This is a genomic window from Isoptericola sp. NPDC055063 (assembly GCF_053608125.1).
The window spans coordinates 8,579-65,404 of the sequence record NZ_JBSGUW010000012.1 but is presented as its reverse complement, the minus strand read 5'-3'; the positions used below and the strand labels follow the sequence as shown (position 1 = coordinate 65,404).

Here is a 56,826-nt window from a genome sequence, read left to right as displayed (position 1 = left end):
CCGCCGCGAGGGATCCCACCAGCAGCACCGCGAACTGGTCGGGCGTCACGGTGTGCCCCCGGCCGCGGTGTCCGCGCGGGGGAGGCGGGTGGTGAACGTGATCGTGTCGCCGCGGTAGTGCAGCACCTCGAAGTCCACCGGGCGGCCGCCCGTCGTCGTCGAGGTGCGCTCGATCCTGAGCACCGCGCTGCCCTCGGGGACGTCGAGGGCCTGCGCCACGACCGGGTCCGCGACGCTCGCCCGCAGGGCATACGTCGCCTCGGCCAGCGGCGTGCCGTGCCGCTGCTCCAGGAGCGTGAAGATCGGCTCGTTCTCGAGGTCGTCCTGCGCCACCAGCCGCCCGAGGTCCGGGGGGAGGTAGGTCTGGTCGAAGGAGATCGGGAGCCCCGCCGCCAGCCGGACGCGGTCGATGTGAGTCACGGTCGCCCCGACGGGGAGGTCGAGGGCGGCGCGCACCTCGGCCGACGCCGGTACTTCCTCGACGGCGAGGACCCGCGCGCGGGTGGGCAGCCCGTGACGCTCCATGTCCTCGACGAACCCGGTCAGGGCGGTGAGGGGCTGGCTGATCTGCGGCGTCGTGACGTACGTGCCGCGGCCCTGCCGCGTGACGACCAGGCCCCGGGACACCAGGTTCTGGACGGCGCGTCGCACCGTGATCCGGCTGACGCCGAACTGCTCCACCAGGGCGTCCTCCGTGGGGAGCTGGTCGCCCGGGTGCAGGTCGACCCCCCAGCGAGCGAGGAGGGCGTTCTCGACCTGGGCGTACAGCGGCGTGCCGGCGGAGGGGAGCATGTCGGGAGTCTAGGTCATGTCGTTATAACAACTGGTCGCCTGACCGGATGCGTGATGCGAACGTGTGTTCGAAGAGGTGTCGGTGGCGGGTGGTTGAGTGCTCGTATGGCCACCCCGTCCAGTACCGCCGCTTCGCGGCTTGATGCTGCGCTGGACCGGACGGCGGACGAGCAGGCGGCGGTGAACGCGGCGGCGGGTCGGCGCACGGTCGCGCTCGGGCAGGTGCTGGCGGCGGCGCGGGTGGAGCCGGAGGCGTTGCTCGACGTCGAGGTGGAGCGGGTCGCGTCGGCGACGACGCAACGACGTGGTTCGGTCGCGCACCGGGCGCTGGTCGCGGAGGTCGCGTGCGCGCTCGGGGTGAGCGAGCACGTCGCGGCCGGCTGGCTCGCGGACGCCGACGTCCTGGCCTCGAAGGCGATCGCCACCCTGGAGGCGTTGTGCGCGGGGACGATCTCCTACCAGCACGCCGCGAAGATGGCGGACGCGGTCGCAGGCCTGCCCCCGAGCGTCGCGGGGCGGGTCGAGCGCGCGGTCCTGGGCCGGGCCCCCGGCATGACGGCGGCACGGTTCGGCGCGCTCGTCCGCGCCGCCCGCGACCGCCTGCACCCCGTCCCGGCGGAGGTGCGGCATCAGGCCGCCGCGCTGAAGGCGGACGTGTGGGTCGACGACGGCGCCGACGGGATGTCCTGGCTGACCGCGCACCTGCCGACGCCCGTCGCGCGCGCCGTCTACGACCGCCTGCACCGCACCGCCACGAGAGCGAAGACGACCGGTGACCCGCGCGGCATCGGGCAGCTGCGCGCCGCGACCCTGGCCGCGCTCCTCCTCGACGACCACCCCGTGACAGATGAGCACAGCACGTACGAGCACGAGCACCGCGCGGACGTCGCGGGGCCAACAGGCGGAGCCGCCGGCCCGGAGAACCTGCCGGGAACGCCGCCGGACAGCACACCGGAAACGACACCAGGATCAGCACCAGGGACCGCACCACGAGGTCTGCCAGACGACCTACCGGACCTGCCCGATCCGCTCGCCACGCTGGCGCGCACCGTCCGGCCCGTGGTGCACGTGACCGTCCCGATCACCACCCTCACCGGCACCAGCGAGAGTCCGGGCCTGCTGGACGGCACCATCCCCATCGACGCGGAGACCGCACGCCACCTCACCGCCCGCGCCCCCACCCTGCGACGCCTGCTCACCGACCCCGTCACCGGCGCGATGCTCACCGTCGACCGACGCTCCTACGTCGTGCCCGCCGACCTACGCGCCTTCCTCACCCAACGCGACCTCACCTGCCGGTTCCCCGGCTGCCGCATCCCCGCACGCCGCTGCGACCTCGACCACACCACCGCCTGGGAGCACGGCGGCACCACCGACGCCACCAACCTCGCCGCACTGTGCCGCCGTCACCACACGTTGAAGCACGAGTCCCGATGGACCGTCGAACACCTCCACGACCGGCCGGGCGGCCGGCCCGGCACCGGCGTCCTGGCCTGGACCTCACCCCGCGGCCGCACCTACCTCACCGAGCCCGGATCCGCCGACCACACCCTCGACCACCTCGACGCCTGGGCCACCGAGACACAGCACCTCGCCGAGCAACTGCCCGCGCAACTGCCCGCGCAACGCCCGGTCCCGTCGACGGACGACACGGTCGGACCGGGACCGGCACCAGACATGGTCCCGGCCCGGGACGACGGCGACCCGCCCTTCTGACCGACGCGGCGAGGTGCCGGCCGTCAGGCGTCCAGGCGGTACGGCAGGCCGAGCGCCTCCCGGAGCGCGGCGGCGTAGGGCACCCGCTCGGCGGGCGGGGCCCAGCGGGCGTCGTCGTGCCGTTGGTAGAGGCGGTCGTCCGGGTGGCGGGGGAGCACGTGGACGTGCAGGTGCCAGACGTCCTGGTCGCCCGCGGGCTCGTTGTGCTGGCGGATCGAGGTGCCGGGGCAGTCGTACGACGTGCGCATGGCCTCGGCGACCCGCTGCGTGAGCTCCCAGACGGCCGCGCCGTCCTCGGGCGTGAGCGCGTAGAGGTTCTCGACGTGCACCCGCGGGATCACCAGGACCCCGCCGGGGTTGTCCGGCCACCACTTCGGCGCGATGCGCGCGAAGGCGCGCTCCGTCACCGCGACGACGTCGGACGGCTGGTTCCACTCGTCGACGAGGCCCCGCTGGATGCCGCAGAACGGGCAGGCGTACCCGGCGGGTTCGTGGGTGATGGGACCCGTCACGGTCGCGTCCACTCGAGCGTGTAGCGGAAGAACAGCCGCTGCCGGAACCGTGCGCCCGGCAGGACGCGCCGCGCGGTGTCGCGGACCTCGCCGTACGTCTCGCGCGAGTCGCGCACCGGCACGGGCGGCCCGTCGTCCCCGGCGCCCGCGGCGGCCGGCCGCGGGTGCTTGACCATCCCCACCACGGGGTTGGCGAACGACGACACGAGGTCGACGGCGAGGTCGCGCGGCGCGCCGATCCGCGCGAGCCCCACCACGAGCAGGCGGCCGCCCGGCGCGACGACCCCTGCGGCGTGCCGCAGCGCGGGCTCCAGGTCCATGTGGTGCAGCGACGCGACCATCGTCACGACGTCGAACGAGCCGTCGGCGGGGACGTCCTCGAACCGGCCGTGCCGCACGTTGACGCCCGGGTCTCCCGCGAACCGCGCGGCGGTCGCCTCGGCCATCGCGGCGTCGGCGTCGAGCCCGACGACGGTGGCGCCGGAGCGGCGTAGCCGGTCGACGAGCGCGCCCGTGCCACACCCGACGTCGAGCGCGCGTCGCCTGCGTCGCGGCAGCCGGCGCAGGATCCAGCCGTGGAAGTGGTCGTTGTGGTTCCACGGGTGCCGCGCGTTGAGGCGGCCGAGCCACCGGCCGACGGCGCGGACCTGCGGGTTCGTCGTCGTGCGCGGGTCGAACTGCATCCTCGGCGTCGTCGGCATGGACAGCGAGGGTAGCGTCTCGGCCGTGCCGACCCTCGTCCTCCTGTGCGGCCCCGCCGGCGCGGGCAAGTCCACGCACGCCCGGCGCTACGCGGCCGACGGCTACGCGGTCGCGTCCGTCGACGAGCTCGCGTGGGCGGCCGGGCACCCGGCCGTGCACCCCCTGCCCGACGACGCCGCCCGCCAGGTGGCGGAGACCCTGCGGTCCCGGGTCGGCGCGCTCCTCGACCAGGGGCGCGACGTCGTCGTCGACTCGTCGTTCTGGTCCCGCGCGTCCCGGGACACCTACCGCGCGCTCGGTGCAGCCCACGGCGCGGACGTCCTGGTCGTCTACGTCGACACCCCGCGCGACGTCGCCCTCGCCCGGGTGGCCGCGCGGACCGCGGCGCACCCGCACGACGTCGTCCTGACCCCCGAGGTGGCCGCCGCCTTCCACGACGGGTTCGAGGTCCCGACGCCGGACGAGGGCCCGCTGGAGGTCGTGCCGGGCGCGTGACGACTCTCCTCTCGCGCGGAGTGTGTCGCGCGTGAGGCAGATGTTCCCGTGAGGTAACCGGGGGCTGACGGCGGCGACACGGCGGCTTCCTACCGTCGGGTCATGAGCAGCGAGCCCCCCACCCCAGGCCGTTCCGAGCGGCGGCACGTCGTCGTCGTCGGCGGTGGCATGGTCGCGCAGCGGTTCGTCGAGGCCCTGAGGGCCCGCGACACGGGCGGCGCGTGGCGCGTCACCGTGTTCGCCGAGGAGCCCCGCACGCCCTACGACCGCGTCGGCCTCACCCGCTACTTCGAGGTGCGCGACGCCGAGGAGCTCGCCCTCGGCGACCCGGCGCTGTGGGACGACCCGCTCGTCGACCTGCACCGCGACTGCGCGGTCACGTCGGTCGACCGCGCCGCGCGGACCGTCACCGACCGCCTCGGCCGCGTGCACGCCTACGACGAGCTGGTGCTCGCCACGGGGTCCAGCGCCGCGATGCCGCCCATCGACGGCAACGACCTGCCCGGCGTCTTCGTGTACCGCACCATCGACGACGTCGCGGCGCTGCGCGGGTGGGTGGAGGCCAAGCGGGAGGCCGGCCGCATCGAGACGCGGGGCGGCGTGGTGGAGCGCCCGGTGCGCGGCGCCGTCGTCGGCGGCGGGCTGCTGGGCCTCGAGGCCGCGGGCGCGCTGAAGGCGCTCGGCGCGCAGGCCACGGTGATCCAGTTCGGCACGCATCTCATGGACGTGCAGGTCGACCTGGGCGGCGGGCACGCGCTGAAGCGGCTCATCAACGACAAGGGCATCGCGGTCCGCACCGACACGGCGACGAAGGCGATCCGGCCGCACCGCCGCACCGGGCACGTGGGCCGCATGGACTTCGCCGACGGCGGGCGGCTCGACGTCGACGTCGTCGTGATGGCCACGGGCGTGCGCCCCCGCGACGAGCTGGCTCGCGCGGCCGGGCTCGAGATCGGCGCGCGCGGCGGCGCCGTCGTCGACCTCACCTGCCGCACCGCCGACGACCACGTCTGGGCGATCGGCGAGGTCGCGTGCATCGAGGGGCGCTGCCTCGGCCTGGTCGCGCCCGGCAACACGATGGCGGAGGTCGTGGTCGACCGGCTGCTCGGCGGCGGGGCCACGTTCCCCGGCGCGGACACGGCGACCAAGCTCAAGCTCTCGGGCGTCGACGTGGCGAGCTTCGGCGACGCGCACGGGCGCACCGAGAAGTCCGTCGAGATCGTCTGGGCCGACCCGCTGCGGGGCGTCTACAGCAAGCTCGTCATGGCCGACGACGCGCGCACCCTGCTGGGAGGCGTCTTCGTCGGCGACGCCGGGCCGTACGCGTCGCTGCGTCCCATGCTCGGCGCGGAACTGCCGGGCGACCCGTCCGCGTTCCTGCTGCCCGAGGGGTCGGGCGGTGCGCCCACCCTCGAGCTGCCCGACGACGCGAACGTCTGCTCCTGCAACAACGTCTCGGCGGGCACGATCCGGGGTGCGGTCACGGAGCACGAGTGCACCGACGTCGCGGGCGTCAAGGCGTGCACGCGGGCCGGCACCACGTGCGGGGCGTGCGTGCCGCTGGTCACCAAGCTGACGAAGACGGAGCTCGCCAGGGCCGGCGTCGAGGTCAGCAACGCGCTGTGCGAGCACTTCGACCTGTCCCGCGCGCAGCTCTTCGACGCCGTGCGCGTGGCCGACCTGCACACGTTCAGCGAGATCATCGCCCGGTTCGGCCGGGTGCCCGACGGCGCGAGCGACGCCGGCCGGGGCTGCGACATCTGCAAGCCGACCGTGGCGTCGATCCTGGCCAGCCTCGGCAACGGGCACATCCTCGCGGGCGAGCAGGCCACGCTGCAGGACACCAACGACCACATGCTCGCCAACCTGCAGAAGGACGGCACGTACTCGGTCGTCCCGCGCATGCCGGGCGGCGAGGTGACGCCGGAGGGGCTGATCGTCGTCGGGCAGGTCGCGAAGGACTTCGGCCTCTACACGAAGATCACCGGCGGCCAGCGGATCGACATGTTCGGTGCCCGCGTCGAGCAGCTCCCGGAGATCTGGCGGCGGCTCGTGGACGCCGGCTTCGAGTCCGGGCACGCGTACGGCAAGTCGCTGCGCACCGTGAAGTCGTGCGTCGGGTCCACGTGGTGCCGGTACGGGGTGCAGGACTCCGTGGGCATGGCCGTCGAGCTCGAGCTGCGCTACCGCGGCCTGCGCTCGCCGCACAAGCTCAAGCTCGGCGTCTCCGGCTGTGCCCGCGAGTGCGCCGAGGCGCGCGGCAAGGACGTCGGGGTCATCGCCACCGACCAGGGTTGGAACGTCTACGTGGGCGGCAACGGCGGCCAGACGCCGAAGCACGCGCAGCTCCTCGCGGAGAACCTGTCGTCGGCCGAGCTGCTCCGCACGATCGACCGCTTCCTCATGCTGTACATCCGCACCGCCGACCGGCTGCAGCGCACCGCGCCCTGGGTCGAGGAGTACGAGGGCGGGCTCGAGGCGATCCGCCAGGTCGTGATCGAGGACTCCCTCGGCATCGGCGCGGACCTCGACGCCGCGATGGCGCGGCACGTCGAGGGGTACGAGGACGAGTGGCGAGCCGTGCTGGAGGACCCCGAGAAGCTCGCCCGCTTCGGCTCCTTCGTCAACGCCCCGACGACGCCGGACCCGGCGCTCGCGTACGTGCCCGAGCGCGGCCAGAAGCGCCCCGCCACCCCCGACGAGGTCGCGGCGGGCGTCGTCGACCCCGACCTCGCGGGCCCCGTCCTCGTCGCCGGCCCCACCCTGGAGGTGCGCGCATGACCGCCCTTGTCCCTTCGGCCTCGCGCCCCGCGACGTCCCTCGTCGACGGGCCCGGCTGGACGGCCGTCTGCCCGCTGGACGCCCTCGCCCCCGAGCGCGGCGCCGCCGCCCTGGTGACCGGCTCCGACGGGGAGGAGCTGCAGGTGGCGCTGTTCCGGCTGCTCGACGGCACCGTCTGCGCCGTGCAGCAGCTCGACCCGTACTCGGGGGCGCACGTCATGTCGCGGGGCATCGTCGGCACGCGCGGCGGCACGCCCACCGTCGCGTCGCCGGTCTACAAGCAGGTCTTCGAGCTGCACACCGGCCGCTGCCTCGACGCGGCGGGCAAGGAGCCGAGGGCCGGGTCGGCGGCCGACCTCGCGTCGTACCCGGTGGTCGTCACCGGCGGCGTCGTGCACGTGGGGATCGGATGACGACGGCCCGCCCCGCGACGGGGAGCGTCGTCCTCGTCGGTGCCGGCCCGGGCGCGGCCGACCTGCTCACCTACCGCGCCTGGCGCGCGCTGACCACGGCCGACGTCGTGGTCACCGACCGCCTGGTGCCCCGGGAGCTGCTCGACGACCTCGACCCGGCCGTCGAGGTCGTCGACGTCGGCAAGACGCCGGGCCGGCACACGTTGCCGCAGGAGGAGATCGACGCGCTGATCGTCGCCCGTGCGCTCGCCGGGCAGCGCGTGGTGCGGCTCAAGGGCGGCGACCCGTTCGTCTTCGGCCGCGGCGGCGAGGAGGTCGCGGCCTGCCGCGCCGCGGGGGTGCCGGTCGAGGTGGTGCCCGGGGTGTCGTCCGCGCTCGCCGCGCCCGCGCTGGCCGGGGTGCCGCTCACGCACCGCGGCACGACGACGGCGTTCCACGTGGTCACGGGGCACACGGTCACGGGGCACACCCGCGACGGCGCGGCGAGCGGCGACGTGCTCGACGACGTGTCGGTCGCCTGCGTGACGTCCCGCGCCGCGACGCTCGTCGTGCTCATGGGGGTGGCGGCGCTGCCCGCCATCGTCGCCCGGCTGCTGGACGCGGGCGCCGCGCCGACCACGCCCGTCGCTATCGTGGAGCGAGGTTCGCTGCCCGACCAGCGTGTCACGCGCGTCGCCCTCGACCTGGCCGCCAAGCGCGCCGAGGAGGTCGGGGTCTGCGCCCCGGCCGTGGTCGTGATCGGCGACGTGGCGGACGAGCAGCTGCTGGAGGTCGCGGGTGACGCAGGAGGAGCCGCAGGGCGGGCCGGTGGCTGACGCCGCGAGGCGGACGGCCCGGCCCGCGCTGGGCCAGGTGATGGCCGGCTGCACGGTGCTCGTCACGGCCGACCGCCGGTCGGGGGAGCTGGCCGCCGCGCTGGAGCGGCGGGGCGCCGCCGTCCGGCACGCGCCGGCGCTGAGCATGATCCCGCACGTGGACGACGACGCGCTGATCGCCGCGACGCGCGCCCTCGTCGCCGACCCGCCGGACGTCGTCGTCGCGACCACCGGCGTCGGCTTCCGCGCCTGGATCGAGGCCGCCGACGCCCACGGCCTGGCCGACGACCTGCTCGCCGTCCTCGGCCGCTCGCGCCTGGTCGCGCGCGGCCCGAAGGCGCGGGGCGCGATCCAGGCGGCGGGGCTGCAGGCCGACTGGGTCGCCGAGTCCGAGACGTCGGCCGAGGTCGCCGAGGTGCTGCTGAGCGAGGGCGTGAACGGCCTGCACGTCGCGATCCAGCACCACGGCGCGGGCGCCGACGGGCTGGACGCCGTCTTCGAGAAGGCGGGAGCGCGGGTTTCCGCGCTGGTGGTCTACCGCTGGGGGCCGCCGCCCGACCCGGCCGCCGTCGAGGCCTCCGTGCGCGCGGCCGCGGCGGGCGAGATCGACGCCGTCGCGTTCACCTCCGCTCCCGGCGCCGAGGCGTGGCTGCGCGCCGTCGAGGCGCAGGGCCTGCGCGACGAGGTCGTGGCGCGCTTCGCGGACGGGTCGATGGTCGCCGCCGCCGTCGGGCCCGTCACCGCGCGGCCGCTGGAGTCGCGCGGCATCCCGATGCTCCAGCCCGAGCGAGGCCGGCTCGGCGCCCTCGTGCGCACGGTCGTGGGGCACTACGAGCACCTGGAGTCCGTGGCGCTGGCCACCGTCGCCGGGCCGCTCGTCATCCGCGCCCGCGTCGCCGTCCTGGACCAGCAGGTGCTGCCCCTGTCGCCGACGGGCGTCGAGGTGCTGCGGCTGCTCGCGTCCGCGGGCGGGGACGTCGTGCCGCGCGAGCGCGTGCTGGACGTGCTGCCCGGCACGTCGCGCGACCCGCACGCCGTCGAGGTGGCCGTCGCCCGGCTGCGCGAGGCCGCCGGACGACGCGACCTGGTGAAGACCGTCGTCAAGCGCGGCTACCGGCTGGAGCTCGCGCACGCCTGACCGGCCGCCCGGTGGCTCAGTGGTGGCTGTGCCTACCAAGGGCCGTCACGGGGGTCGCCCCGGGCCGGGTCCACTGTGCCGTGGGGCGGCTCGTCGGGCCCCACGTCGCGCGCCCGTCGGCGTCGGTGCGCCAGTACCAGCAGATCGGGGCGCCGTGACCGCCCTCCGGGGAGCCGGCGTCGGGTGCCGGGGGCCAGCCCTCCGGGTCGTCCTGCCACGCCTCGCGCCGGCCGTAGGGCGTCATGTCGAGCACGCCCAGCGTGCCGTCGGCGGGCTCGTTGCCGCGGCCGGTCGTGGAGTAGGTGAGGAAGGCGCGGTCGCCGTCGCGCAGGAAGACCGAGATGTGGCCCTCCTCCGTGCGCACCGCGTCCTCCACACCCCGCACCGAGAACCACGGCTGGGGGTACCCCATGAACTCGACGTAGGGAGCCACCTCCTCCCAGGGCCCCGAGGTCAGGGCGGCGAGGGAGACGCCGCGGGCGTTGAGGTAGGCCGCGTCGCGCAGGTGCCACAGGTTGAACGTGCAGCCCTCGCACTGCCCCTGCGACGGGGCGCCGTCGTGCCACATGGAGTGGTAGACGACCAGCTCGTCGCGGCCGGCGAAGACGTCGAGGAACGGGACGGGGCCGCCTGCTCCGACCACCTCAGCCGTCGCGTCGACCTCCACCATGGGGAGCCGGCGGCGGGCCGCGGCGATCGCGTCGCCCTCCCGGGTGTGGGCCTTCTCGCGGACGAGGAGCTCGTCGCGCGCGGCCTGCCAGGTGGCGAGGTCGACGACGGGCGGCCGGCCGGTGCGTGCGGGGTTCGGGTGTTCGGTCGTGGACGTCATGGGTCCTCCTCGGGGGTCACCGGGACAGACCAGACGCCGCGCGAGAACTCATCGCGGACGTCGTCCTGGGACGACGGGTAGTTCTGCCCGTGGTGCATCACGGACGGCGCGGCTTACTCTCGTGCGGGGCGACGGAGGGTGAGAACCGGTGCCTGACCTGCGAGGGGACGGGACGTGATCGTGCACCAGGAGGAGGCGAGAGCGTGAGGCCGGCGGACTGGTCGCCGGTGGGTCTGGACTCCGACCCCACGCCCGGGGACCCGGTACTCGTCCTTTCCGGTGGGCAGGACTACCTCGAGGTCGCCGGCTCGATCGACGACGCCGCCGGGGCGATGTCCCGCCTGGACGTCGCCGGGACGATCTCTCAGGCCGTGGACGCGTTGATGGAGACGAAGGAAGACACCATCAGCGAGATCCGCCGCGCCCATTCGCGGTATCAGGCTACGGGTGAGGCGTTGGTGGACACGGGCACCGTCACCCTCGACCGGATCGACATCGAACACCGCGACCCCGCCGACGCGGTCACCGTCTACAACTTCCACGTCGCCACGCACCACAACTACTACGTCCTCGCCGGCGACCTGCCCGTCCTGGTCCACAACGCGAAGCACTCCGTGCCCCTCCGTCCGCATGAGTCCGCGGGCGGTCACGCGATCGAGCGTCACGTAGCGAGTCTGACGATTATCTGAGGTCGCGCAACATCCCTTTGGCGTCGACGTTCAGGAATCTCGATTGCGCGCAGCGAGCTACTGCCGAGAACATACGCGGCAATGCCAGGCGCATTGAGAAGTAGATCTCGGGTACCGATATAAAGCTCGAGATCAGATCGACAATGAGCCCGGCCGATGGGCGAGTCTTCGTCAGGTGCCAGGGTAAAATCGTCACCCCCCAGGAAGTCGCCACATTTCTGCGCCGCGACCCATCGAGTCCCGAGGGATATCGCATCATCACTTCGTACCCCACGATCATGGAGCTCTAGATGCAAAGGTTACGCTACTTGGCGCGGACGTACTTCCATCAGGATTACGACGTCGAAGCACCCACCCCCCTCGGAGTAGTGGAAGTGTTCCGGTCGGACGAGGCAGCAGCAACTGTCCAGGAGCTTCGATCGGACATCGAGGCGGCACTCTCTGCCAACTCCGACGAGGACGCGCTCGAAGACCTTTGGCTCAGGCAGTGCGGTTCCATGTACGACCCGACGGTCGACGGAGTGAGCTTCCGCGACTGGTTCACCTCGATGCTGTCCGTGCTCCGCTGACCCGAGACCTCAGTGAGATCGGGGCGTGACGAGAGGAGAATGCGGTATGACGGCTCCGCACGACGAGCGCCCCAGCAGCCTGCTCGACACGCACGAGATCGCGCTCCTGTCCCGCGCCCTGTACGAGTGGGGCGGCCCCGCGCACGCCAGCGACCTCCTCGCGCGAGGGATGGGGTTCGCCGACGCCCACACCCTGGTGCAGCGGTGCGCCGCGCTGGGCACGGACCTGAAGCAGGACACGCCCCTCGAGGCAGCGGACTGGGCGCGGGTCCTCCTGGCCGTGGAGATCGTCTTCGCCAGCGACCTCGTCGGCTCCGGGACGGACTGGCGCACCACGACCGGCATGGACGACGTGGAGACGATCCGGCTCCTGCGCACGATCCAGCGCAAGCTCGGCCCGGTCGTCCGGCCCTACTACGGCGCGACGCCAGGGAGGCCGTCCTGACCGGGGTCTTTCACCCCGGGTAGACGTCCACCTCCGCCGCCTTGACGGACAGCCACACAGGCGTGCCCGGCGTGAGCGCGAGCTCGGCGGCGGCCTGCGGCGTGACGTCGGCGGCGAGGTGGTCGGTGCGCACGCGCACGAGGTCGCCGCGTGGCTCCAGCGAGGTCACCGTGCCGCGGAAGGTGTTGCGCGGCGAGCCGTGCCGCTCGTCGAGGTAGACGGAGACGGCGGCGGGGCGGAAGACGGCGGTCATGGGCGCGCCGACGGAGGCGTCCGGGGCGCCGTGGCCGTGCGCCACCTCCCCGGCGGGCGTGCGGACGCCGTCGCCGGTCCACGTCCCGGTGAGCAGGTTGAGCCCCGCGATGCGCGCCGCGAACGCGCTGCGCGGGCGGGCCAGCACCTGGGCCGTCGGGCCGCGCTCGACGACGCGTCCGCCCTCGACGACCGCGACCTCGTCGGCCAGGAGCAGGGCGTCGAGGACGTCGTGGGTCGTGATGATCGCGGTCTGGTCGGCGAGGAGCCGCTGGAGCGTCTGGCGCAGTGCGGGCGTGACGTCGACGTCGAGGGCGGCCATGGGCTCGTCGAGCAGCAGCAGCCGGGGCTCGGCGGCGAGCGCGCGGGCAACGGCCACCCGCTGCGCCTGCCCGCCGGACAGGGTCGCGGGCGGGCGGTCGGCGAGGTGCGCGAGGCCGATCTGCTCCAGCCGGCGCACGGCGGCGTCATCCGCCTCCCGGCGCCGGGCGCCCTGGGAGCGCGGGCCGAACGCGACGTTCTGCCGCACGGACAGGTGCGGGAAGAGCAGGGCCTCCTGCGCCAGCAGCGCGACCTGCCGGGCGTGCGAGGGCACCCAGGTGCGGGTACGGCCGGCCTCCGCGCGGACCAGGGGCCGGCCGTCGAGGGTGATCTCGCCGTTGTGCGGGCGCAGCGTCCCGGCCGCCAGTCCGAGCGCGGTGGACTTCCCGGCGCCGTTCGGGCCGAGCAGCGCGAGGGTGCGACCCTCGGCGACGTCGAGCTCGACGTCGAACCCGCGGGCGGGCAGCGTGGCGGCGAAGGAGAGGCTCACAGGGCGCCCCGGTCCCGCCGGGTGACCGCGATGACGAGCACGGCGACCACGACGAGCAGCAGGGACAGCGCGACCGCCGCGTCGGGGTCGGTCTCGCGCTGCAGGTAGATCTCCAGCGGCAGGGTGCGCGTGACTCCCTGGAGGCTGCCGGCGAACGTGATCGTGGCGCCGAACTCGCCGAGGGCGCGGGCGAACGACAGCACGGCCCCCGACACCAGCCCCGGCCACACGAGCGGCAGGGTGACGCGGCGCAGCACCGTGGTGGGCCGGGCGCCTAGCGACGCCGCGACCACCTCGTACCGCGCCCCCGCGGTGCGCAGGGCACCCTCCAAGCTCATGACGAGGAACGGCAGCGCGACGAACGTCTGCGCGAGGACCACCGCGGTCGTGGAGAACGCGATCTGCAGGCCCGCCACCTGCAGGGTCTCGCCGAGCAGCCCGCGTCGGCCGAACGTGTACAGCAGGGCGATGCCGCCCACGACGGGCGGCAGCACCAGCGGCACCATCACCAGGGAGCGCAGCAGGTCGTTCCCGGGAAAGCGGCAGCGGGCGAGCACCAGCGCCATCGGGATGCCGAGGACCAGGCACGCCAGCGTGCTGGCGGCCGACGTCTGCAGGCTCAGCACCAGCGCCGCGCGCGCCGACTCGCTGGAGACCAGCGTCCAGTAGCTCGACCAGTCGACCCGCGTGGCCATCGCGACCAGCGGCAGCACCACGAACAGCCCGCCCACGGCGGCGGGCACGAAGGCCCACCGTGGCGGGCCGACGGAGGTCTCGGCGGCGGGGGTCTGGGCGGTGCGGGTCGTGGTCATCGGTCGCGTCACGGGGCGGCGAAGCCGTACCCGGCAAGGGTCTGCTGCCCGTCGTCGGAGAGCACGAGGTCGACGAACTGCCGCGCGAGCTCCTCATGGTCCGTGTCGGTGACGGGGGCGATCGGGTAGGTGTTCACCGCGCCGGCCGACTCGGGGAGCTCGACCCCCTCGACGTCGTCGCCCGCGGCGGCGACGTCGGTGACGTACACGAGCCCGGCGTCCGCCTCGCCCGCGATCACCTTGCCGAGCACGTCGGTGACGCTCTGCTCCTCGCTGACGGGCTGCAGGTCGAGGCCGGCGGCGTCGGCGACCCGGGCGGACGCGGCGCCGCACGGCACCTCGGGGGCGCACAGCACGAGCTTCACGTCCGGGTCTGCGAGGTCGGCGAGAGTCGCGACGCCGGCCGGGTTGCCCGGCGGCACGGCGATCTCGAGGGAGTTGGTGGCGAAGTCCTGCGGCGCGCCCACCAGGTCGTCGGCGACGAGCTTGTCCATGTTCGCCGTGTCCGCGGAGGCGAAGACGTCGGCCGGCGCGCCCTGCTGGATCTGCGCTACCAGGTCGGACGACCCGGCGAAGCTGAGCCGCACGTCCACACCGTCGTGCGTCGCCTCGAACTGCTCGGCGAGGTCCTCGAACGAGCCCTGGAGCGATGCCGCCGCGAACACGGTGAGCGTCGCGCCGTCGCCGCCCTCGCCCCCCGACGCCGACGTGCCGCAGCCCGCGAGCGCGGTCGCCGCCGCGCCGACCGACAGGGTCGCCACCCCGGCGGCGAGATGCTTCCTCATACGTCTCCTTCGTCCTCGGCGGTTCACGCCTCGGCCTCGATCACGACCGTCGTCGACTTGATCACCGCCACCGCCACGGAGCCGCGTTCCAGGCCCAGGTCGCGCACGGCCTCGCTGCTCATGAGCGACACCACGCGGAACGGCCCGCACTGGAGCTCCACCTGAGACATAACCTTGTCGCTTTGGATGTCCGTGACGAGCCCGACGAAGCGGTTGCGCGCCGAGCTCTTCATCCCGCCCGGGAGCGCCGGGGGCGTGGCGTGCTCGCGCGCGACCATCGCGACCTCGTACCCGTCCACGACCTTGCGCCCCGCCGCGTCCGTGGTGGACCCGAGCAGGCCGCGGTCGATCCAGCGGCGCACGGTGTCGTCGCTGACGCCGAGGTACACGGACGCTTCCGAAACTCGCATGTGCGGCACGAGACAGAGCATAGTCGCGCATCTGCGGATCGATAAGGTCGCGGATGCGATGTCTTCGATCGCGAGGCAGAGGTGCGCTCAGCCGAGCTCGACAGGGTCGGGGCCGAGCTCCTGCACGACCGTGGTGCGCCGGCCGAGGGCGAATGCGGTGGTGGCGCCGACGAGCGCGACGACCGCTGCTGTCAGGTACACCCCGCTGAGCCCCACGGCGAATGCCTCGCGGACCGCGTGGGTGATCGCGGTGACCTGGTCGGGCGGGATCTGGGCGACCGCCCCGTCGAGGCCGCCGCTGCTGACCGCCGCGCCGAGCGCCGGGGCCTGGGGCACCTGCTGGTCCAGGAGGCTTGCGCTGAGGCGGGCCTGGAGAACCGCGCCGAACAGCGCGATGCCGAGGGCGAACCCGAGCTGGCGGAAGGTGTTCATCGCCCCGCTCGCCATGCCGGCGCGGTCGTGCGGCACCGCGGCCATCGCGGCGTCCGCGACGGGGACGATGGCGAGCCCGGCCCCGGTACCCACCACGACAAGTCCTGTGGTCAGGGCCGATGCCGCCGAGTCCGCCTTCATGCAGAGCGCGAGCGTGACGGCGCCGCCGGCGACGACGAGGAGCCCGGTGCCGATGGTGATCCGAGGCGGCACCCGGTGCAGCAGGCGGCCCGAGAATCCAGCGACCACGAGCGCCGGAACGGCGAGGGGGAGGAACGCGACCCCGGTGTCGACGGGTCCGAGGCCCTCGACGGTCTGCAGCCAGACGGAGGTCGACGGGAGGGTGGAGAACGCGGCGGCCTGGAGCGTGAGGGTGGCGACCATGGCCGCAACGAAGGGCGGGCGGCGGAACAGGGCGAGGTCGAGGACCGGCTGTGCCACTCGCGACTCGATGACGACGAACAGGATCGTGGCGGCTGCCGCGGCCGCAAGAGCAAGAAGGATTCGAGGGCTCGTCCAGCCGTCCTGCTGCCCGCGGATGATGGCGAGGACCAGCGCGCCCGCGGCGATCGTGAATGTGGCCGTGCCGGCGAGGTCGAGCTTTCGTCGTCCGTCACCGGCGGCGGAGGGCAGCGCGCGAAGGCTGACCAGGATCGCGAGGATGCCGACCGGAACGTTGATCGCAAAGATCCACGGCCATCCCGCGACTTCGGTGAGCACGCCGCCGAGGAGCAGTCCGAGCGCGGTCGTCGCGCCACTGACGGCGCCCCACACCCCGAACGCGATGCCGCGCTGGCGGCCGTGGTAGGTGACCGAGAGCAGGGCGAGCGTCGTGGCGAGCATGGCTGCGCCGCCCACCCCTTGCAGGGCACGAGCGGCGATGAGCACCTGCACGTCGGGCGCGAGCGCGCAGAGGACCGAGGCGCCCATGAAGATCGCCAGGCCGGCGACGTAGACCCGGCGCCGCCCGGTCCGGTCGGCGAGCGCCCCGGCGCCGAGCAGGGACGTGGCGAGCATCAACGCGTAGGCGTCCATCAGCCATTGCAGGTCGGTGAACGAGGCGCCGAGGTCGTCGTGCATGTCGGGCAGCGCGACGGTCACGATCGTCGCGTCGAGCAGCAGCAAGAACGTACCGAGACAGATGGCGAGCAGGGCGGACCAGGAACGCACGGGGACTCCTTCGAAGCGACAGGACAACGCTTCGATGCTCGTCAGGGCGGCGAATCTGCAACAGGGTGCGCCGACGAAGTGGTGGATCTCGACGTAGATTCGATCCTCGTGACGGAATCTCTCGCACTCGACGTGCTGGATCGCCGCATCGTGCATGCGCTCCAGATCGATGCCCGCGCGAGCTTCGAGCGGATCGGGGCGGTCCTCGGAGTGTCCGACCAGACCGTCGCGCGCCGGTACCGCCGGCTCGTGGACCACGGCGCCGTACGGATCAGTGCGGTACCCGTGACCGCCGACGGAACGGCACAGGGCTGGTTCGTCAGACTTCGGTGCGCGCCGCCGCAGACACGCACGATCGCCCAGGAGCTGGGCGCCAGGGACGACACGAGATGGGTGATGTTGACCTCGGGCGGCACCGAGGTCGTCTTCCTGCTCCACGTCGAGGGTCACCGCACGGCACCGTCCGTGCGCGACGCCGTGCTCGCCGCGTTGCACACGACGCCGGGCATCCTGGCGATCGAGGCGTACTCCCCGTTGCGGTTCTTCGTGGGCCACCAGGTGGCCTGGCAGGCGCGCATCAGCGCGCTCACGGCGGCCGAGATCAGTGAGCTCGCCGGCGCTGGTTCCGTGTCCGCCGGGGCACACGGCGGCCGGCGCGCCGACGATGTCGACCGGGCGATCATCGGTGTCCTCGCCGATGACGGGCGCGCGACCGTCGCGCGGGTCGCCGGCGCCGTCGGCGTCTCCGAGTCCAACGCACGCCGGCGCCTGGACCGGCTTCGGGCGTGCTCGCTCGTCTACTTCGACGTCGTCGTCGACGAACGGGTTCTCGGATACGAGGAGCTGGTGCTCATCTGGATGCAGGTTCCGCTCGATCAGCTCGACGAGCTCGGCCGCCGGGTCGCCACCCACGCTCCCGTCGCCATGGCCACGGCGCTGTCCGGGAACTACGACCTGCTCGTCGCTGCTGCCTGTCGCGATCGTGACGAGCTGTACGACTACCTCACCGGAGACCTCGCCCGGACCATAGGCTCCGCACCCTTCCGCACCTCCCCGGTCCTCGAGCTGGTGAAGCGGGGCTGACGCCGTCGGCGACGCGAGCGCCCTCGAGGATGTCCGCGCCGAGAACATAGGCTGACGCTCGTGCATGACGACGTGACGCACGGCCGCAGATCGGTGGCCGACCACGCGGCCGCGGTGGCCGCGCTGGCAGGACCGTCCCTGACGGCCGCGCGCGGGGCGGCGCGGGTGGACGTCGCGACGCTGCTCGCGCAGACGGCGGCGGGCGCGGCGCTGGCGCCGCGGGTGCTGGCCCGCGATGCGGTGGCCGCGGTCGCGCTGCCCGGCTTCGACAACTCCCAGATGGACGGGTACGCGGTCCGCGCGGCCGACCTCGCCGCGGCGACGGCGCGGGACCCGGTCGTGCTGCCGGTCGCTGCCCCCGTGCCCGCGGGCACGCAGCCGCCGCCGCTCGAGCCGGGCAGCGCGGCGCCGGTGATGACCGGCGCGCCGGTGCCGGCCGGCGCCGACGCCGTCGTCAAGATCGAGGACGCCGACCCACCGCGCTTCCCGGACCCGCGGAGCGCCGCCTCGGTGCAGTTCGCCGCCCCCGTCGCGCCCGGCACGTTCGTGCGCGCCGCGGGCTCCGACGTCGCGCGGGGTGACCTGCTCCTCGCGGCCGGGACCCCGCTGGGCCCGCCGCAGCTCGGCGCGCTCGTGGCCGCCGGCGTCACCGCCGTCGACGTCGCGCCGCCGCCGCACGTGCTGCTCGTCTCCACCGGCTCGGAGCTGGCGCCCGCGGGCGCGGCTCTCGGCCCCGCCCAGGTGCACGACGCCAACGGCGCCGCCCTCACCGCCGCGCTCGCGCAGGCCGGCGCCCGCGTCACGACCCGCGTCGTGCCGGACCGCCCCGACGCGCTGCGCCAGGTGCTCGCCGACGCCCCGCACGACGTCGCGCTCGTCGTGACGACCGGGGGCGTGTCGGCCGGGGCGTACGAGGTGGTGCGCCAGACCCTCACCGACGCCTGGTTCGGGCACGTGGCCGTGCAGCCCGGCGGCCCGCAGGGCCTCGGCACCGTCGACGTCGGCGCGGGGGCGGTCGCGCGGCGGGTGCCGCTCGTCGCGTTCCCCGGCAACCCGGTGAGCGCGTTCGTGTCGTTCGAGCTGTTCCTGCGCCCGTCGCTGGCCGCCGCCACGGGCGCCGCGCCCGCGCGTCGTCCGGCCGGGCGCGCCCCGCTGGCCGAGCCGCTCGACTCGCCGCCGGCGCTGCACCAGGTGCGGCGGGGCGTGCTCGACGGCGGCCGCGTACGGATGAGCGGCGGCCCCGGCTCGCACCTGCTCACCCATCTCGCCGCCGCGACGATCCTCGTGCACGTGCCGCCCGGCGTCGCGCGCCTCGAGGCCGGCGACCTCGTCGACTACCAGGAGCTCCGTTGACCGACAACGCCGATCTGTCCCACTACCGCGCCGACGGCGCCGCGCACATGGTCGACGTGTCGGCCAAGGACGTGACCCGCCGCGAGGCGACCGCCACGGCCGTGCTGCGCACCCGGCCCGACGTCGTCGCGCGCATCGCGACCGGCGACCTGCCCAAGGGGGAGGCGATCGCCACCGCACGCGTCGCGGGGATCATGGGCGCCAAGCGCACGCCCGACCTCGTGCCGCTGTGCCACCCGCTGCCGATCTCCGGCGTCGAGATCGACGTGGTGCCCGCCGCGGGCGGTTCGGGCGAGGTCCGGATGTCGGCGACGGTGCGCACCACCGGCCGCACGGGCGTCGAGATGGAGGCGCTCACCGCCGTGACCGTCGCCGGGCTGACGCTCTACGACATGATCAAGGCCGTCGACAAGGCGGCCGTGCTCACGGACGTGCAGGTCGTGGCGAAGTCGGGCGGCAAGTCGGGCGACTGGACGCGCGCGGCGGCGTCGGACGGGCAGGCGGACGCATGAGCGCCGCGGGGGCGGCGCCGGAGCGCCGCGTCGCCGTCGTCGTCGCGTCGGACCGCGCGGCGGCGGGGGAGTACGAGGACCGCTCCGGCCCGGCGGCCGCGGCATGGTTCGCGGAGCGTGGCTGGGTGGTCGCCGAGCCCGTCGTGGTGCCCGACGGCGACCCGGTGCGCGAGGCGATCGCCGCACTGCTCGGGTCGACGTCGGGCGCGGCGCGCGAGGAGGTGCCGCACCTGATCGTCACCAGCGGCGGCACGGGCCTCGGGCCGCGCGACCGCACGCCGGAGGCCACGCGCGCCGTCCTGGACCGCGAGGTGCCGGGGATCGCGGAGCTGGTACGCGCCCGTTCGCTCGCCCCCACCGACCCCGCGAAGCGGGCCGTACCGGCGGCGGCCCTGTCCCGCGGCGTCGCGGGCGTCGCCGGTCGCACGCTCGTGATCAACCTGCCCGGCTCCGTCGGGGGCGTGACCGACGGCCTCGACGCGCTCGCCGAGGTGCTGCCACACGCCGTCGACCAGCTCGCCGGCGTCGACCACACCGCCCCCGCGCCGGCCCCGCCCGCGGAAGCGAGGGCCGAGGTGCTGCGCGCCGTCGTCGTCGACTCGCCGCTGGACCCGCTGGTCGCCGAGCTGAGCGCGCTGGTGCGCGACGACGCGTGCGGGGCCGTGGCCACGTTCACCGGCTACGTGCGCGACCACGACGGCGCGCCCGGTCATTCGCGCGACGTCGTGCACCTGCACTACGAGGCCCACCCGGACGCGGCCGCCGTGCTGCGGGCGGTCGCGGAACGGGTCGCGCGCCGCACGGCCGCGTCGACGGGGGACCGGGTGCGCGTCGCCGTCGTGCACCGCACCGGCGACCTGACGATCGGGGACGTCGCGGTCGTGGCGGCCGTCGCCGCCGGGCACCGGCAGGCCGCGTTCACCGCGGCGTCGGACCTGGTCGAGGAGCTCAAGGCCGAGGTGCCGATCTGGAAGGAGCAGGGCTTCTCCGACGGCACGTCCGAGTGGGTGGCCTCGCTGGGCTGACGGCGTCCCCGGCCGGCGGACCCTGGGCGTCACCTGCTGTTCACCTGCGGGTCGGTGTCACGACCCGCAGCCGCCATCGGTGGTCCCTACGTTCGGGCAGGTCACCCCCTGTCCTGACACCGCACACCCTCAGGAGTGCCACCGATGACGATCGCCCCCGAGTCGCGCCCGCTGCTGGAGCTCGCGGCCCCGCCCACCGGCCCCCACGACGGCCCCCACTACGCGCGCGGCAAGCGCAGCGCCGTCACCTGCCGGCTGAAGTGCGCGGACGCGTGCTCGCACCCGGCCCCCAACGAGTCCGCCAACGAGTACTTCCGCGACGTCGCCGCCCGGGCGCTGTCGCGCCGCGTCATGCTGGGCGGCCTGGCCGCCGCGGCCGCCACCGTCGTCGTCGGCGCCCAGGTGGCCGCCGCGCCCGGCGCCTCCGCCGCGACGTCGGCCGGTGCCGCCGGGCGCGGCCATGGCAAGGGGCTCGCCTTCGGCGCGATCGCCCCGCAGGACGCGGGCCTCGACGCCTTCGTCGTCCCCGAGGGCTACGAGTGGTCGCCCATCATCCGCTGGGGCGACCCGATCCTGCCGGGCGGCCGCGCGTTCGACCCGGCGCGCCAGTCGCCGGAGCAGCAGGCCAGGCAGTTCGGCTACAACGTCGACTACCTCGACATCCTCCCCGCCGACCCGGGCGACGTCCGCCCGCAGGGGAGGACGAAGCGGGGCACGCACGGCCTGCTCGTGAGCAACCACGAGTACACCAACGCCGGGATCATGTTCGACGACTCGTACGACGCCGCCACGCGACGCGCGATCGAGCGCGCCGCCTGGGGGCTGTCGGTCGTCGAGGTGCGCCGCGACCGCGAGGGCTCGCCGTGGACGTACTCGCGGATCAGCCGCTACAACCGCCGCATCACCGTGGACACGGAGTTCCGCGTGGACGGCCCGGCGGCCGGGTCGTACCTCATGCAGACGATCGAGGACCCGAGCGGCACCCGCGTGCGCGGCACGCTCAACAACTGCTCGGGCGGCACCACGCCGTGGGGCACGGTCGTCTCCGGCGAGGAGAACTACAACGCCAACTTCCGCGTCAACGGCAAGGACCCGCGGGACGCGCGATACGGACTCAAGGACGCCGCGACCAGCTACGGCTGGGAGCTCGACGACCCGCGCTTCGACGGCCGGAACCCGGGCTACGAGTACGAGAGCCACCGCTTCGGCTGGATCGTCGAGGTGGACCCGTACGAGCCCGACGAGGCGCCGGTCAAGCACACGGCCATGGGCCGCTTCAAGCACGAGGGCGCCAACGTCATCCTGTCGAAGCGCGGGCACGCCGTCGCGTACATGGGCGACGACGAGCGGTTCGACTACGTGTACAAGTACGTGTCGAAGAACCGCTTCCGCGAGGGCGCGAGCCGCGCGGCACGCCGCCACAACAAGACGCTGCTGTCCGAGGGCGACCTGTACGTGGCGCGGTTCACGGGCGACTCGCCGGCGGCCGAGATCGACGGCTCGGGCGCGGTGCCCTCCGACGGCGGTTTCGACGGCACGGGCGAGTGGATCCCGCTGGTGAAGGACGGTGCGTCCCGGGTGCCCGGGATGACCGTGGAGGAGGTGCTCGTCTTCACGCGCCTCGCGGCCGACGCCGTGGGCGCCACGAAGATGGACCGCCCGGAGGACGTGGAGCCCAACCCGCTCACCGGCCGCGTCTACGTCGCGTGCACCAACAACACCGACCGCGGCAAGGCCGGCAAGGAGGGCGCCACCGAGCCCAACCCGCGGAACACCAACCGCGACGGGCACGTCGTCGAGATCATCGAGGACCGCGGCGACCAGACCGCCACGACGTTCACCTGGAACCTGCTGCTGGTCGCGGGCGACCCGTCGGTGAACGGCTCGACGTACTTCTCGGGCTTCCCGGCCGACCAGGTCTCGCCGATCTCCTGCCCCGACAACCTCGCGTTCGACGCGGACGGCAACCTGTGGATCTCCACGGACGGCGCCCCGTCGACCATCCAGAAGTGCGACGGCCTGTTCAAGGTGACCCTCACGGGCAGCCGGCGCGGGCGGGTGGAGCAGTTCCTGTCGGTGCCGCGCGAGGCGGAGACCTGCGGACCGGTCGTGGACTCGCGCGACCAGATGGTCTACGTCAACGTGCAGCACCCGGGCGAGAACGGCAGCACGGACGACCAGCACTCGTTCTTCCCGGACTACCTCGCCGAGGGCGAGAAGGTGCCGGCCGGCGCCTGGCGCGGCCCGCGCCCGTCGACCATCCAGGTCTACAAGTCCGGCCGCGGCGAGCACCCGGGCCACGGGAACGGCAACGGGCACGGGCACGGCAAGGGCGACGGCTGGGACGGCCCGGGCCCCTTCCCCTGGCCCCGACAGCGCTGAGCCTCGCCAGCACCCCAGCATCTCCCTCCCGACGCCCGCGGGCGCCGACCGGCCCTGTCGCCCGACCCGGGCGGCAGGGCCGCCGTTGTGGTCGTTCCGGAGATGTCGGGCGATGCACGAGGGGCGGGGCGGGGGTGTCGTGTCGCGAGGCTGGTCGGGCCTGGCGGGAGCCGCGAGGAACGAGCGGCGGATGGCGCGCCTCGCGACACGACACCCCCGCCCCGCACCGGAAGCAACCACGAGAAAGAACCACAGCGAGCAGTTCGTAGACTGGGGAACCGTGACCACCCCCGAGGCGCCCGCCGGCGCCTACCTCGACCACGCCGCCACCACCCCCATGTCGCGGGCGGCGCTCGAGGCGTACGTGGCGGAGGCGGGGCACGCGGGCAACGCGAGCTCGCTGCACTCGGCGGGGCGCGGGGCGCGGCGGGCGGTGGAGGAGTCGCGCGAGTCGGTGGCGGCGTCGCTCGGCGCGCGACCCAGCGAGGTGATCTTCACCGCGGGCGGCACGGAGGCGGACAACCTCGCGATCAAGGGGATCTTCTGGGGCCGGCGCCGGCAGGACCCGCGCCGCACGCGGGTGCTGGTGTCCGCCGTCGAGCACCATGCGGTGCTGGACCCGGCGTTCTGGCTGGCGGGGCACGCGGGCGCGGAGATCGTGCTGCTGCCGGTGGACGGCGACGGCCGGCTCGACCTGGCGGCGCTGCGCGCGGAGCTGGCCGAGCACGCCGACGAGGTGGCCCTCGTCTCGGTGATGTGGGCCAACAACGAGGTGGGCACGCTGCAGCCGGTGCGCGACGTGGTGCGGCTGGCGCACCAGCACGGCGTGCCCGTGCACACGGACGCGGTGCAGGCGGTGGGGCAGGTCGAGGTCGACTTCGCGGCGTCGGGCGTGGACGCGCTCACGGTCACGGGCCACAAGCTGGGCGGCCCGCTGGGCGTGGGTGCCCTGCTCGCACGCCGGGACCTGCCGCTGGAGGCGGTGCTGCACGGCGGCGGCCAGGAGCGGGGCGTGCGCTCGGGCACGCTGGACGTGCCCGCGATCCGGTCGTTCGCCGTCGCGCTCGCGGAGGCGGTCGACGGATGGCGGGAGCGCGCGGCGCACCTGGCGGCGCTGCGCGACGCCCTCGTCGCGGGCGTGCGCGCCGCGGACCCCGAGGCGGTGCTGCGCGGGCCGGACCCGGCGTCCGAGCCCGCCGGGCGCCTGCCCGGTAACGCGCACTTCACGTTCCCCGGCGCCGAGGGCGACTCGCTGCTGTACCTGCTGGACTCGGCGGGCGTGCAGGCGTCGACGGGCTCGGCGTGCCAGGCGGGCGTGCCCCAGCCGTCGCACGTGCTGCTCGCGATGGGCGTGCCGGAGCTGGAGGCGCGCGGCGCGCTGCGCTTCACCCTCGGCGCGACGTCGTCCGACGACGACGTGGCGCGGCTCGTCGCCGCCCTGCCCCAGGTGGTGCAGCGGGCGCGCGCGGCCGGTCTGGTGTCGGGCGTGGCCCCGGCGCGGTCGGGGGGTGCGGCGTGAAGGTGCTGGCCGCGATGTCGGGTGGCGTGGACTCGGCCGTCGCCGCGGCGCTCGCCGTGGAGGCGGGGCACGACGTCGTGGGCGTGCACATGGCGCTGAGCCGCAACCGCGACCAGTTCCGCACGGGCTCGCGCGGCTGCTGCTCCATCGAGGACGCCGGCGACGCGCGCCGGGCCGCGGACGTGCTCGGCATCCCCTACTACGTCTGGGACCTCTCGGAGACGTTCGAGCAGACCGTCGTCGCGGACTTCCTGTCGGAGTACGAGGCGGGCCGCACGCCGAACCCGTGCGTGCGCTGCAACGAGCACATCAAGTTCGAGGCCCTGCTCGACAAGGCGACGGCGCTCGGCTTCGACGCCGTCGCGACGGGGCACTACGCGCAGGTCGTGACGCGCGAGGCCCCCGACGGCACCGTGACCCGCGAGCTGCACCGGTCCCCGAACGACGAGAAGGACCAGTCGTACGTGCTGGCCGTGATGGGCCGGGACCGGCTGGCGCGCTCGATGTTCCCCCTCGGCGAGTTCGCCTCCAAGGCCGAGGTGCGCGCGGAGGCGGAGCGGCGCGGCCTGTCGGTGAGCGCCAAGCCCGACTCCTACGACATCTGCTTCGTGGCCGACGGCGACACCCGCGGCTTCCTGCGCGAGCGCCTCGGCTCCCGGCCGGGCGACGTCGTGGACACCGCCGGGAACGTCGTCGGCGAGCACGACGGCGCGTACGCGTTCACGGTGGGCCAGCGCAAGGGCCTCGGCCTCGGGCGCCCCGCCGCCGACGGGCGCGCGCGGTACGTGGTGGACGTGCAGGCGTCGTCCAACACGATCGTCGTGGGCCCGGCCGAGCTGCTCAGCGTGGACCGGATCGAGGCCGGCGCGGCCGTGTGGCTCACGGCCCCCGACGAGCTCGCCGGGTCGGCATGGCTCGACGACGTCGAGGTGCAGGTCCGGGCGCACGGGGCGCCCGTGCCCGCGCGGGTGCGCGCGACGACCGACGCCGACGGCGCTGCGGGGATCGACGTCGAGCTCACCGGGCGTCCGCTGCGGGGCGTCGCCGCCGGGCAGTCGCTGGTCGTGTACCGCGGGACGCGCGTGCTCGGGCAGGGCACCGTCGCCCGCGCCTGGCGGGCCTGACGCGGTCTATCCCCGCGCGAGACGCTGCCGGTGCGCCTCGTAGAGCACGATCGACGCGGCGTTGGACGCGTTGAGGGAGCTCGCGGAGCCGGCCATCGGGATGGCGACCGTGACGTCGGCCGCCTCGCGCCAGCCCTTCGACAGGCCGACGGTCTCGTTGCCGACGGCCAGGAGCACCGGGCCGGTGAGGTCGACGTCGGCGGGCGCGGCGTCGCCGTCCTCGTCGGTCGCGACGACGGTGACAGGGGTGCCCGCGGCGCGCTGCGCGCCCACCCAGTCGAGGACCTCGTGGTGGGACGCCGCGCGCACCACGGGCAGGGCGAAGAGCGAGCCGGTGGACGCGCGCACCGACTTCGGGTCGTACGGGTCGGCCGCGTGCCCGGTCACGACGAGCCCGTCGGCGCCGAACGCGTCCGCGGACCGCACGACCGCGCCGACGTTGCCCGGCTGCGTGGGGCGGTCGAAGACCACGCCGAGGAACGACGGCCCCACGGGGACCCGGCCCAGGTCGTCGGCGGGCATGGCGACGACGGCGAGCAGCTCGGAGGCGCCGGCGTCCTTCTCGGAGAGCTCGGCGAGCAGCTCGGGCGACATCGCGATCGTCTCCGCGCCCGTGGCCTGGAGCATGTCCTTGGCCCACGACGAGAGCCGGCGGTCGGTCTCGTGCAGCAGGGTGCGCACCTGCCAGCCGTGCTCGACGGCCATGGTGATGGGCCGCACGCCCTGCACCAGGAACTCGCCGGCGCGGCCGCGCTTGGTGCGGTTGGTGAGCAACGTCTGGAGCTGCTGGAAACGGGCGTTGCGCACGGTGATCCGCATGGCGGCAAGTCTCCCACGGCGGTGCCCGGGCGATCACCGCCGCAGCTCGTGCTCCCACCACACCTGGTCGCGGGTGACCCAGTGCTCCACCTCGAGCCCGTCGGTCACGCGCACGAGGTGCATCTCCCGCACCGTGAAGCGCCGGTGCGACGGCGGCACCCCGAGGAAGAACCCGGCGTGCAGCGCGCTGAACGCGACGTGCAGGGCCACGAGCTCGCCCTCGCAGAGGGCGTGCAGCACCTCGACGCGCTGCTCGTCGAACGCGTCGTGGAACCACTGCATCGTGGCGACCAGGGCGTCGGGGCCGCCCGTGCAGCCCGGCAGCACGTCGTGGTTGCGGAAGCCGGGCGCGAGCTGGCGGCGCAGCACCGCCTCGGCGCCGGACGGCATGGCGTTCGCGTGCACGCGGGTGGCGACGGCGCGGGCGGCGGACGGCAGGTGGGCCGGGAGCGTCGCGGGCTGCGCGGTGACCGGGGCCGCGGGTGACGCGGGCGCCTGGTCGAGGATCACGGACATCGGGACTCCTTCGTCCGGCCGGTACGGTGCTCCCGGTGAGCGCCGTCGACGGCCGCTCCTATTCTTCGAGAGCAGCGAGCCGCCGCGACGTGACGCGGCGGAGGAGGTGACGTGGTGGTGAAACCTTCGACGACCCGCAGGACGACCCGGGGCGGGGACCGGTGACCGCCGTCTCCGGGCACGGCCCGTGGCCGGGCGGCGCGCGCGACGAGCTCGTCGCGCAGCAGACCGTCCTCGACGACCTGGCCTCCCTGCCGACCGGCGTCGAACCGCTGCCGTTCCTCACCCAGCTCACCGGGCGCGGCCCGGGCGCGGACCCGGTGGGCCGCACGGCCGCGATGCTCGCGGAGATGCCGGTGGAGCTCGGCCCGCACGGCTGGAAGCTCGCCGACCACCCGGGCGCCGACCTGCGCCGCGCCGACGCGCTGCTGCGCGAGGACCTGTCCGCGCTCGCCGTCGCCGCCGTCGGGCACGACGGACCCCTCGCCGTCGAGCTGGTGGGCCCGTGGACCCTCGCCGCGGAGCTCTGGTCGGCGCGCGGCGACCGCGTGCTCGCCGACGTCGGGGCGCGGCGCGACCTGTCCCTCGCCCTGGCGGAGGCGGTGCGCACCCACCTCGCCGGTGTGCGCGCCCAGGTGCCGGGGGCGACGCCGGTCGTGCAGCTCACCGAGCCGCTGCTCGGCCAGGTGCACGCGGGGGTGCTGCCGAGCTTCTCGGGCTACTCGCGGCTGCGCGCGGTGCCCGGACCCGACGTCGTGGAGGGCCTGCGGCCGGTGATCGAGGCGGCGCACGACGCCGGGGCGCGGGTCGTCGTGCACCTCGGCGGCACGTGGGTGGGGGTGCCGCCCGCCGCGCTCGCCGGGGCGGACGCCGTCGGGCTGGCCCTCGGGGATCTCGGCGGCGCGGGGGACGCCCCGGGCTGGAACGAGCGCGCCTGGGAGCTGCTCGCCCGCGCCACCGAGCGCGGGGTCGGGCTGTGGGCGGGGCTCCCGCCCGCCACGGTCTCGCAGTGCTCCGGGCCGCAGCTCGGCGAGCTGGTGCGCCTGGTGGCCGAGCCGTGGCGGCGCGTGGGGCTGCCGGCGACGGGCCTCGCGGACGTCACGCTGCTCGCCGCGCCCCGTCGTCGGCTCGAGGGCGCCGACACCCATCGCGCCGAGCTGGCGAACCTCGGCCGGGTGGCGGAGGCGCTCGCGGAGCGCGCCGCGGGATGAGCCCGCCGCGCTCCCGAAACTGCGTAGGCTGAACCACGGCGTCGGGCCCACGGGTGCGGTGCCCCGCGACCTGCCCCCGACCTGCCCCCGACCTGCGAAGGACGCCCGTGACCAGCCTCCGAGCCGTGCTGTTCGACCTCGACGGCGTGCTCACCCCGACCGCCGAGGTGCACATGCGGGCGTGGGAGCGCCTGTTCGCGCCGTACTGCCAGGAGCGCGCCCTCGCGCCGTACACGTCCGCGGACTACTTCGCGCACATCGACGGCAAGCCCCGGTACGACGGCGTGGCCGCGTTCCTCGCCTCGCGCGGCGTCGAGCTGCCGCGCGGCACGGCGGACGACGCACCCGGCGAGGACACGGTGAGCGCGCTCGGCAACCGCAAGGACGCCATCGTCAACCGCATGTTCGCCGAGGAGGGCATCGCGCCCTACCCGGGCTCGGTGCGCTTCCTCGACGCCGTGACGGCGGCGGGGGCGCAGGTGGCCGTGGTCTCGTCGTCGCGCAACACCCCCGCGGTGCTCGCCGCGGCGGGGCTCGCGGACCGGTTCGACGTCGTCGTGGACGGCAACGTCGCGGCCCGCGAGCAGCTGGCCGGCAAGCCCGCCCCCGACACGTACCTGCGCGCCGCCGAGCTCCTCGGCGTGCCGGCGGAGCAGTCCGTCGTCGTGGAGGACGCGCTGTCCGGCGTGCAGGCCGGGGCCGCGGGCCCGTTCGGCCTCGTGCTGGGCGTCGACCGGGGCGTGGGCGCGCAGGCGCTCGCCGCGCACGGCGCGGACCGGGTGGTCGCCGACCTCGGCGAGCTGGACGCGTCGATCCTCGACGCGCCCGCCGACCGTGACGACGAGAACGACGAGCGCACGCAGCAGGGGGACCAGGCATGATCAAGCGCACCGCCGACGAGCAGCGTTCCGTGGACCGGATGCGCTTCCCGGCCGAGCCGTGGCGGCTCGTCGAGGCCGAGTTCTCCGCCGAGGACCTCGGGGTCACCGAGTCCCTGTTCGCGGTGGCGAACGGCTACCTCGGGATGCGCGGCAACGTCGAGGAGGGGCGCGAGTCCCACGCCCACGGCACGTTCGTCAACGGGTTCCACGAGACGTGGCCGATCCACCACGCCGAGGAGGCGTACGGCTTCGCCAAGGTGGGCCAGACGATCGTCAACGCCCCGGACACCAAGGTGATCCGGCTGTACGTCGACGACGAGCCGCTGCTCCTGCCCGTGGCGGACCTCATCGACTACGAGCGCGCCCTCGACCTGCGCGACGGCGTGCTGCGGCGCGAGATCCTGTGGCGCACCCCGTCGGGCAAGCGGGTCAAGGTCAGCTCCGAGCGCATGGTGTCGTTCGTCGAACGGCACCTGGCCGTGATGACGTTCGAGGTCACCCTGCTCGACGCCGACGCCCCGGTCGCGATCTCCTCGCAGATCCTCAACCGCCAGGACGGGCAGGACGAGTACCACGTGCCGGCCGCGTCCCTCGGCGAGGGCTTCGACCCGCGCAAGGCGGAGGCGTTCGCAGGCCGAGTGCTGCAGCCGCAGACCCGGTGGGGCGACGACGAGCGCCTGGTCCTGTCCTACCGGTGCTCCAACTCGGGCATGACCCTCGCCGTCGCCGCCGACCACCGTCTCGAGACCGCGGACGAGTGGGACGTGCGCACGCAGGTGGACGACGACCTCGCCAAGCACGTGTTCCGCGTGGACGCGAAGGCGGGCCACCCGATCCGCCTCACCAAGGTGGTCACCTACCACACGTCCCGCGGCGTGCCCACGCGCGAGCTCGTCGACCGCTGCCGCCGCACCCTCGACCGGGTGCGCGCGGGCGGCGTCCAGGCGCAGCTCGACCACCAGCGGCAGTGGCTGGACGACTTCTGGACCCGGTCCGACGTCGAGATCCCCGGGAAGCCGGAGATCCAGCAGGCGGTGCGCTGGAACATCTTCCAGCTCGCGCAGGCCACGGCGCGTGCGGAGGGCTCGGGCGTCCCGGCGAAGGGGCTGACGGGCAGCGGCTACGGCGGCCACTACTTCTGGGACACGGAGGTCTACGTCCTCCCGTTCCTCACCTACACGAGCCCGCGGTACGCCCGCAACGCGCTGCGCTTCCGCTACCAGATGCTCGACGCCGCCCGCCGCCGCGCGCACGAGCTGTCGCAGAAGGGCGCCCTGTTCCCGTGGCGCACCATCAACGGCGAGGAGGCGTCCGCCTACTACGCGGCGGGCACGGCGCAGTACCACATCGACGCCGACATCAGCTTCGCGCTGGTGCAGTACGTGCGTGCCACGGGCGACACGGACTTCATGCGCCGCGAGGGGGTCGACGTCCTCGTCGAGACCGCCCGCATGTGGGAGGACCTCGGCTTCTGGCGCGCGAACGGCGACGACAACTTCCACATCCACGGCGTCACCGGCCCGGACGAGTACACGACCGTCGTCAACGACAACCTCTTCACCAACGTCATGGCGCGGTTCAACCTGCGCGCCGCGGCGTACGTCGTGGAGCGGATCCACGAGGAGTACCCGGAGGACTACGCGCGCCTCGCCGACCGGCTCTCGCTCGGCGTCCACGAGACCACCGAGTGGCGCCGCGCCGCCGACCACATGTCTATCCCGTACGCCGAGAGCATCGGCATCCACCCGCAGGACTCGCACTTCCTCGAGCGGGAGATCTGGGACCTCGCGGCGACGCCGGTCACCAAGCGGCCGCTCCTGCTGCACTACCACCCGCTGGTCATCTACCGGTACCAGGTGCTCAAGCAGGCGGACGTCGTGCTGGCGCTCTTCCTGCAGGGGCAGCACTTCACGCCGGAGGAGAAGCTCGCCGACTTCGAGTACTACGACCCGCTGACCACGGGGGACTCGACGCTGTCGGGCGTCGTGCAGTCGATCGTCGCGGCCGAGGTCGGCTACCACGAGCTCGCGCTGGAGTACTTCGTCTCCTCGCTGCTCGTGGACCTGGCGAACCTGCACGACAACGCGTCGGACGGCGTGCACGTCGCGTCGGCGGGCGGCACCTGGTCGGCGCTGGCCTTCGGGTTCGGCGGCATGCGCGACCACGACGGCGTCCTGACCTTCGACCCGCGCCTGCCGCAGGGCTGGGACGAGCTGACGTTCCGCGTGATGTGGCACGGCTCGCGGCTGCGCGTCACCGTGCGCACCGAGGAGCTCGAGCTCACGGCCGAGACGGGCGAGGGCGCGGAGGTCTCCGTGCGGGGCGAGCGGGTGAAGGCCTCCCCGGGCGAGCCCGTGCGCGTCCCGCTCGACGGGCAGGGCCCCGTGCGCCCGGGCCGCCCGAGCCTGCGCGCGCTGTCCGGCAACCGCCGCGACGACGGCACCCTCATCACCGCGACGGTGCCCCACTCCTGACCGAGTGTTGTGAGCGGGCGTTTGGCCCCGTCTCGGACACGAGACGGGGCCAAACGCCCGCTCACAACAGCCTCAGGCGAGGCGGTCGCGGAGAAAGGTCCAGGCGAGGGCGGCCATGTGCGCGGCCTGGGCGTTGTTGGCCGCGCCGCCGTGCCCGCCCTCGACGTTCTCGTAGGACGTGACGTCGGCGCCCGCCGCCAGCATCAGCGCGGCGAGCTTGCGCGCGTGGCCGGGGTGCACGCGGTCGTCCTTGGTCGACGTCGTGAACAGCACCGGCGGGTAGGCGCGGCCCGCGTCGAACAGGTGGTACGGCGAGAAGGTCCGCACGAACTCCCAGTCGTCCGTGTCCGGGTCGCCGTACTCGGCCATCCACGACGCGCCGGCCAGCAGGTGCGAGTACCGCTTCATGTCCAGCAGCGGCACCTGCACCACGACGGCTCCGAACAGGTCGGGGTACTGCGTGAGCATGTTGCCCGCCAGCAGCCCGCCGTTGGAGCCGCCCTGCGCGCCGAGGTGGGCGGGCGTGGTGATGCCGCGGGCCACGAGGTCGCGCGCGACGGCGGCGAAGTCCTCGTACGCCCGGTGCCGGTTCTCCCGCAGGGCCGCCTGGTGCCACGCCGGGCCGTACTCGCCGCCGCCGCGGATGTTCGCGACCACGTACACGCCGCCGTCGGCGAGCCAGGCGCGGCCCACCGTGCCGGAGTACCCGGGCAGCAGCGGGATCTCGAAGCCGCCGTACCCGTACAGCAGGGTGGGTGCCGTGCCGCCCGCCTCCGGGTCGGCGGGGCGCACCAGGTCCTCGCGGCCCACGACGAAGTACGGCACGCGGGTCCCGTCCGGAGACGTGGCGAAGTGCTGGTCCGCGACCATGCCTGCGGCGTCGAAGAACGCCGGCGCGGACTTCAGCACCTCGGGCTCCGGCTGCTCGGTGGCCGCGCCCGGCCCGGCGACGGTCGTCAGGGCGAGGGTCGACGGCGTGAGGTAGCCCGTGGTCGTGACCCACACGTCGTCGCTGTCGAGGGCGTCCACGGCGCGCACCCCGACGGTCAGCAGCCCGCCGCCCAGCGGCAGCTCGGAGCGGGTCCACGCGACGCCGGGGGCGGCGTCGGCGGGCGGGGTGAGCACGTGCACCGCGTTCTTCACGTCGTCGAGGACGTTGACGACCAGGTGGTGGCGCGTCCAGGACGCCCCGACCAGGGAGGTCGACGACGTGGGCGCGAAGAGCACGGTGAGGTCGCGCGCGCCGGCGAGGAACGCGTCGGCGGGCGCCGCGAGCAGGGAGCCGGCGGCGTAGGTGCGGTCGGGGCCGTCGGAGGACGGCACGGTCCAGTCGTCGCGCAGCTCGACGAGCAGCCACTCGCGGTGGAAGCCGACCTCGGCGGACTCGGGCACGTCGACCTTGACCAGGCGCTGGTCCCGCGTCCCGACGGCCTCGACGAGGTACGTCTCCGACCGGTAGAACGCGATGGAACGGGTCACGACGTCCCGCTCGAAGCCCGGCGTACGGGACCGCCGGGCGGAGATGTACATGTCCTCGGCCGTGCCCTCGTAGACCGTGGCGGCGTCCTCGAGCGGGGTGCCGCGGCGCCAGAGCCGCGCGATGCGGGGGTAGCCGGACGAGGAGGTCGTGCCGGGCCCGAAGTCGGTGAACACGTACACGGTGTCCTCGTCCGCCCAGGCGAGCCCGCCCTTGGCGCCGGTGCGGCCGTCGGCCCGCGCGGTGTCGCGCTCGAAGCCGCCCTCGGCCGCCGGCACGAACCGCTTGGCCACGAGGTCGAACTCGCGCGTGACGTCGGCGTCGGAGCCGCCGGGGGAGAGGTCCACCAGGGCGCGGCGCCACGGCTCGCCGGCCGCGAGCTGCTCGGGCGTCGGTCGCAGGAGCGACGCGCCGTGCCACACCCAGCTCTCGCCCTCGGCCTCCGCGAGGGCGTCGAGGTCGAGGACCGTCTCCCAGTCGGGCGCGTCGGTGCGGTAGGAGTCGGGGGTGGTGCGGCGCCACAGGCCGCGCTCGTGCGCGGCGTCGCGCCAGAAGTTGTACAGGTGGTCGCCGATCCGCGACACGTCGGGGATGCGGTCGTCGGAGTCCAGCACCTCGCGGACCGCGGCCTGCGTCGCCTCGAACCCGGGTGCGGCGCCGACCGTCGCGTGCGCGTGGTCGTTGCGCTCGCGCACCCACGCCAGCGCGGCCTCGCCCTCGACCTCCTCGAGCCATGCGAACGGGTCGGGCGCAGCCGGATCGAGCGGGGTGTCGAGCGGGGTCGGCGGGGCGTCGGTGGGTGCGGTCGCGGTGCGCTCGGCGGTCATGCTCGGCACCCTAGCCGCAGCTCCCGCCGGGGCTCGGCGCGCGGGCGGCACGGCCCCTTTCACCCGCGGGTCGCTCATGGTAGAAACTCCTGGTCAGAGCAGTAAATCCGGTATGGACGTTCCGAGAGACCCGTCCCTTTCCACCCCCGGGGGTGCGGTGCGCACGACGACCACCGCCGGCACGCGCACGACGCGCCTGCCGGCCCTGATCTGCGCCGCGCTGGCCATGGCGTGCGTCCTCGCCGGGCCGGCGCTCGCCGACCGGCTGACCGCCGCCGGCACGTGGGGGCTGGCCGGCGCCGCCGCCCTCCTGGTCGTCCTCGCGACCGCGCTGCTGGCGGGCGCCGCCCGGCGCGCCGAGGCCGCGCGCCGGGCGCTGCAGGCTGAGGGTGTCGTCCGGGCCGCCGACCTCGCCGCGTCCGCCCGCGCCCTGGAGGACGCGACGGCCGAGCTGGCGCGCACGCGCGCGGCCCGCGACGACGAGCGGTCCGCCGTCGAGACCGCGGTCGTCGCGCTGGGCCGCAAGGTGCAGGCGTCCGCGCACCGCATCCAGGAGGAGTCGGCGCGCACCGTCCAGCGGCACGCGGCCGACCCGGACGTGCTCCAGACGGCGATGCGGATCGACCACGCCGCCGCCCAGCACGCCCGCCAGGCGCAGAACCTCGTGGCGCTGTGCGGCCGCCGCCCCGGGCAGACCTGGGACGACCCGCTGCCGCTGCCCGACGTCGTCCGCGCCGCCGCGGGCCGCATCACCGCGTTCCAGCGCGTGGAGGTCTCCGGCGACCCGGGCCTGGCGGTGGTCGGCCGCGCCGTCGAGCCGGTCGTGCACGTGGTGGCCGAGCTGCTCGCCAACGCCACGCAGTGCTCCCCGCCGAGCACGCAGGTGCTCGTCGCCGTCCGGCAGGTGCAGCGCGGCGCCGTCATCGAGATCGACGACTGCGGCGTGGGCATGGAGACCCGCGAGCTCGAGCGCGTGCGCGCGGTGGCGTCCGGCGCGCGCCCCGTCGGGATCGCCGACCTCGGCGAGGTGCCGCAGACCGGCCTGGCGGTGGTCGGGTCGTACGCTCGTGCGCTCGACCTGCGCGTCGACCTCATGGAGTCCGTCTACGGCGGACTGCGCGCCGTCGTCCTCGTCCCCGGCGACCTGACCACCGCGGTCGCCGCCGCGCCCGACACCCTCGCCCCCAGCGTGGACGACGCCTGGCCGGAGCGGCCGCGCGACGCCGTGCCCGTCGTGCGGGACGACACCGCGCCCGACGCCGCCGCTCCGGACGCCGCCGTGCCCGAGCAGGCGACCCCCGACGCCGCGCCCGTGCTGCCACAGCGGCGCGCGCGCCGCGGCGACGCGGCCACCGGTGCCCAGCGGGTGGTCGACCGCGCCCCCGACGCCGCCACCGCTGCTCCCGACGCCCCCGACCAGTCGGCCGAGGAGGCCGGCGCCTGGATCGGCGCGTTCTTCGCCGCGGCCCCGGCCACGGCTGACAGCCCCGCCCACGACACGCCGTCGTCCGCCGAGCCGGACGCGAACCCGGAGGACTCATGACCACCCAGACCACCGGCGCGACGCCGACCCCGGCCGCGCATCCGGACAGCTGGATGCTCGACCTGGTGGCGGGGGTGCGCGGGGTGCGGCACGTCGTGGTCCTCAGCTCCGACGGCCTGGTGAAGGTCCGCACCGACGTCACGGAACCCGACACGGCGGACAAGGTCGCCGCCGCGTGCGCGGGCCTCGTCGCCCTCGGCACGAGCATGGGCCGCGAGTTCGGCGCCGGCGACCGGCTGCGCCAGGTGCTCGTGGAGTTCGAGGGCGGCTTCCTCTTCGTGCGCCGCGCGGGCGACGGGTCGCGGCTCGCCGTCGTCACCGACGCGTCCGTGGACCCGGGGCTGGTGGCGCAGCAGATGCAGGCGCAGGTGCTCATGATCGGCGAGCGCACCCTCGGCACCGACGTGCTGCGCCCCGCCGAGCCCGGGGAGACGCGATGACGGACGGCTTCCGCGACCACCCGGTGCGCTCGTACGTCCTGACGGGCGGGCGCGCGCACCCCAGCCGCAACACGCTGCGGCCCGAGACGCTGCTGTGCGCCGTCGACGACGGGCGCGAGCTGCCCCGCGGGGCCGGCCGGCACGAGCGCGCCCTCCTCGCGACGTGCCGCGGCACGCTGTCCCTCGCGGAGCTCGCCGCGTACCTGCGGCTGCCCACGAGCCTCGTCGCCGTGCTGGCCTCCGACCTGCTCGACGCCGGGTACCTCGCGGTCCGCTCGCCGCAGAGCGCGGTCGGCCTGGACGTGCTGGAGGAGGTCCTCGATGGTCTCCGACGCTTCTGAGCGGGGCGCGGCGGACGGTGCGACGGACGGTGCAGGGAAGGGCGCGGCGCGGCACCTGGCCGCCACCGTCGAGCGGTCGGTCAAGGTGCTCGTCGTGGGCGCCTACGGCGTCGGCAAGACGACCCTCATCGGCGCGGTGAGCGAGGTGCCCGTGCTCACCACGGAGGAGGAGATCACGGCCGCCAGCGTGGGCGTCGACCCCCGCCTCGGCGCGAAGTCGACCACCACGGTGGCGATGGACTTCGGCCGCGTGACGGTGGGCGGCACGACGGCGCTCTACCTGTTCGGCACGCCGGGCCAGAAGCGCTTCTGGGACCTGTGGGCGGGCCTCGCGGACGGCGCGGTCGGGGCGCTCGTCGTCGTGGACACGCGGCGCCTGGAGGACAGCTTCGAGGTGCTGGACCAGCTCGAGGAGCACACGGAGCTGCCCGTGGCCGTGGTGGTCAACGAGTTCCCCGGCGCGCCGCGGCACTCGACCGACGCGGTGCGGGCGGCGCTCGACCTGCCGCCGGGCACCCCGGTGGTGACGGGCGACCTGCGCGAGCGGCGCCAGGCCGTGGAGGCCCTCAAGGCGCTGGTCGCGCACGCGGTGCGGCTCGCGGGCGGGAGCGCGGCCGCGTGAGCCTCACGGGTGCCGTGCGGGTCGTGCCGCTGGAGGAGGTCGCCGACCGGCCGCTCCTGGCCGACCTGGCGGGCGCGCCCGACCCGGCCGAGCGGTACGAGGCCCTGCGCTCCCGCTGGGGCTCGCTCGCGCCCGTCGACCTCGAGCCCGGCGTGCCGGCGTGGCTCGCGCTGGGGCACGCCGAGGTGTCCGCCGTGCTGCGCAACGAGGCCCTGTTCACGCGCGACGCGCGGCGCTGGCGCTACGAGGCCGAGCGCATGGTCGCCTGGCGCTCGCCCACGCGGGCGGTCCTCGCCCCGCGCGACAGCGCCCACGACCGCGACGGCGACCAGCACCGCCGCCTGCGCACGCCGCTGGCCGACGCCCTCGACGCCGTCGAGGAGAAGCGGGTGGCGCGGACCGTCGACGTGGCGTGCACCTCGGTCCTGGACCGGCTGGCCGCGCGCGGCAGCGCCGACATGGTGGCCGAGTACGCCGTCGATGTCCCCGTGCGGGTGCTCGCCGACCTGCTGGGCATGACGCTCGCGGACGCGCGCCGCCTGCACCAGCTCACCGTCGTCCAGCGCGCCGGCACCGCGGACTCGTTCGCGGCGTCCGAGGAGGCCGAGGACCTGCTGGCGGGCTTCGTCGCCGCCCGGCGGGCCGAGCCGAGCGACGACCTCACGTCCGCGCTGCTGGCGCACCCGGCCCACGAGAACGACCTCGAGGTGATGGGCGCCGTCGGCCTGGTCTTCGCCACCGCCCACGACGCGGAGATCGCGTGGATCGCGACCGCCCTCCAGCGCCTGCTCGCGGACCCCGGGTTCGCGGCGCGGCTGCACGGCGGCCGCATCTCGCTGGACGACGCCCTCGACGAGGTCGCCCGCGACGCGCCGCCGCTGCCGCACCTGCGGCCCCGCTACGCCCTCGCGGACTGCGAGCTGGGCGGGCAGGCCGTGGCGGCCGGCGACGCCGTCGTGCCCGCCGTCGCGGCGGCGAACGCGGACCGCGCGGTGCGGGCGGCCGACCCGTGGGAGCAGGTCGACGCCCGGTTCCACCTGACGTGGGGGACGGGCGCGCACGCCTGCCCGGCGCACCGCACCGCGCCGCTGATCACGCGGACGGTCGTCGGGCACTTCCTGGCCCGGGTCGCCGACATGGAGCTGACGGCGCCGCGGGTCGACGTCGTGCCGGTGCGCTCGGCGTGGGTGCGCCACCCGGCCGAGCTCCCGGTCCGCTTCCGCTGACCGGCGGCCCGCGCGGGGGTGTCAGGCGCCCTGGCCGACCCGCCGGCGGAGCGTGGCGGACAGGTGCCGGTACGCCCGGGGGTCCACCGGCAGGAGCCACTGGCCGGCGCGGGTGGCGGCCGGCAGGCGCAGGTCCAGGTCGTCGAGCATCTCGTCGATCTGGTGCAGCGAGAACGGGATGACGTTGGTGCCGCGGGCGTGCTTGCCCTCGGTGCGCTTCTCCATCCAGTCCACGCGGTTGGTCACGTGCTCGCGGCGCACCTGGATCGGCGGCACCCGCACCGCGCCGGCCAGGAGGGCGGCGGTCCACAGGGCGCCGACCTCCGCCGACAGCGGGCTGAACAGCGACGAGTTGTACCCGGCGAACGTCAGGTGCGGCACGTCGTGCGGGAGCACCTGGCGGTAGAGCTGGAAGTTGCCGCGGTCGTCGAGCAGGCGGGCCTGCAGGTCGTCGTCGAGGAACGGCACGCGCTGGTGGAAGCCGGTGCCGCACACGACGAGGTCCGCGGGCACGGTGGTGCCGTCGTCGAGCACGGCGACCGGCGCGCCGTCGTCGTCGGTGGCCAGGCGCTCGATCTCGGCGTCGCGGTGGACGCGGATGGCGCCGTCGGCGACCTGGTCGAAGAACCCGTCGGTGGCGAGCGACACGGTGGAGCGGGCGATGTCGGCGAACTCGCCGCGGGGCACGAGGCCCAGCTCCTTGAGGTGCAGCTGCTTGGTGGAGACCGAGCCCACGCTGCCCAGCATGGACTTGCGGACGCCGTCGCCGGGGCCGTGCAGGAACCGCTCCATGCCGCCCGAGACGGTCTGATAGCGGAACAGGCCCTCGCCCATCCGCGTGAGCAGCAGGTACTTGTAGTTGAGCGCGTTGCCGAGCCGCTTGGGCAGCTTCCACAGCAGGTGGCGCGCGACGACGTGGGTGCTCGCGGCGACGGGACCGACCTCCGCGGCGACGTCGCAGGCCGACTTGCCGTAGCCGACGACGACGACGTGCTTCCCGCGCGCGTCCTCGAGCGACGTGAGCTGGCTGGCCGCGACGACCTTGCCGCCCGCACGCATGAGCTGCGCCAGACCCTCGAAGCGGGGGATCACGGGGTCGGAGAAGATGCCGTTCGCGACGACGACGTGGTCGAACGGCTCGGGGTCGCCCACGGGCTCGCCCGCCCGGCGCGCGGTGACCAGCCAGCCGTCCTCGGCCGCCGTGAGCTCGGCGTGGACCACCTCGGTGGACAGGCGCAGGGCCGGGCGCAGGTCGTGCAGGTCGACGTACCGCTCGAGGTAGGCCTGCACCTGCTCGCCGCTGGGCCACTCGGGGTAGTCCTTCGGCATGGGCAGGTCGGAGAAGGCGTACGAGCCCTTGTTGTTCTGGGTGGTGAGCCCGGAGTAGCGGCGGCTGGCGCTCCAGACGCCGCCGACGTCGGGGGCCTTGTCGAGCACGGTCACGTCGTGCCCGAACTCGCGGAGCACCTTGGCACTGGCCAGGCCGGCGAAGCCGGCGCCGACGACGGCGATCTTCATGAGCGTCCTTGCGGTCGGTCGGGTGGGGATCGGACGAGGGGCCAAATCGCCAGAATCGTAGCGGTTCGGACAGCGCAGGAACAGGTCTTCCCGCAGGTCGGGCGGCCGGGGCCGCCCGACCCGGCCCGTGTCGGCGGCACGCGGCAAGATGGGCCCGTGACGGACACCGAGAACACCGCGCCGGACACCGCGCCCGACAGCACGCTCGACAGCACCCTCGACGAGGCCTCCGCCCAGCGCCGCTGGGCGGAGCTGGTCGCGCTGGTGGAGGCCGACCAGCGCGCCTACTACGAGGACGACGCCCCGCGGGTGTCCGACGCCGAGTACGACGCGCGGATGCACGAGCTGGCGGCGATCGAGGCCGCGCACCCCGCGCTGCAGACGCCCGAGTCCCCGACGCAGCGGGTGGGTGGCGCGGCCGCGGGCGGCTTTGCCACGGTGGAGCACGTCGAGCGCATGCTGAGCCTCGACAACGTGTTCTCGGTCGAGGAGCTGCGCGCCTGGGACGCGCGCGTGGCCCGCGACCTCGGCGCCGAGCACGTCGGGTACCTGTCCGAGGTGAAGATCGACGGTCTCGCGATCGCCCTGCTGTACGAGAAGGGCCGCCTGGTGCGCGCGGCGACCCGCGGGGACGGCCGCACGGGCGAGGACGTCACGCAGAACGCGCTGCGGATCGCCGACATCCCGCGGCGCCTCGCCGGCGACGGCCACCCCGACCTGGTCGAGATCCGCGGCGAGGTCTTCATCCCGGTCGCGGCGTTCGAGCGCCTCAACGCGCTGCAGGCGCAGCTGCGCGACCGCGTGGTGGTGGAGTCCCGCCAGCGGCACGACGGCCGGGCGACGTCCGCGCGCCCGTTCGACGAGGAGCGCGCCCGCGTCGCCGCGCTGCGCCGCTTCCCGCAGTTCGCGAACCCGCGCAACGCGGCGGCCGGCGGCCTGCGCCAGCTGCTCGACAAGAAGGACGGCATGGAGCTCGAGGCGGGCGTCGCCCGCGTGGAGTCGCTGCGCCTGTACGTGCACGGGATCGGCGCGCTGCAGTGGACGGCCGGCGAGCACACGGAGCTGGCGCGGCAGTCGGAGGCGTACGAGCACTTCGCGCGCTGGGGGCTGCCGGTCTCGCCGCACAACCGCGTGGTCGAGGGGATCGACGGCGTCGTCGAGATGATCGAGTGGTTCGGCGCCCACCGCCACGACATCGAGCACGAGCTGGACGGCATCGTCGTCAAGGTCGACGCCCTCGCGGACCAGCAGCGGCTCGGCGCGACGAGCCGCGCGCCCCGCTGGGCCATCGCCTACAAGTACCCGCCGGAGGAGGTCACCACCCGCCTGCTCGCCATCCAGGTGGGCGTCGGCCGCACGGGTCGCGCCACCCCGTACGCGGTGATGGAGCCGGTCCTGGTGGCGGGCTCCACGGTGCGGCAGGCCACGCTGCACAACCAGGACGTGGTGAAGGCCAAGGGCGTGCGCATCGGCGACATGGTCGTGCTGCGCAAGGCCGGCGACGTCATCCCCGAGATCCTCGGCCCCGTCACCGCCCTGGCCGACGACGGCTACCCGCGCGAGGACTTCGTCATGCCCGAGCGGTGCCCGGAGTGCGGCACCCCGCTGCGGCCGATGAAGGAGGGCGACGTCGACCTGCGCTGCCCCAACGCCGAGACCTGCCCGGCGCAGGTGCGCGGCCGGGTGGAGCACATCGGGTCGCGCGGCGGCCTGGACGTCGAGGCGCTCGGCGAGGTGACGGCGTCCGCGCTCACCCAGCCCGAGGTCCCCGAGGTCCCGCCCCTGCGCACCGAGGCCGGCCTGTTCGACCTCACGCTGGAGCAGCTGCTGCCCATCGAGGTCGTGGTGCGCGACGCCGAGACGGGACTGCCCACCGTCGACGAGAACGGGGTCGCGCGGCGCCGGACGCCGTTCCGCAAGAAGGTCACGTACACCAAGGCGCGGCGCGCCGACGCCGAGGCGGCGGGGGAGGAGCTGCCCGAGCTCGAGCCGACGGCCGCCGCCACCAAGCTCCTCGAGGAGCTGGAGCTCGCCAAGACCAAGGACCTCTGGCGGATCCTGGTCAGCCTCAACATCCGCCACGTCGGACCGGTCGCGGCCCGGGCGCTCGCGGGCTGGTTCGGCTCGCTGGACGCGATCCGGGCGGCGTCGCGCGAGGAGCTGGCGGCCGTCGAGGGCGTGGGCACGATCATCGCCGACGCGCTCCTGGCCTGGTTCGACGTCGAGTGGCACCGCGAGATCGTCGACCGCTGGCAGGCCGCCGGGGTGCGCACCTGGATCCCCGACCACCCGGGCCCGGCGGCCATGGCCGCGAAGGCGGACGAGGCCCCGACGGGCCCGCTCGCCGGGCTGACGGTCGTGGTGACAGGGTCGCTCGAGGGGTACAGCCGCGACGGCGCCAAGGAGGCGATCCTCGCCGCAGGCGGCAAGGCGGCCGGGTCGGTCTCGAAGAAGACGGACTACGTGGTGGTGGGGGAGAACGCCGGGTCGAAGGCGGCCAAGGCGGAGGAGCTCGGCCTGCCCGTCCTCGACGAGGCCGCGTTCACGCGCCTGCTGGAGGGCGGTCCCGCCGCGCTCGGCGACACCGGCGGCGACACCGGCGAGGGCCCGGAGGGCGACGCGGACGAGCCCGGGGACGACTGACGCCCGCGGCTACGATGCGCGGGTGCCGGATTCCCTCGCCCCGAACCAGTCCTCCGCCCCGACCCTGACCCTGCGCGGCGCCCACCTCGTGGGCTCGGTGAACCTGCCGAGCGCGCGCGACACGCTGCGCACGGTCGCGACGCGGCTGGGCGCGCACGCCCGCCGCATCCCGGACGGCGAGGTGGGCGAGCGGTTCCACTGGATCCTCTTCCAGGGCGCGCGCTTCGAGGCGGTCGACGGCCTGACGCGCGTGGGCGAGGCACCGGTCGTCGTGGCCGGGTTCGACGTGCGGCCGCACGTGCTGGACGGCACGGTGCCGGCCGAGGAGCTGCGGTTCGGGCCGCTCGGGTACGCGGAGGCCGCGATCGCCTCCTATGCCGACTTCGTGGCGCTGCGGGCCGGGGGCGTGATCGCGCCGGGCACGCGGTTCCAGGTGTGCCTCCCGTCGCCGCTGGCCGCGGTGACGACGTTCGTCGCGCCCGCCGACCGCGCGGCGGTGCATCCGGTGTACGAGGCGGCGCTCGTACGTGAGCTCGAGGAGATCTGCGCGGCCGTGCCCGCCCCGGACCTCGCCGTGCAGGTGGACCTCGCCACCGAGTTCGCGTTCGTCGAGGGCGCGAACCTGGGCGGCGGCGCCGCGCGAGCCTGGTTCGACCGCGGCGCCGGCGGGGAGGAGGACGTCGTGGCGGGGTGTGCGGCCCGTGCGGCGCGGTTCGCGGCGCACGTGCCCGCCGACGTCCAGCTCGGCTTCCACCTCTGCTACGGCGACGTCGCGGAGAAGCACTTCGTCGAGCCGGCGGACACGGGCCACCTCGTCGCCATGGCGAACGCCCTGGTGACGGCCCTGCCGCGCCCGATCACGTGGGTGCACCTGCCGGTCCCGATCGACCGGGCCGACGTCGCCTACGTGGCGCCGCTCGCCGGCCTCGCGCTGGACGGGGCCACCGAGCTGTACCTCGGCGTGCTGCACCACGAGGACGGCGCCGAGGGCGCGTCCCGCCGGCTCGCGGCCGCCGCGCAGGTGCTCGGCGACCGCGTGGTCGGCGTCGCCACCGAGTGCGGGTTCGGCCGCGGCCCGTCCGAGCGCACGGCCGCGCTCCTGGACCTGCACGTCGAGGTGCTCGAGCGCTCGGCCTGACCCTGCGCGACGGTCAGGGCCGCCGCGCGACGACGTCCCGCAGGGCGGCCTCGTCCGCGGCGGTGAGCGGCACCAGCGCGTCGCGCGGGGGCGCGGTCGGCGTGCCCAGCAGCGCGGCGAGGGCGTGCAGTGCCGTCACCGGCCGGCCCGTGCCCGCCACGGCGCGAGCGACGTCGAGCAACCAGTCCCGTGCCGGGCGTGCGGCGTCGGTCCCGGCGACCCGGTCCCGCCGCACGGCCACGTACTCGGCGGGCGCGAGGGCGGCGAGCCCGGTGTGCCAGGCGTCGGCGGGCTCGGCGTCGGCGACGAGCGCGGGGTCCCCGCTCAGCCCGACGGCGACGGCGGGCGCGGCGGCGCGCAGCGCGGCCGCGCGCCCGGTGGGGCGGGACGGCAGCGACGCGGGGTCCTTGACCGCGACGACCGAGCGGTCCGCGGCGAGCTCGGCGAACAGGGCGGGGGAGACGTCGAACCCGAGCTGGACCGGCTTGTTGTAGAAGCAGACCGGGGCGCCGGACGCGGCGGCCCCGACCCGCGCGAACAGCGCGCGGACCTCCGCCTCGTCGAGCGGCAGGTAGGAGAACGGGGGCAGCACCAGGCCCGCGGCCCCCGCCGCGACGGCCGACCGGGCGAGGCCGGCCGCGCGGTGCGCGGACCCGGCGGCGACGCCGACGTGCACCGGCGTGGCGCCGGCGGCCGCGAGGGCCACGCGCACCACGGCGTCGCGTTCGGCGTCGTCGAACGAGACCCCGGAGCCCGAGGTCGCGAGCACGACGACGCCGTCCACCCCGGCCTCGACGGCGCGGCCGACGAGGCCCTCGAGCGCGTCCAGGTCGACGACCGCGTCGGCGTCGAGCGGGGTGATCGGGTAGGCGAGCAGTCCGGTGAAGGCCGAGGTCATGGCCGCATCGTAGGGGCGGTCAGCGGCTCGCCCAGAGCATCCCCCGCTCGATGATCGAGCGGATCTCGGGCGTCTCCAGGTCGGCGAGCTGGTGGCCCGGGGTGCAGACGAAGATCTTCCCTGCACCCCAGCGGCGGGTCCACACGGCCGGCGACACGATCGGCTCGTGCCACGGGTCGCCCTCGCGCACCGCGATCTCGGTGGTGGCGAGCACCTCGCACGCGGAGTCGGTGAGCATCCAGTACTGCTCCGAGACCAGCTCGATCCGCTCGATGCCGGCGACGATCGGGTGGTCGGCGTGCTCCGGCAGGACCTCCACGGTGTGCGGCACGAGGTCGTGGGCGTGGGCGGCGAACTGCCCGCCGGTCATCTGGAGGTAGTCGGTCGCCATCCGGAACGAGTCCACGACGCCGCCGTGCCACCCGGCGAGGCCGGTGCCCGCGGCGACCGCGGCGCGCAGCCCCCGGATCTCGTCCGGCAGGATCTCGCCCATGGTCCAGCACTGGACCACCAGGTCGACCTCCGCCATGAACCCGGCGTCCGCGTACACCTCCAGGTTCTCGGCGACGGACACCTCGAACCCCGCCTCCTTGAGGAAGGGGATGAACAGCTCGGTCGCCTCCGCCGGGGCGTGTCCCGGCCATCCACCCTGCACGATCAGCGCGCGACGTCCCGCTTCGGTCATGTGTCCTCCTCGACGCACGTTCTCGACGTGCTCGGGGCAACCTCGCCCCCGCACGCTCGCCCACATGCTTCACCGGCCGCGCGGCGGCGTCAACATCGCCGGCGGGGCGTGACCTGCGCGCCGGGCGCGACGCTCAGACGGTCCCGGCGATGGCGTCGATCGCGTCCGGCGAGAGCACGTGGTCCACCACCATGGCGCTCGCGCCGAGAACGCCCGCCTTGCCGCCGGTCTCCGACGTCACGATGCGCAGGTGCTGGGTCGCCAGCGGCAGCGAGCGCCGGTAGACGACCTCGCGGATCCCGGCGATGAGGTGCTCCCCGGCGTCGGCGAGGACGCCTCCGATGACGATGAGGGACGGGTTGAGCATGCTCACGCACGCCGCGAGCACGATGCCGATGTCGCGACCGGCCTGCCGCACGGCGGCGCTGGCCGCGAGGTTGCCGGAGCGCACGAGCCGGATGACGTCGCTGCCCCGCTCCGCGTCCAGGCCCTGGGCGCGGAGCTTGTCCGCGACGGCCTGGCCGCTCGCGATGGCCTCGAGGCAGCCGAAGTTGCCGCAGCGGCACGGCACCTCCTCGGCGCCCATGACCGCGATGTGCCCGATGTCGCCCGCGGCGCCCTGCGCGCCGCGGGTCAGGGTGCCGTCGGTGACGATGCCGGAGCCGATGCCGGTGGCGACCTTGACGAACAGGATGTTGTCGACCGTCGACCACGCGGTGCGGTGCTCGCCGAGCGCCATGACGTTGACGTCGTTGTCGACGAGGACGGGCGCGTCGAAGTGCCGGCCCAGGATCCCCGGGGCGTCGACCTGGTCCCACGCGGGCATGATCGGCGGCATGATCGGGTGCCCGGTGGAGTGCTCGACGGGGCCGGGCAGCCCGACGCCGACGCCGGCCAGCCGGTCGTGGCCCCACCCTGACGCCGCGAGCAGCGCGTCGCCGCGGTCGGCCACCCAGCCCAGCACCGCGTCGGGCCCCTCGGCGATGGCCAGGGGGGCGTCGTCCTCGGCCAGGATCTGGCCGGCGAGGTCGGTGAGAGCGATCCGGGCGTGCATCGCCCCCAGGTCGACCGCGAGCACCACCTTGGCGGCGGGGTTGAAGGCGAAGGTCGCGGGCGGCCGTCCGCCGGTGGACGTCGCCTCGCCCGCCGGCACGATCAGACCCGCCGCCATCAGGAGGTCGATCCGTGCGGCGATCGTCGATCGTGCTTGGCCCGTGGCGGCGGCCAGGTCGGCTCGGGTGCGCGGCTCGCGGTCGCGCAGCATCTGAAACATGTGCCCTGCACCCGTCGGACGGGGCGCGAATTTCAGCATCTCCTCCATGAGCACAGTCAATCACGATCGACACGCCACTTTTGCTTGACGATCGGCAAAAGGGGCCCTAGGTTCTGTCACATGGTCGACGCAGACCCCCAAGAGGCGCCGCAGCAGCGCCGTGAGCCCGAGCCTCCCCTGCTCCGCATGGAGGGCATCGTCAAGCACTTCCCGGGAGCCAAGGCGCTCGACGGCGTGGACATCGACATCGTCGCCGGCGAGGTGCACTGCCTGCTCGGCCAGAACGGTGCCGGCAAGTCCACCCTCATCAAGGTCCTGGCGGGCGCCCACCAGCCCACGTCGGGCCGGATCGTGCTCGACGGCGAGGAGACCGTCATCCCGCACCCCGTCGCGGCCCTGCGCCTCGGCGTCGCGACGATCTACCAGGAGCTCGACGTCGTCGACGGCCTCACCGTCGCCGAGAACGTCTTCCTCGGCCACGAGCTCGACCGCGGCGGCTTCACCCAGCGGCGCGAGGCCACGAAGCGCACCCGCGAGATGCTCCGCCGCCTCGGCCACCCGGAGATCTCCCCGCACCGCGAGGTCGGCACGCTGTCGGCCGCGGGCAAGCAGGTGGTGTCGATGGCGCGGGCGCTCTCCCACGACGCGCGGGTCATCGTCATGGACGAGCCGTCGGCCGTGCTCGACGCGGGCGAGGTCGAGAACCTCTTCCGCGTGGTGCGCGAGCTCACCGCGCAGGGTGTGGCCGTCGTCTACATCTCCCACCGCATGGAGGAGATCCGCGAGATCGGCGACCGCATCACCGTCCTCAAGGACGGGCGCACGGTGGGGCGCAACCTGCCCGCCACGACGCCGACCTCCGAGCTCATCCACCTCATGACCGGCCGCGCGGTCGAGTACGCCTTCCCGCAGCGGCCGGGCGTCCCCGCCGACGCCCCCGTCGTGCTCGACGTCGAGGGCCTCGCCCTCGGGGGCACGTTCGAGGACGTGTCCTTCCAGGTGCGGGCCGGCGAGATCGTCGGCCTCGCGGGGCTCGTCGGCGCCGGGCGCTCGGAGATCCTCGAGACGCTCTACGGCGCCCGGCGCCGCACCGCGGGCACGGTCGCCGTCAACGGGCGCCGGCTGCGGGCGGGCTCGGTCGCCGCGGCGGTGGACGCCGGCATCGGCCTGTGCCCCGAGGAGCGCAAGAGCCAGGGGCTCGTGCTCGACCAGCCCGTCTACCGGAACGTCACCCTGTCGACGTTCGCCCGCATGGCCCACGGCGGCTGGCTGGACGAGCGCGCGGAGCGCGCGGCAGCCCGCGAGCAGGTCGAGGCGCTCGACCTGCGCCCCGCCGACGTCGGTCGGGCCATCCGCACCCTGTCCGGCGGCAACCAGCAGAAGGCGATGTTCGGCCGCTGGGTGGTGCACGGCGTCGACGTGCTGCTGCTCGACGAGCCCACCCGCGGCGTCGACGTCGGCGCCCGTTCCGAGCTGTACGCCCTGGTGCGCCGGCTCGCGGACGCCGGGACGGCGGTGGTCGTCGTCTCGAGCGAGATCCCGGAGGTCCTGGGGCTCGCCGACCACGTGCTCGTGGTCTCCGAAGGACGCGTCGTGCACCGTGCACCGGCGCAGGACATCGACGAGCACCGCGTGCTCGACCTCGTCATGGAAGGAACCGCCGCATGAGCACCCAGGCCGCCGCGCCGCCCGCCGAGGCGTCGCGCACCTCGTGGTTGTCCGGCCCGGCCGGCCGCACGATCGGGCTGGTCGTGGCCCTCGTCCTCCTCGCCGTCGTCGGCGTGATCACGGGCGGCGAGCGCTTCGGCAGCGTCAGCAACCTCATGACCATCCTCCGGCTCGCGTCCGTGACGGGCGTGCTGGCGATCGGGATGACCTTCGTCATCACGGCCGGCGGCATCGACCTCTCGGTCGGGTCCCTGGTCGGCCTCTCGTCCGTGTGGGCCAGCACGCTCGCCACGCAGACGATGGCCGAGAACACGCACTGGACGGTCATGGTGCTCACGGCGCTCGTGGTCGGCACCGTGGCCGGCCTCATCAACGGCGCGATCATCGCGTACGGCAAGGTGGTGGCGTTCATCGCCACCCTCGCGATGATGATCGCCGCCCGCGGCCTGGCGGAGATGATCTCCGGCCGGCAGACGCAGGTCGTGAAGGTCGACGGCTTCCTCGACTTCTTCCGGGCGGACTTCATCGGCGTGCCGGTGCTGGTCTGGATCTTCGTCGTGGTCGCCGTGGCCGGCTGGTTCCTGTTCAACCGCACCACGTTCGGCCGCCGCACGGTGGCCGTGGGCGGCAACATCGAGGCCGCCCGCCTCGCCGGCATCAAGGTGCAGCGGCACGTGCTGTACCTCTACGCGCTGTGCGGGCTGACCTCCGGCATCGCGGGCGTCATGATGCTCGGCCGCACCACGGCGGGCAGCTCGACGAACGGCCTCTACTACGAGCTCGAGGTGATCGCCGCGGTGGTCGTCGGCGGCACGCTCCTCGTCGGCGGCCGCGGCACGATCGTCGGCACCGTCATCGGCGTCCTCATCTTCGCGATGCTGACCAACGTCTTCACCATCAACAACCTGTCGATCTCCGCCCAGAACGTCGCCAAGGGCGCGATCATCGTGGCCGCCGTGCTGATCCAGCAGCGGTTCGCCAGGCGCTCCACGTCGACCTGACCTCCCCGCGCCGCACCCGAGGTCCCGCTGTTCCGCTGTTCCCGCGTACACCCGCACCAACCCGCACCACCCGCACCGGGCCCTCCGCCCGGCAGGGCCGGACCGAATCGAGGATGATCACATGTCCGCACGCACCGAGCTGGGACGCTTCCACCGCCGCGGGCGCACCGCCGCGCTCGCCGCCGTCGCCACCACCGCCGTCCTGCTCGCCGCCGGCTGCACCAGCAACGAGCCGCCCGAGGACACCACCTCGGCCGCCCCGCAGGTCGCCGCCGAGGGCAACGACGAGCCGGGGGAGAAGGTCGTCATCGGCTTCTCCGCCCCCGCCGCCGACCACGGCTGGATGGGCGCCATCACCAAGGCGGCCGTCGACACCGCCGGCCAGTACGAGGACGTCGAGCTCCGCCAGGCCGAGGCCACCAACGACGTCAACGTCCAGATCAGCCAGGTCGAGCAGTTCATCAACGACAAGGTGGACGCCATCGTCCTCCTGCCGTTCGACGGCGCGGCGCTCACCGAGGTCGCCAAGAAGGCGATGGACGCCGGCATCCCCGTGATCAACGTGGACCGCGAGTTCTCCAGCCCGTTCGCCGCCCGCGCCACGGTGCTCGGCGACAACTACGGCATGGGCGTGAGCGCCGGCACCTACATCTGCGAGCAGCTCGGCGACAAGCCCGACGCCGTCGTCGCCGAGATCGCCGGCATCGACTCGCTGCCGCTCACCCAGGACCGCAGCAAGGGCTTCAAGGACGCGCTCGCCGAGTGCGGCCAGGACGTCGACGCCCGCGTCGCCGCGGACTTCACCGTCCAGGGCGGCGAGACGGCCACCTCGAACCTGCTCCAGGCGCAGCCGAAGATCGACGCGATCTGGAACCACGACGACGACCAGGGCGTCGGCGTCCTGGCCGCGATCGAGAACGCGGGCCGCGACGAGTTCTTCATGGTCGGCGGCGCCGGCTCCCTCGACGTGATGGAGCACATCGAGTCCGGCGACTCCGTGCTGCAGGCCACGGTCGTCTACCCGTCCACGCAGGCGGCCGACGGCATCAAGCTGGCCCGTCTCGCGGTGCAGAACAAGAACATGAGCGACCTGGCCTCGGCCGGCGTTCCGCGCACCACGCAGCTGTACGCGCCCGTCGTCACCAAGGACAACGTCGAGCAGTACAAGTCGATCGGCTTCCGTTCCTGACCTGCCGGCACGTCACGATCCGCACCACGGAAGGAGGTCGCTCGATGAGCGAGCACGCCACGGCAGGGGGCACGCCGGCACTGGGAGTCGGGATGGTCGGGTACGCGTTCATGGGGGCCGCGCACTCGCAGGCGTGGCGCACGGCGCCGCGGTTCTTCGACCTCCCACTGGCTCCGCGGATGCGGGTGGTGGCGGGGCGCAGCGCCGGCGGGGTGCGCGAGGCGGCGGACCGGCTCGGCTGGGACGACGCCGTCACGGACTGGCGCGAGCTGCTCGCGCGGGACGACGTCGACCTCGTCGACGTCTGCACCCCGGGCGACACGCACGCCGAGATCGCCGTCGCGGCGCTCGAGGCGGGCAAGCACGTGCTGTGCGAGAAGCCGCTCGCCAACTCGGTGGCGGAGGCGGAGGAGATGGTCCGCGCGGCGGACGCCGCCGCCGAGCGCGGGGTGTTCGCGGCGGTGGGGTTCACCTACCGCCGCGTCCCCGCCATCCAGCTGGCGCGGCGCCTCGTCGCCGAGGGCCGGATCGGGGAGGTGCGGCACGTGCGCGCGCAGTACCTCCAGGACTGGCTGTCCGACCCGCAGGCGCCGCTGACGTGGCGGCTCGACAAGGAGAAGGCCGGCTCGGGCGCGCTGGGGGACATCGGGGCGCACGTCGTCGACCTCGCCCAGTTCGTCACGGGCGAGCCCTTGGTCGGCGTGGCCGGGATGCTCGAGACGTTCGTCCGCGAGCGGCCGGTGCCCGCGTCCTTCTCCGGCCTGTCGGGCGCGGCGGGCGAGGGCACCGGGCCGGTCACGGTCGACGACGCGGCGGTGTTCTTCGGCCGGCTCGCGGGCGGGGGGCTCGCGAGCTTCGAGGCGACCCGCTACGCGTGGGGCCGCAAGAACGCCATCCGGCTCGAGGTCAACGGCACGCGGGGATCACTCGCCTTCGACTTCGAGGACATGAACCTCCTGCACTTCTTCGACGCCGCCGACGACGCCGAGGTCGCGGGCTTCCGCCGCATCGTCGTCACCGAGCCGGTGCACCCGTACGGCGGGCACTGGTGGCCCCCGGGCCACGGCCTCGGGTACGAGCACGCGTTCACCCACCAGGTCGTCGACCTCGTCGGGGACCTGGCGGCCGGCCGCCAGCCCACGCCGTCGTTCGCGGACGGGCTCGCCGTGCAGCGGGTGCTCGACGCCGTCGAGCGCAGCTCCGCCGACGGCGGCGGGTGGGTCCGCCTGGGGGAGGGCAGCCCGGTCGCGCGGTAGCCGGGCCCCGGCACGTCGTCCTGCACACCCGAAGTCCCGAACACCCGTAGTCCTGCACGTCCGAAGTCCCGCACGTCCGAAGTCTTGAACACCCGTAGTACCGGCAAGGCCCTGCAAGTCCGACCTCGACGAGGAGATCCGATGCGCACCGTGCCCAGACGCCGCCTTCTGGCGGCGGCCACCGCCCTGACGCTGTCCGTGCCGCTGACCGCGGTCGGGGTCGCCCAGGCGTCGCCGACGGCGGCCCCGGCCGCCCAGGCGCCCGCGGCCGTGCCCCGGGCCGCGGCGGAGGCCGAGCCCTTCGACGCGCTCGTGTTCAGCAAGACGGCCGCGTTCCGCCACGACTCGATCGAGACGGGCGTCGCCGCGATCACGCAGCTCGGCGCGGAGCACGGCTTCACGGTGACGGCCACGGAGGACGCGGGCGCGTTCACCGACGCCAACCTCGCGCAGTACGAGGTGGTCGTGTTCCTGTCCACGACGGGCGACGTGCTCGACGCGGACCAGCAGGCGGCGTTCGAGCGGTACATCGAGGACGGCGGCGGGTACGCCGGCGTCCACGCGGCGTCGGACACCGAGTACGACTGGCCCTGGTACGGCGAGCTGGTCGGCGCGTACTTCAAGGGGCACCCGGCGCAGCAGGACGCGACCGTGGTGGTCGAGGACCCGGCGCACCCGTCGACGGCGGGTCTGCCGCAGCGCTGGGACCGGTTCGACGAGTGGTACAGCTTCCGCAGCAACCCGCGGGACACGGTGCACGTGCTCGCCAGCCTGGACGAGGAGAGCTACGACCCGGGCGACGTCGCGATGGGCGCCGACCACCCGCTGACCTGGTGCCAGGTGTACGACGGTGGGCGGTCCTGGTACACCGGCGGCGGGCACACCAAGGAGTCCTACGCGGAGCCGGAGTTCCTCTCCCAGCTGCTGGGCGGGATCCAGACGGCGGCCGGCGTGATGGACGCGGACTGCAACGCGACGCAGTCGGCGAGCTTCCAGTCGGTGCCGCTGGACGAGAACACGTCCAACCCGATGCTGCTCGACGTCGCGCCGGACGGGACCGTCTTCTACGTGGAGCGTGACGGCCGCGTGCAGACCATCTCGCCGGAGACGGACAAGACGACGACGGCCGCGACGCTGCCCGTCACCCTCGCCAACGAGGACGGGCTGCTCGGCATCGTCCTGGACCCGGACTTCGCCGCCAACGGCTGGGTGTACCTGTACTGGTCGCCCGAGGACGTCGGCTCCGACGGTCCCCACAACAGGCTCTCGCGGTACGTCTACGACGACGCCACGGGGACCATCGACCTGGCGAGCGAGACCCCGATGCTCAAGGTCACCACGCAGCGCGACCGGTGCTGCCACGCCGGCGGCGACATGCAGTTCGACGCCGACGGCAACCTCTACCTGGTGACGGGCGACAACACGGACCCGTTCGAGTCGAGCGGCTTCGACCCGATCGACGAGCGGCCCGGCCGCGAGAACTTCGACGCCCAGCGGTCCGCCGCCAACTCGAACGACCTGCGGGGCAAGGTGCTGCGCATCCACCCCGAGGCCGACGGCACGTACACGGTCCCGGCGGGCAACCTGTTCCCCGAGGCGGACGACACGGACGGGAAGACGCGGCCCGAGATCTACGCGATGGGCTTCCGCAACCCGTTCCGGATCGGCATCGACCCGGAGTCGAACCACGTCATGGTGGCCGACTACGGCCCCGACGCGGGCGCGGCCGACCCGGCGCGCGGCCCGCAGGGCGCGGTGGAGTGGAACATGGTGTCCGAGCCGGGCTTCTACGGCTGGCCGTACTGCACCGGCGCGAACACCGGGTACGTCGACTACGACTTCGCCACCGGCACGTCTGGCGCGACGTTCGACTGCGCCGCCGGCGTCGTCAACGACTCCCCCAACAACACGGGCCTGCAGCAGCTGCCCCCGGCCGTCGAGGCCGAGGTCTGGTACACGAGCTCGGGCAACCCGGACTTCCCGGAGATCGGCGGGGGCGGCGCGCCCATGGCCGGTCCCGCCTACCAGTACGACCCCGAGCTCGACTCCGACGTGAAGTGGCCCGCCGCCTGGGACGGCAAGGCGCTGTTCGGCGAGTGGAACCAGGGCAAGGTCTACTCCTTCCAGCTCGCCGGCGAGCAGCGTGACGACGTCGTGGACGTCAACCGCGTGCTGCCGGGCGTGCTGGACCGGTCCGCCGGGTTCGACCGCCCGATGGACATGGACTTCGGTCCCGACGGCGCGCTGTACGTCATCGACTGGGGCTCGGAGTTCGGCGGCAACAACGACTCCAGCGGCATCTACCGGGTCGAGTACACGCAGGGCAACCCGTCGCCGATCGCCAAGGCGAGCGCCGACGTGACCAACGGGTCCGGGCCGCTGACGGTGACGTTCTCCTCCGACGGCACCCGCCACCCCGGCGGCGAGTCCCTCGAGCTGGCCTGGGACTTCGGCGACGGGACCACGTCGACCGAGGCGGACCCGACCCACGTCTTCAAGAGGAACGGGTCCTATGCGGTCCAGCTCACGGCCACCGCGCCCGACGGGAGCACCGGCGTGGCCAACCTGGAGATCGTGGTGGGCAACGTCGCGCCCACGGTGACGATCTCCTTCCCGGACGACGGCGCGTTCTTCGAGTGGGGCGACACGATCCCGTACACGGTGACCGTCACCGACCCGGACGGCCCGCAGGGCAAGAAGGCCAAGGCCGCCCAGTGCGAGAAGGTCGTGCTGCACACGGGACTCGGCCACGACGTGCACTCCCACCCGATGGAGGAGCTCACCGGCTGCACGGGCGTGCTCACCACGACCGCCGACGGCGGGCACGACGCGTCCGCGAACCTGTTCTGGACGCTCGAGGCGCAGTACACCGACGACGGCGGCAAGGCGGGCGTCCCGCTGACGGCGCTCGATCTCCAGGTGCTGCAGCCGAAGCACAAGCAGGCGGAGTTCTTCACCTCGACGGGCCGGCTGGAGGGTTCCACCAGCACCGGTGACCCGGGCGTGCAGCGCGAGACCACCGGCGACTCCGCGGGCGGCGGCCAGAACATCGGCTTCATCGAGCCGGGCGACTGGTGGGCATACGACCCGGTCAGCCTGTCGGGCATCGACTCGATCACGCTGCGCGCGGCCTCCCCGGGCGGCGGCGGGCCGATCTCGGTCCGGTGGGGCGCGCCCGATGGCCCGGAGATCGGGAGCGTGACCGTCCCGGCCACGGGGGAGTGGCAGACGTACACGGACGTCACCACCGACCTGCACGACGTCCCGGCGGGCACGGGGACGCTCTACTTCGTGCAGACGGCCGGCCAGTCGAACGTCAACTGGATCGACTTCGTCGGCGCGGGCGCGAGCGCCGGCCCGGCGGGCAGCTGAGAACGAGAGGAATCACCATGGCACGACCGATCACCCTGTTCACGGGCCAGTGGGCCGACCTGCCGCTGGAGGAGGTGGCCCGGCTCGCGTCGGGCTGGGGCTACGACGGCCTCGAGCTCGCCTGCTGGGGCGACCACCTCGACCCGTGGCGGTGGGACGACGACGCGTACGTCCGGTCCCGGCTCGACCTGCTGGACCGGCACGGCCTGAAGGTGTACGCCATCTCCAACCACCTCAAGGGCCAGGCCGTCTGCGACGACCCGATCGACGAGCGGCACCGCGACATCCTGCCGGACGTCGTGTGGGGCGACGGCGACCCGGAGGGCGTGCGGCAGCGCGCGGCCGAGGAGATGAAGAACACCGCGCGCCTGGCGCGGCGGCTCGGCGTCGACACGGTCGTCGGGTTCACCGGGTCGTCGATCTGGAAGTACGTGGCGATGTTCCCGCCGGCCTCGGAGGCCATGGTCGAGGCGGGCTACCAGGACTTCGCCGACCGCTGGAACCCGATCCTCGACGTCTTCGACGGCGAGGGAGTGCGCTTCGCGCACGAGGTGCACCCCAGCGAGATCGCCTACGACTACTGGACCACGGTCCGGACCCTCGAGGCGATCGGGCACCGCGAGGCGTTCGGGCTCAACTGGGACCCGTCGCACATGGTGTGGCAGGACCTCGACCCGGTGAGCTTCCTGTGGGACTTCAAGGACCGCATCTACCACGTGGACTGCAAGGACACGAAGAAGCGGATGGGCAACGGCCGCAACGGGCGCCTGTCCTCCCACCTGCCGTGGGCGGACCCGCGGCGCGGCTGGGACTTCATCTCCACGGGGCACGGCGACGTGCCCTGGGAGGACGCCTTCCGGATGCTCAACACCATCGGGTACGCGGGCCCCATCTCGATCGAGTGGGAGGACGCCGGGATGGACCGGCTCGTCGGCGCCCCCGAGGCGCTCGAGCTGGTGCGGCGCCTCGCGTTCGACGCACCGGACGCCGCGTTCGACGCGGCGTTCTCCACCAAGTGACCGCACGACCCTGACAGCACGGCACCCGATCGCACGGCCACTGTTCGCACGACCCTGATCGCACGACCGCTGATCGAAGGAGATCATGATGAGCATCCGTTCCGAGGTCGACCGCAGGACGTTCCTCCGCCTCGCGGGGTCCACCGTCGCCGTGGGGGCCGGCGTGGTCGGCGGCGCCGCTCCGGCGCTCGCGGGGACGACGGCGGCGGCCCCGCCCGGGCGGCGGCTGGTGCCGCCGGGCAAGCTGGGCATCCAGCTGTACTCCATCCGGGACAAGGTGTCGTCGCTCGGGTTCCGCGCGGTGTTCGAGCGGCTCTCGGCCCTCGGGTACGCCGAGATCGAGTTCGCCGGGTACACGCAGGGCGCCGTCGGCGCCATCACGCCGCAGGAGATCCGCACGCTGCTCGACGACAACGGCCTCGTCGCCGTCGGCTCGCACCGCGGGATCGGCGACTTCGCCTCCAACATGGAGGCCGAGCTCGACATCGCCGAGACGCTCGGGATGGCCCACGTCGGGACGGCGAACGCGCCGTCGGGCAACCGGACCGTGGCCGGCTACCTCGCGGCCGCCGAGCAGTTCAACGGCTTCGGGGCGGCCGCGGCCGCGCGCGGCCTGAAGTTCTACCAGCACAACCACGACGGCGAGTTCGGGTTCGCCACCGACGACCCGTCGGTGCGGCTGTACGACGTCTTCCTCGAGAACACGGACCCGACGGTCTACCTGGAGATGGACGTGTACTGGGCGTTCGTGGGCCAGCACCGGTACCCGGGGTTCAACCCGGTCGACTACGTGCTCGCGCACCGGGAGAAGTACCCGCTGTTCCACCTCAAGGACGGCAAGGCGAACCCGGAGTCCGGGGCGGGCTACGACATGGTCGAGTTCGGCGCGGGCACCATCGACTACACGGGGTTCCTCAGCGCGCTCGAGGGCTCCGGCCGGCAGCACGGGATCTGGGAGCAGGACAACGCCGCCCAGGTCGCCGAGCCGCCGAACGCGGTCGACTCGCTCGGCAACGCCGGCCGCAGCGCCGACGCGATCCTGGGCCTGCGCGCCAAGGCCTGAGCCGAGCGCCGGGCCGAGCGTCGAGCCGGCCGACGGCAGAGGGGGGGGAGAGCCGGAGGGGGGGGGCCACCTCTCCCTCTTGGGGGGGGACATGCCACTCCACCCGCCCCCCAGGAGGGGTAGCACCCCCCCCCCCCCACCCAAGGCCTTACCCACGCTA

General features: G+C 74.3%; 50 protein-coding genes and 1 pseudogene (1 of these 51 running past the window's edge). 34 read left to right on the top strand and 17 right to left on the bottom strand.

The genetic code is table 11. The features are described 5' to 3' along the window. On the bottom strand, positions 1 to 49 hold the 5' portion of the coding sequence (locus tag ACWF41_RS15375) for a sulfite exporter TauE/SafE family protein (RefSeq protein ID WP_380324221.1). 794 nt of this gene lie to the left of the window's left edge; 49 of the gene's 843 nt are visible here — the first part of the coding sequence; its start codon is at positions 47 to 49; its stop codon lies beyond the left edge, outside the window. Then, on the bottom strand, positions 46 to 792 hold the full coding sequence (locus tag ACWF41_RS15370) for a GntR family transcriptional regulator (RefSeq protein ID WP_380324218.1): 747 nt from the start codon (positions 790 to 792) through the stop codon (positions 46 to 48). Before ACWF41_RS15370 ends, ACWF41_RS15375 begins: the two co-directional genes overlap by 4 nt. 105 nt (positions 793 to 897) lie before the next feature. Here ACWF41_RS15370 and ACWF41_RS15365 point away from each other — a divergent pair, with 105 nt between their 5' ends. Continuing rightward, positions 898 to 2,508, top strand: a complete 1,611-nt coding sequence (locus ACWF41_RS15365; protein ID WP_380346863.1) for an HNH endonuclease signature motif containing protein — start codon at positions 898 to 900, stop codon at positions 2,506 to 2,508. A gap of 23 nt (positions 2,509 to 2,531) precedes the next feature. Here ACWF41_RS15365 and ACWF41_RS15360 read toward each other — a convergent pair whose 3' ends face one another. Together ACWF41_RS15360 and ACWF41_RS15355 are read right to left on the bottom strand one after the other, a co-directional pair. Beyond that, positions 2,532 to 3,020 carry an HIT family protein gene (locus tag ACWF41_RS15360; protein WP_380321419.1) on the bottom strand — a complete coding sequence of 163 codons (489 nt, stop codon included), beginning with the start codon at positions 3,018 to 3,020 and terminating at the stop codon, positions 2,532 to 2,534. Then, the gene (locus ACWF41_RS15355; protein ID WP_380321416.1) at positions 3,017 to 3,721 is read right to left on the bottom strand and encodes a class I SAM-dependent methyltransferase; all 705 of its coding nucleotides are present in this window, start codon (positions 3,719 to 3,721) and stop codon (positions 3,017 to 3,019) included. Before ACWF41_RS15355 ends, ACWF41_RS15360 begins: the two co-directional genes overlap by 4 nt. Before the next feature lie 25 nt (positions 3,722 to 3,746). Between ACWF41_RS15355 and ACWF41_RS15350 the strand changes: the two genes are divergently transcribed. From ACWF41_RS15350 to ACWF41_RS15330, 5 genes are all read left to right on the top strand, one after another. Beyond that, positions 3,747 to 4,217 carry an AAA family ATPase gene (locus ACWF41_RS15350; RefSeq protein ID WP_380321413.1) on the top strand — a complete coding sequence of 157 codons (471 nt, stop codon included), beginning with the start codon at positions 3,747 to 3,749 and terminating at the stop codon, positions 4,215 to 4,217. Positions 4,218 to 4,319: 102 nt separating this feature from the next. After that, positions 4,320 to 6,998 carry a nitrite reductase large subunit NirB gene (gene nirB / locus ACWF41_RS15345; protein ID WP_380321410.1) on the top strand — a complete coding sequence of 893 codons (2,679 nt, stop codon included), beginning with the start codon at positions 4,320 to 4,322 and terminating at the stop codon, positions 6,996 to 6,998. Then, the gene (nirD, locus tag ACWF41_RS15340) at positions 6,995 to 7,411 is read left to right on the top strand and encodes a nitrite reductase small subunit NirD (RefSeq protein WP_380321407.1); all 417 of its coding nucleotides are present in this window, start codon (positions 6,995 to 6,997) and stop codon (positions 7,409 to 7,411) included. Before nirB ends, nirD begins: the two co-directional genes overlap by 4 nt. Then, entirely contained in the window at positions 7,408 to 8,226 is an 819-nt protein-coding gene (gene cobA / locus ACWF41_RS15335; protein ID WP_380321404.1) for a uroporphyrinogen-III C-methyltransferase, read from the top strand. Before nirD ends, cobA begins: the two co-directional genes overlap by 4 nt. A gap of 40 nt (positions 8,227 to 8,266) precedes the next feature. Further along, entirely contained in the window at positions 8,267 to 9,364 is a 1,098-nt protein-coding gene (locus ACWF41_RS15330; RefSeq protein ID WP_380321425.1) for a uroporphyrinogen-III synthase, read from the top strand. Positions 9,365 to 9,380: 16 nt separating this feature from the next. Here ACWF41_RS15330 and ACWF41_RS15325 read toward each other — a convergent pair whose 3' ends face one another. Then, positions 9,381 to 10,193: a DUF899 family protein gene (locus ACWF41_RS15325; protein WP_380321401.1), complete on the bottom strand. Its 813-nt coding sequence runs from the start codon at positions 10,191 to 10,193 to the stop codon at positions 9,381 to 9,383. A 203-nt stretch (positions 10,194 to 10,396) separates the two neighbouring features. On the opposite strand from ACWF41_RS15325, the gene ACWF41_RS15320 reads away from it, so the two are divergent. The 3 genes from ACWF41_RS15320 to ACWF41_RS15310 all read left to right on the top strand — a co-directional run bounded on the left by ACWF41_RS15320 (position 10,397) and on the right by ACWF41_RS15310 (position 11,896). Further along, on the top strand, positions 10,397 to 10,882 hold the full coding sequence (locus ACWF41_RS15320) for a hypothetical protein (RefSeq protein ID WP_380321398.1): 486 nt from the start codon (positions 10,397 to 10,399) through the stop codon (positions 10,880 to 10,882). 308 nt (positions 10,883 to 11,190) lie between these two features. Then, positions 11,191 to 11,451 carry a contact-dependent growth inhibition system immunity protein gene (locus ACWF41_RS15315; RefSeq protein ID WP_380321395.1) on the top strand — a complete coding sequence of 87 codons (261 nt, stop codon included), beginning with the start codon at positions 11,191 to 11,193 and terminating at the stop codon, positions 11,449 to 11,451. A gap of 46 nt (positions 11,452 to 11,497) precedes the next feature. Beyond that, positions 11,498 to 11,896, top strand: coding sequence for a hypothetical protein (locus ACWF41_RS15310; protein ID WP_380321392.1), 399 nt, complete (start codon positions 11,498 to 11,500; stop codon positions 11,894 to 11,896). Between the two features lie 10 nt (positions 11,897 to 11,906). Here ACWF41_RS15310 and ACWF41_RS15305 read toward each other — a convergent pair whose 3' ends face one another. The 5 genes from ACWF41_RS15305 to ACWF41_RS15285 all read right to left on the bottom strand — a co-directional run bounded on the left by ACWF41_RS15305 (position 11,907) and on the right by ACWF41_RS15285 (position 16,724). After that, the gene (locus ACWF41_RS15305) at positions 11,907 to 12,959 is read right to left on the bottom strand and encodes a sulfate/molybdate ABC transporter ATP-binding protein (RefSeq protein ID WP_380321389.1); all 1,053 of its coding nucleotides are present in this window, start codon (positions 12,957 to 12,959) and stop codon (positions 11,907 to 11,909) included. Then, on the bottom strand, positions 12,956 to 13,771 hold the full coding sequence (locus ACWF41_RS15300; RefSeq protein ID WP_380321386.1) for an ABC transporter permease: 816 nt from the start codon (positions 13,769 to 13,771) through the stop codon (positions 12,956 to 12,958). The genes ACWF41_RS15305 and ACWF41_RS15300 overlap by 4 nt, the downstream gene beginning before the upstream one ends. A gap of 8 nt (positions 13,772 to 13,779) precedes the next feature. Next, a complete protein-coding gene (gene modA / locus ACWF41_RS15295; protein WP_380321383.1) occupies positions 13,780 to 14,556 on the bottom strand; it encodes a molybdate ABC transporter substrate-binding protein in 777 nt (258 codons plus the stop codon). Between the two features lie 23 nt (positions 14,557 to 14,579). Beyond that, positions 14,580 to 14,975, bottom strand: coding sequence for a TOBE domain-containing protein (locus tag ACWF41_RS15290; RefSeq protein WP_380321380.1), 396 nt, complete (start codon positions 14,973 to 14,975; stop codon positions 14,580 to 14,582). 78 nt (positions 14,976 to 15,053) lie between these two features. Then, entirely contained in the window at positions 15,054 to 16,724 is a 1,671-nt protein-coding gene (locus ACWF41_RS15285) for an MFS transporter (RefSeq protein ID WP_380346865.1), read from the bottom strand. Here ACWF41_RS15285 and ACWF41_RS15280 point away from each other — a divergent pair. From ACWF41_RS15280 to mnmA, 8 genes and pseudogenes are all read left to right on the top strand, one after another. Beyond that, positions 16,677 to 16,775, top strand: a pseudogene (locus tag ACWF41_RS15280) (AsnC family protein); the annotation flags it as partial. The gene ACWF41_RS15285 and the pseudogene ACWF41_RS15280 sit on opposite strands and share 48 nt — an antisense overlap. Positions 16,776 to 16,964: 189 nt before the next feature. Continuing rightward, entirely contained in the window at positions 16,965 to 17,651 is a 687-nt protein-coding gene (locus ACWF41_RS15275; protein ID WP_380346867.1) for an Lrp/AsnC family transcriptional regulator, read from the top strand. Positions 17,652 to 17,711: 60 nt separating this feature from the next. Then, positions 17,712 to 19,004, top strand: coding sequence for a molybdopterin molybdotransferase MoeA (locus tag ACWF41_RS15270; RefSeq protein WP_380321371.1), 1,293 nt, complete (start codon positions 17,712 to 17,714; stop codon positions 19,002 to 19,004). Next, positions 19,001 to 19,516, top strand: coding sequence for a cyclic pyranopterin monophosphate synthase MoaC (gene moaC, locus ACWF41_RS15265; RefSeq protein ID WP_380321368.1), 516 nt, complete (start codon positions 19,001 to 19,003; stop codon positions 19,514 to 19,516). Before ACWF41_RS15270 ends, moaC begins: the two co-directional genes overlap by 4 nt. Then, a complete protein-coding gene (locus ACWF41_RS15260) occupies positions 19,513 to 20,541 on the top strand; it encodes a molybdenum cofactor biosynthesis protein MoaE (protein WP_380321365.1) in 1,029 nt (342 codons plus the stop codon). Before moaC ends, ACWF41_RS15260 begins: the two co-directional genes overlap by 4 nt. Positions 20,542 to 20,685: 144 nt before the next feature. After that, positions 20,686 to 22,923: a PhoX family protein gene (locus tag ACWF41_RS15255; RefSeq protein WP_380321362.1), complete on the top strand. Its 2,238-nt coding sequence runs from the start codon at positions 20,686 to 20,688 to the stop codon at positions 22,921 to 22,923. Between the two features lie 280 nt (positions 22,924 to 23,203). Continuing rightward, positions 23,204 to 24,442, top strand: coding sequence for a cysteine desulfurase family protein (locus ACWF41_RS15250; RefSeq protein WP_380325565.1), 1,239 nt, complete (start codon positions 23,204 to 23,206; stop codon positions 24,440 to 24,442). Continuing rightward, positions 24,439 to 25,566 carry a tRNA 2-thiouridine(34) synthase MnmA gene (gene mnmA, locus ACWF41_RS15245; protein WP_380325568.1) on the top strand — a complete coding sequence of 376 codons (1,128 nt, stop codon included), beginning with the start codon at positions 24,439 to 24,441 and terminating at the stop codon, positions 25,564 to 25,566. The genes ACWF41_RS15250 and mnmA overlap by 4 nt, the downstream gene beginning before the upstream one ends. A 6-nt stretch (positions 25,567 to 25,572) precedes the next feature. Here the strand turns inward: mnmA and ACWF41_RS15240 are convergent, their stop codons facing one another. Beyond that, positions 25,573 to 26,385, bottom strand: coding sequence for a TrmH family RNA methyltransferase (locus ACWF41_RS15240; RefSeq protein ID WP_380325571.1), 813 nt, complete (start codon positions 26,383 to 26,385; stop codon positions 25,573 to 25,575). A 33-nt stretch (positions 26,386 to 26,418) separates the two neighbouring features. Further along, entirely contained in the window at positions 26,419 to 26,901 is a 483-nt protein-coding gene (locus ACWF41_RS15235) for an ester cyclase (RefSeq protein WP_380325574.1), read from the bottom strand. Positions 26,902 to 27,062: 161 nt separating this feature from the next. On the opposite strand from ACWF41_RS15235, the gene ACWF41_RS15230 reads away from it, so the two are divergent. The 3 genes from ACWF41_RS15230 (at position 27,063) to ACWF41_RS15220 (ending at position 31,467) form a co-directional block, all read left to right on the top strand. After that, the gene (locus ACWF41_RS15230) at positions 27,063 to 28,112 is read left to right on the top strand and encodes a uroporphyrinogen decarboxylase/cobalamine-independent methonine synthase family protein (RefSeq protein WP_380325577.1); all 1,050 of its coding nucleotides are present in this window, start codon (positions 27,063 to 27,065) and stop codon (positions 28,110 to 28,112) included. Positions 28,113 to 28,219: 107 nt separating this feature from the next. Beyond that, entirely contained in the window at positions 28,220 to 28,993 is a 774-nt protein-coding gene (locus ACWF41_RS15225) for an HAD family hydrolase (RefSeq protein ID WP_380325580.1), read from the top strand. Next, on the top strand, positions 28,990 to 31,467 hold the full coding sequence (locus ACWF41_RS15220; protein ID WP_380325584.1) for a glycoside hydrolase family 65 protein: 2,478 nt from the start codon (positions 28,990 to 28,992) through the stop codon (positions 31,465 to 31,467). The genes ACWF41_RS15225 and ACWF41_RS15220 overlap by 4 nt, the downstream gene beginning before the upstream one ends. A gap of 72 nt (positions 31,468 to 31,539) precedes the next feature. Here the strand turns inward: ACWF41_RS15220 and ACWF41_RS15215 are convergent, their stop codons facing one another. After that, entirely contained in the window at positions 31,540 to 33,771 is a 2,232-nt protein-coding gene (locus tag ACWF41_RS15215) for a prolyl oligopeptidase family serine peptidase (protein WP_380327068.1), read from the bottom strand. 157 nt (positions 33,772 to 33,928) lie between these two features. Here ACWF41_RS15215 and ACWF41_RS15210 point away from each other — a divergent pair, with 157 nt between their 5' ends. The 5 genes from ACWF41_RS15210 to ACWF41_RS15190 are packed head-to-tail and all read left to right on the top strand — an operon-like array spanning position 33,929 to position 37,943. After that, on the top strand, positions 33,929 to 35,314 hold the full coding sequence (locus tag ACWF41_RS15210) for a histidine kinase (protein ID WP_380346999.1): 1,386 nt from the start codon (positions 33,929 to 33,931) through the stop codon (positions 35,312 to 35,314). Next, positions 35,311 to 35,754, top strand: coding sequence for a roadblock/LC7 domain-containing protein (locus ACWF41_RS15205; RefSeq protein ID WP_380320754.1), 444 nt, complete (start codon positions 35,311 to 35,313; stop codon positions 35,752 to 35,754). The genes ACWF41_RS15210 and ACWF41_RS15205 overlap by 4 nt, the downstream gene beginning before the upstream one ends. Then, on the top strand, positions 35,751 to 36,095 hold the full coding sequence (locus tag ACWF41_RS15200) for a DUF742 domain-containing protein (protein WP_380320757.1): 345 nt from the start codon (positions 35,751 to 35,753) through the stop codon (positions 36,093 to 36,095). The genes ACWF41_RS15205 and ACWF41_RS15200 overlap by 4 nt, the downstream gene beginning before the upstream one ends. Beyond that, complete coding sequence (locus tag ACWF41_RS15195) at positions 36,076 to 36,717, top strand: GTP-binding protein (RefSeq protein WP_380320760.1); 642 nt, start codon at positions 36,076 to 36,078, stop codon at positions 36,715 to 36,717. The genes ACWF41_RS15200 and ACWF41_RS15195 overlap by 20 nt, the downstream gene beginning before the upstream one ends. Further along, positions 36,714 to 37,943 carry a cytochrome P450 family protein gene (locus ACWF41_RS15190; protein ID WP_380320763.1) on the top strand — a complete coding sequence of 410 codons (1,230 nt, stop codon included), beginning with the start codon at positions 36,714 to 36,716 and terminating at the stop codon, positions 37,941 to 37,943. Before ACWF41_RS15195 ends, ACWF41_RS15190 begins: the two co-directional genes overlap by 4 nt. Positions 37,944 to 37,964: 21 nt before the next feature. Here ACWF41_RS15190 and ACWF41_RS15185 read toward each other — a convergent pair whose 3' ends face one another. Beyond that, entirely contained in the window at positions 37,965 to 39,461 is a 1,497-nt protein-coding gene (locus ACWF41_RS15185) for a flavin-containing monooxygenase (RefSeq protein WP_380320766.1), read from the bottom strand. A 156-nt stretch (positions 39,462 to 39,617) separates the two neighbouring features. Here ACWF41_RS15185 and ligA point away from each other — a divergent pair, with 156 nt between their 5' ends. Further along, positions 39,618 to 42,104 carry an NAD-dependent DNA ligase LigA gene (ligA, locus tag ACWF41_RS15180; RefSeq protein ID WP_380320769.1) on the top strand — a complete coding sequence of 829 codons (2,487 nt, stop codon included), beginning with the start codon at positions 39,618 to 39,620 and terminating at the stop codon, positions 42,102 to 42,104. Positions 42,105 to 42,126: 22 nt separating this feature from the next. Continuing rightward, entirely contained in the window at positions 42,127 to 43,242 is a 1,116-nt protein-coding gene (locus tag ACWF41_RS15175; RefSeq protein ID WP_380320772.1) for a hypothetical protein, read from the top strand. 13 nt (positions 43,243 to 43,255) lie between these two features. Here ACWF41_RS15175 and ACWF41_RS15170 read toward each other — a convergent pair whose 3' ends face one another. From ACWF41_RS15170 to ACWF41_RS15160, 3 genes are all read right to left on the bottom strand, one after another. Further along, the gene (locus tag ACWF41_RS15170; protein WP_380320775.1) at positions 43,256 to 44,140 is read right to left on the bottom strand and encodes a dihydrodipicolinate synthase family protein; all 885 of its coding nucleotides are present in this window, start codon (positions 44,138 to 44,140) and stop codon (positions 43,256 to 43,258) included. A 19-nt stretch (positions 44,141 to 44,159) separates the two neighbouring features. After that, complete coding sequence (locus ACWF41_RS15165; protein WP_380320778.1) at positions 44,160 to 44,825, bottom strand: ThuA domain-containing protein; 666 nt, start codon at positions 44,823 to 44,825, stop codon at positions 44,160 to 44,162. Between the two features lie 133 nt (positions 44,826 to 44,958). Then, positions 44,959 to 46,098 carry an ROK family transcriptional regulator gene (locus ACWF41_RS15160; RefSeq protein WP_380320781.1) on the bottom strand — a complete coding sequence of 380 codons (1,140 nt, stop codon included), beginning with the start codon at positions 46,096 to 46,098 and terminating at the stop codon, positions 44,959 to 44,961. 120 nt (positions 46,099 to 46,218) lie between these two features. On the opposite strand from ACWF41_RS15160, the gene ACWF41_RS15155 reads away from it, so the two are divergent. The 7 genes from ACWF41_RS15155 (at position 46,219) to ACWF41_RS15125 (ending at position 56,666) form a co-directional block, all read left to right on the top strand. Further along, on the top strand, positions 46,219 to 47,766 hold the full coding sequence (locus ACWF41_RS15155) for a sugar ABC transporter ATP-binding protein (RefSeq protein ID WP_380320784.1): 1,548 nt from the start codon (positions 46,219 to 46,221) through the stop codon (positions 47,764 to 47,766). Then, positions 47,763 to 48,767 (top strand): ABC transporter permease, encoded by a 1,005-nt coding sequence (locus ACWF41_RS15150; protein ID WP_380320787.1) that lies wholly within the window; start codon positions 47,763 to 47,765, stop codon positions 48,765 to 48,767. Before ACWF41_RS15155 ends, ACWF41_RS15150 begins: the two co-directional genes overlap by 4 nt. A gap of 121 nt (positions 48,768 to 48,888) precedes the next feature. After that, positions 48,889 to 49,956, top strand: coding sequence for a substrate-binding domain-containing protein (locus ACWF41_RS15145; RefSeq protein ID WP_380320790.1), 1,068 nt, complete (start codon positions 48,889 to 48,891; stop codon positions 49,954 to 49,956). A 44-nt stretch (positions 49,957 to 50,000) separates the two neighbouring features. Further along, entirely contained in the window at positions 50,001 to 51,212 is a 1,212-nt protein-coding gene (locus tag ACWF41_RS15140; RefSeq protein ID WP_380320793.1) for a Gfo/Idh/MocA family protein, read from the top strand. A gap of 141 nt (positions 51,213 to 51,353) precedes the next feature. Beyond that, positions 51,354 to 54,584, top strand: coding sequence for a ThuA domain-containing protein (locus ACWF41_RS15135; RefSeq protein WP_380320796.1), 3,231 nt, complete (start codon positions 51,354 to 51,356; stop codon positions 54,582 to 54,584). Positions 54,585 to 54,601: 17 nt separating this feature from the next. Next, positions 54,602 to 55,603: a sugar phosphate isomerase/epimerase family protein gene (locus tag ACWF41_RS15130; protein WP_380320799.1), complete on the top strand. Its 1,002-nt coding sequence runs from the start codon at positions 54,602 to 54,604 to the stop codon at positions 55,601 to 55,603. An 88-nt stretch (positions 55,604 to 55,691) separates the two neighbouring features. Continuing rightward, on the top strand, positions 55,692 to 56,666 hold the full coding sequence (locus tag ACWF41_RS15125) for a sugar phosphate isomerase/epimerase family protein (protein WP_380320802.1): 975 nt from the start codon (positions 55,692 to 55,694) through the stop codon (positions 56,664 to 56,666). Positions 56,667 to 56,826 lie beyond the last annotated feature (160 nt).

Bases quoted from the DNA above. Each gene is read 5' to 3' on its own strand.
- ACWF41_RS15140 (WP_380320793.1), top strand. From the start codon at position 50,001: ATGAGCGAGCACGCCACGGCAGGGGGCACGCCGGCACTGGGAGTCGGG.
- ACWF41_RS15195 (WP_380320760.1), top strand. From the start codon at position 36,076: ATGGTCTCCGACGCTTCTGAGCGGGGCGCGGCGGACGGTGCGACGGAC.
- ACWF41_RS15300 (WP_380321386.1), bottom strand. From the start codon at position 13,771: ATGACCACGACCCGCACCGCCCAGACCCCCGCCGCCGAGACCTCCGTC.
- ACWF41_RS15130 (WP_380320799.1), top strand. From the start codon at position 54,602: ATGGCACGACCGATCACCCTGTTCACGGGCCAGTGGGCCGACCTGCCG.
- ACWF41_RS15200 (WP_380320757.1), top strand. From the start codon at position 35,751: ATGACGGACGGCTTCCGCGACCACCCGGTGCGCTCGTACGTCCTGACG.
- ACWF41_RS15155 (WP_380320784.1), top strand. From the start codon at position 46,219: ATGGTCGACGCAGACCCCCAAGAGGCGCCGCAGCAGCGCCGTGAGCCC.
- ACWF41_RS15310 (WP_380321392.1), top strand. From the start codon at position 11,498: ATGACGGCTCCGCACGACGAGCGCCCCAGCAGCCTGCTCGACACGCAC.
- cobA (WP_380321404.1), top strand. From the start codon at position 7,408: ATGACGACGGCCCGCCCCGCGACGGGGAGCGTCGTCCTCGTCGGTGCC.
- ACWF41_RS15240 (WP_380325571.1), bottom strand. From the start codon at position 26,385: ATGCGGATCACCGTGCGCAACGCCCGTTTCCAGCAGCTCCAGACGTTG.
- ACWF41_RS15205 (WP_380320754.1), top strand. From the start codon at position 35,311: ATGACCACCCAGACCACCGGCGCGACGCCGACCCCGGCCGCGCATCCG.
- ACWF41_RS15255 (WP_380321362.1), top strand. From the start codon at position 20,686: ATGACGATCGCCCCCGAGTCGCGCCCGCTGCTGGAGCTCGCGGCCCCG.
- ACWF41_RS15355 (WP_380321416.1), bottom strand. From the start codon at position 3,721: ATGCCGACGACGCCGAGGATGCAGTTCGACCCGCGCACGACGACGAAC.
- ACWF41_RS15370 (WP_380324218.1), bottom strand. From the start codon at position 792: ATGCTCCCCTCCGCCGGCACGCCGCTGTACGCCCAGGTCGAGAACGCC.
- ACWF41_RS15160 (WP_380320781.1), bottom strand. From the start codon at position 46,098: ATGTTTCAGATGCTGCGCGACCGCGAGCCGCGCACCCGAGCCGACCTG.
- nirD (WP_380321407.1), top strand. From the start codon at position 6,995: ATGACCGCCCTTGTCCCTTCGGCCTCGCGCCCCGCGACGTCCCTCGTC.
- ACWF41_RS15135 (WP_380320796.1), top strand. From the start codon at position 51,354: ATGCGCACCGTGCCCAGACGCCGCCTTCTGGCGGCGGCCACCGCCCTG.
- ACWF41_RS15220 (WP_380325584.1), top strand. From the start codon at position 28,990: ATGATCAAGCGCACCGCCGACGAGCAGCGTTCCGTGGACCGGATGCGC.
- ACWF41_RS15325 (WP_380321401.1), bottom strand. From the start codon at position 10,193: ATGACGTCCACGACCGAACACCCGAACCCCGCACGCACCGGCCGGCCG.
- ACWF41_RS15275 (WP_380346867.1), top strand. From the start codon at position 16,965: ATGTTGACCTCGGGCGGCACCGAGGTCGTCTTCCTGCTCCACGTCGAG.
- ACWF41_RS15330 (WP_380321425.1), top strand. From the start codon at position 8,267: ATGGCCGGCTGCACGGTGCTCGTCACGGCCGACCGCCGGTCGGGGGAG.
- ACWF41_RS15125 (WP_380320802.1), top strand. From the start codon at position 55,692: ATGAGCATCCGTTCCGAGGTCGACCGCAGGACGTTCCTCCGCCTCGCG.
- ACWF41_RS15150 (WP_380320787.1), top strand. From the start codon at position 47,763: ATGAGCACCCAGGCCGCCGCGCCGCCCGCCGAGGCGTCGCGCACCTCG.
- nirB (WP_380321410.1), top strand. From the start codon at position 4,320: ATGAGCAGCGAGCCCCCCACCCCAGGCCGTTCCGAGCGGCGGCACGTC.
- ACWF41_RS15145 (WP_380320790.1), top strand. From the start codon at position 48,889: ATGTCCGCACGCACCGAGCTGGGACGCTTCCACCGCCGCGGGCGCACC.
- modA (WP_380321383.1), bottom strand. From the start codon at position 14,556: ATGAGGAAGCATCTCGCCGCCGGGGTGGCGACCCTGTCGGTCGGCGCG.
- ACWF41_RS15165 (WP_380320778.1), bottom strand. From the start codon at position 44,825: ATGACCGAAGCGGGACGTCGCGCGCTGATCGTGCAGGGTGGATGGCCG.
- ACWF41_RS15285 (WP_380346865.1), bottom strand. From the start codon at position 16,724: ATGCACGATGCGGCGATCCAGCACGTCGAGTGCGAGAGATTCCGTCAC.
- ACWF41_RS15235 (WP_380325574.1), bottom strand. From the start codon at position 26,901: ATGTCCGTGATCCTCGACCAGGCGCCCGCGTCACCCGCGGCCCCGGTC.
- ACWF41_RS15170 (WP_380320775.1), bottom strand. From the start codon at position 44,140: ATGACCTCGGCCTTCACCGGACTGCTCGCCTACCCGATCACCCCGCTC.
- ACWF41_RS15215 (WP_380327068.1), bottom strand. From the start codon at position 33,771: ATGACCGCCGAGCGCACCGCGACCGCACCCACCGACGCCCCGCCGACC.
- ACWF41_RS15260 (WP_380321365.1), top strand. From the start codon at position 19,513: ATGAGCGCCGCGGGGGCGGCGCCGGAGCGCCGCGTCGCCGTCGTCGTC.
- ACWF41_RS15365 (WP_380346863.1), top strand. From the start codon at position 898: ATGGCCACCCCGTCCAGTACCGCCGCTTCGCGGCTTGATGCTGCGCTG.
- ACWF41_RS15185 (WP_380320766.1), bottom strand. From the start codon at position 39,461: ATGAAGATCGCCGTCGTCGGCGCCGGCTTCGCCGGCCTGGCCAGTGCC.